Origin of the sequence: Collimonas sp. OK412, from assembly GCF_900112135.1 — a bacterium.
GTDB classification, from domain to species: Bacteria; Pseudomonadota; Gammaproteobacteria; order Burkholderiales; family Burkholderiaceae_D; genus Collimonas; species Collimonas rhizosphaerae.
In genome coordinates, this window is the sequence record NZ_FOLC01000005.1 from 170,683 (window position 1) to 225,043 (window position 54,361).

61 protein-coding genes (2 of these 61 running past the window's edge) are annotated in these 54,361 nt (G+C 61.5%); 38 read left to right on the forward strand and 23 right to left on the reverse strand.

Annotated features, from left to right (window positions below; all coding sequences use genetic code 11):
• The 3 genes from BM062_RS07720 to BM062_RS07730 all read right to left on the reverse strand — a co-directional run.
• Window positions 1–284 carry the 5' portion of a P-II family nitrogen regulator gene (locus BM062_RS07720; RefSeq protein WP_014008135.1) on the reverse strand. Its footprint begins 55 nt before the window's first position, so the window shows 284 of its 339 coding nt (coding positions 1–284); the start codon lies at window positions 282–284; its stop codon lies off the left edge, out of view.
• A 120-nt stretch (window positions 285–404) separates the two neighbouring features.
• Window positions 405–1,178, reverse strand: coding sequence for a TorF family putative porin (locus BM062_RS07725; protein ID WP_092395483.1), 774 nt, complete (start codon window positions 1,176–1,178; stop codon window positions 405–407).
• A 284-nt stretch (window positions 1,179–1,462) separates the two neighbouring features.
• Window positions 1,463–2,923 carry a MocR-like pyridoxine biosynthesis transcription factor PdxR gene (locus tag BM062_RS07730; protein WP_092395685.1) on the reverse strand — a complete coding sequence of 487 codons (1,461 nt, stop codon included), beginning with the start codon at window positions 2,921–2,923 and terminating at the stop codon, window positions 1,463–1,465.
• Between the two features lie 147 nt (window positions 2,924–3,070).
• Between BM062_RS07730 and BM062_RS07735 the strand changes: the two genes are divergently transcribed.
• The 3 genes from BM062_RS07735 to BM062_RS07745 all read left to right on the forward strand — a co-directional run bounded on the left by BM062_RS07735 (window position 3,071) and on the right by BM062_RS07745 (window position 5,411).
• Window positions 3,071–3,532: a GNAT family N-acetyltransferase gene (locus BM062_RS07735; protein WP_092395485.1), complete on the forward strand. Its 462-nt coding sequence runs from the start codon at window positions 3,071–3,073 to the stop codon at window positions 3,530–3,532.
• 111 nt (window positions 3,533–3,643) lie between these two features.
• Complete coding sequence (locus BM062_RS07740) at window positions 3,644–3,886, forward strand: accessory factor UbiK family protein (RefSeq protein WP_061542544.1); 243 nt, start codon at window positions 3,644–3,646, stop codon at window positions 3,884–3,886.
• 10 nt (window positions 3,887–3,896) lie between these two features.
• Window positions 3,897–5,411, forward strand: a complete 1,515-nt coding sequence (locus BM062_RS07745) for a YifB family Mg chelatase-like AAA ATPase (protein WP_092395487.1) — start codon at window positions 3,897–3,899, stop codon at window positions 5,409–5,411.
• A gap of 3 nt (window positions 5,412–5,414) precedes the next feature.
• Here the strand turns inward: BM062_RS07745 and BM062_RS07750 are convergent, their stop codons facing one another.
• On the reverse strand, window positions 5,415–6,020 hold the full coding sequence (locus tag BM062_RS07750; RefSeq protein WP_254784989.1) for a TetR/AcrR family transcriptional regulator: 606 nt from the start codon (window positions 6,018–6,020) through the stop codon (window positions 5,415–5,417).
• A 327-nt stretch (window positions 6,021–6,347) separates the two neighbouring features.
• Here BM062_RS07750 and BM062_RS07755 point away from each other — a divergent pair, with 327 nt between their 5' ends.
• The 4 genes from BM062_RS07755 to BM062_RS07770 all read left to right on the forward strand — a co-directional run bounded on the left by BM062_RS07755 (window position 6,348) and on the right by BM062_RS07770 (window position 8,507).
• Window positions 6,348–6,560, forward strand: coding sequence for a DUF3460 family protein (locus BM062_RS07755; RefSeq protein ID WP_092395489.1), 213 nt, complete (start codon window positions 6,348–6,350; stop codon window positions 6,558–6,560).
• 157 nt (window positions 6,561–6,717) lie between these two features.
• Window positions 6,718–7,140, forward strand: a complete 423-nt coding sequence (locus tag BM062_RS07760; protein WP_092395491.1) for a peptidase associated/transthyretin-like domain-containing protein — start codon at window positions 6,718–6,720, stop codon at window positions 7,138–7,140.
• A gap of 302 nt (window positions 7,141–7,442) precedes the next feature.
• Window positions 7,443–7,700 carry a BTH_I0359 family protein gene (locus BM062_RS07765; protein WP_014008142.1) on the forward strand — a complete coding sequence of 86 codons (258 nt, stop codon included), beginning with the start codon at window positions 7,443–7,445 and terminating at the stop codon, window positions 7,698–7,700.
• A 126-nt stretch (window positions 7,701–7,826) separates the two neighbouring features.
• Window positions 7,827–8,507 (forward strand): tRNA (guanine(46)-N(7))-methyltransferase TrmB, encoded by a 681-nt coding sequence (locus tag BM062_RS07770; RefSeq protein WP_092395493.1) that lies wholly within the window; start codon window positions 7,827–7,829, stop codon window positions 8,505–8,507.
• Between the two features lie 41 nt (window positions 8,508–8,548).
• Here the strand turns inward: BM062_RS07770 and BM062_RS07775 are convergent, their stop codons facing one another.
• Window positions 8,549–10,450, reverse strand: a complete 1,902-nt coding sequence (locus BM062_RS07775; RefSeq protein WP_092395495.1) for a potassium transporter Kup — start codon at window positions 10,448–10,450, stop codon at window positions 8,549–8,551.
• 250 nt (window positions 10,451–10,700) lie between these two features.
• On the reverse strand, window positions 10,701–11,606 hold the full coding sequence (gene rsmI / locus BM062_RS07780; RefSeq protein WP_092395497.1) for a 16S rRNA (cytidine(1402)-2'-O)-methyltransferase: 906 nt from the start codon (window positions 11,604–11,606) through the stop codon (window positions 10,701–10,703).
• A gap of 12 nt (window positions 11,607–11,618) precedes the next feature.
• Between rsmI and BM062_RS07785 the strand changes: the two genes are divergently transcribed.
• The 7 genes from BM062_RS07785 to BM062_RS07815 all read left to right on the forward strand — a co-directional run bounded on the left by BM062_RS07785 (window position 11,619) and on the right by BM062_RS07815 (window position 17,866).
• Window positions 11,619–12,770, forward strand: coding sequence for a penicillin-binding protein activator (locus tag BM062_RS07785; RefSeq protein WP_092395499.1), 1,152 nt, complete (start codon window positions 11,619–11,621; stop codon window positions 12,768–12,770).
• Between the two features lie 16 nt (window positions 12,771–12,786).
• Entirely contained in the window at window positions 12,787–13,155 is a 369-nt protein-coding gene (locus tag BM062_RS07790) for a YraN family protein (RefSeq protein WP_092395689.1), read from the forward strand.
• Between the two features lie 136 nt (window positions 13,156–13,291).
• Window positions 13,292–13,888 carry a phosphoheptose isomerase gene (locus BM062_RS07795; RefSeq protein ID WP_092395501.1) on the forward strand — a complete coding sequence of 199 codons (597 nt, stop codon included), beginning with the start codon at window positions 13,292–13,294 and terminating at the stop codon, window positions 13,886–13,888.
• Complete coding sequence (locus tag BM062_RS07800; protein ID WP_092395503.1) at window positions 13,881–14,546, forward strand: BON domain-containing protein; 666 nt, start codon at window positions 13,881–13,883, stop codon at window positions 14,544–14,546. The genes BM062_RS07795 and BM062_RS07800 overlap by 8 nt, the downstream gene beginning before the upstream one ends.
• Before the next feature lie 107 nt (window positions 14,547–14,653).
• Window positions 14,654–15,244, forward strand: coding sequence for a LemA family protein (locus tag BM062_RS07805; RefSeq protein ID WP_092395691.1), 591 nt, complete (start codon window positions 14,654–14,656; stop codon window positions 15,242–15,244).
• Window positions 15,245–15,277: 33 nt separating this feature from the next.
• The gene (locus BM062_RS07810) at window positions 15,278–17,251 is read left to right on the forward strand and encodes a M48 family metallopeptidase (RefSeq protein WP_092395505.1); all 1,974 of its coding nucleotides are present in this window, start codon (window positions 15,278–15,280) and stop codon (window positions 17,249–17,251) included.
• A gap of 84 nt (window positions 17,252–17,335) precedes the next feature.
• A complete protein-coding gene (locus BM062_RS07815) occupies window positions 17,336–17,866 on the forward strand; it encodes a TlpA disulfide reductase family protein (protein ID WP_092395507.1) in 531 nt (176 codons plus the stop codon).
• Between the two features lie 49 nt (window positions 17,867–17,915).
• On the opposite strand, the gene BM062_RS07820 is transcribed toward BM062_RS07815, so the two are convergent.
• Window positions 17,916–18,428: a winged helix DNA-binding protein gene (locus tag BM062_RS07820; RefSeq protein WP_092395509.1), complete on the reverse strand. Its 513-nt coding sequence runs from the start codon at window positions 18,426–18,428 to the stop codon at window positions 17,916–17,918.
• A 343-nt stretch (window positions 18,429–18,771) separates the two neighbouring features.
• Between BM062_RS07820 and pxpB the strand changes: the two genes are divergently transcribed.
• The 8 genes from pxpB to BM062_RS07860 all read left to right on the forward strand — a co-directional run bounded on the left by pxpB (window position 18,772) and on the right by BM062_RS07860 (window position 25,200).
• Complete coding sequence (gene pxpB / locus BM062_RS07825; RefSeq protein WP_092395511.1) at window positions 18,772–19,425, forward strand: 5-oxoprolinase subunit PxpB; 654 nt, start codon at window positions 18,772–18,774, stop codon at window positions 19,423–19,425.
• Window positions 19,422–20,399 (forward strand): 5-oxoprolinase subunit C family protein, encoded by a 978-nt coding sequence (locus BM062_RS07830; protein WP_092395513.1) that lies wholly within the window; start codon window positions 19,422–19,424, stop codon window positions 20,397–20,399. Before pxpB ends, BM062_RS07830 begins: the two co-directional genes overlap by 4 nt.
• A gap of 9 nt (window positions 20,400–20,408) precedes the next feature.
• Window positions 20,409–21,206, forward strand: a complete 798-nt coding sequence (gene pxpA / locus BM062_RS07835) for a 5-oxoprolinase subunit PxpA (RefSeq protein WP_092395515.1) — start codon at window positions 20,409–20,411, stop codon at window positions 21,204–21,206.
• 91 nt (window positions 21,207–21,297) lie between these two features.
• On the forward strand, window positions 21,298–22,017 hold the full coding sequence (locus tag BM062_RS07840; RefSeq protein WP_092395517.1) for a DUF969 domain-containing protein: 720 nt from the start codon (window positions 21,298–21,300) through the stop codon (window positions 22,015–22,017).
• Window positions 22,014–23,000 (forward strand): DUF979 domain-containing protein, encoded by a 987-nt coding sequence (locus tag BM062_RS07845; protein WP_092395519.1) that lies wholly within the window; start codon window positions 22,014–22,016, stop codon window positions 22,998–23,000. Before BM062_RS07840 ends, BM062_RS07845 begins: the two co-directional genes overlap by 4 nt.
• A 9-nt stretch (window positions 23,001–23,009) precedes the next feature.
• Complete coding sequence (locus BM062_RS07850) at window positions 23,010–24,020, forward strand: DUF2891 domain-containing protein (RefSeq protein WP_092395521.1); 1,011 nt, start codon at window positions 23,010–23,012, stop codon at window positions 24,018–24,020.
• A gap of 13 nt (window positions 24,021–24,033) precedes the next feature.
• Window positions 24,034–24,687 (forward strand): pyroglutamyl-peptidase I, encoded by a 654-nt coding sequence (gene pcp, locus BM062_RS07855; protein ID WP_092395523.1) that lies wholly within the window; start codon window positions 24,034–24,036, stop codon window positions 24,685–24,687.
• 96 nt (window positions 24,688–24,783) lie between these two features.
• On the forward strand, window positions 24,784–25,200 hold the full coding sequence (locus BM062_RS07860; protein ID WP_092395525.1) for a F0F1 ATP synthase subunit epsilon: 417 nt from the start codon (window positions 24,784–24,786) through the stop codon (window positions 25,198–25,200).
• Window positions 25,201–25,267: 67 nt separating this feature from the next.
• Here the strand turns inward: BM062_RS07860 and BM062_RS07865 are convergent, their stop codons facing one another.
• Entirely contained in the window at window positions 25,268–25,879 is a 612-nt protein-coding gene (locus BM062_RS07865) for an SH3 domain-containing protein (protein ID WP_092395527.1), read from the reverse strand.
• 80 nt (window positions 25,880–25,959) lie between these two features.
• A complete protein-coding gene (locus BM062_RS07870; RefSeq protein WP_092395529.1) occupies window positions 25,960–26,856 on the reverse strand; it encodes a LysR family transcriptional regulator in 897 nt (298 codons plus the stop codon).
• Between the two features lie 100 nt (window positions 26,857–26,956).
• On the opposite strand from BM062_RS07870, the gene BM062_RS07875 reads away from it, so the two are divergent.
• A complete protein-coding gene (locus BM062_RS07875) occupies window positions 26,957–27,955 on the forward strand; it encodes an aldo/keto reductase (RefSeq protein WP_092395531.1) in 999 nt (332 codons plus the stop codon).
• 34 nt (window positions 27,956–27,989) lie between these two features.
• Here BM062_RS07875 and lipA read toward each other — a convergent pair whose 3' ends face one another.
• The 4 genes from lipA to BM062_RS07895 all read right to left on the reverse strand — a co-directional run bounded on the left by lipA (window position 27,990) and on the right by BM062_RS07895 (window position 30,741).
• A complete protein-coding gene (gene lipA / locus BM062_RS07880; RefSeq protein WP_092395533.1) occupies window positions 27,990–29,000 on the reverse strand; it encodes a lipoyl synthase in 1,011 nt (336 codons plus the stop codon).
• Between the two features lie 38 nt (window positions 29,001–29,038).
• A complete protein-coding gene (gene lipB / locus BM062_RS07885) occupies window positions 29,039–29,713 on the reverse strand; it encodes a lipoyl(octanoyl) transferase LipB (RefSeq protein WP_092395535.1) in 675 nt (224 codons plus the stop codon).
• A 76-nt stretch (window positions 29,714–29,789) separates the two neighbouring features.
• Entirely contained in the window at window positions 29,790–30,428 is a 639-nt protein-coding gene (locus BM062_RS07890) for a glutathione S-transferase family protein (RefSeq protein WP_254784991.1), read from the reverse strand.
• Window positions 30,429–30,432: 4 nt separating this feature from the next.
• A complete protein-coding gene (locus BM062_RS07895; RefSeq protein WP_175500924.1) occupies window positions 30,433–30,741 on the reverse strand; it encodes a DUF2917 domain-containing protein in 309 nt (102 codons plus the stop codon).
• A 159-nt stretch (window positions 30,742–30,900) separates the two neighbouring features.
• On the opposite strand from BM062_RS07895, the gene gcvA reads away from it, so the two are divergent.
• Window positions 30,901–31,827 carry a transcriptional regulator GcvA gene (gene gcvA / locus BM062_RS07900; RefSeq protein WP_092395539.1) on the forward strand — a complete coding sequence of 309 codons (927 nt, stop codon included), beginning with the start codon at window positions 30,901–30,903 and terminating at the stop codon, window positions 31,825–31,827.
• A 12-nt stretch (window positions 31,828–31,839) separates the two neighbouring features.
• Here the strand turns inward: gcvA and BM062_RS07905 are convergent, their stop codons facing one another.
• Both BM062_RS07905 and BM062_RS07910 read right to left on the reverse strand, forming a co-directional pair.
• A complete protein-coding gene (locus BM062_RS07905; protein WP_092395541.1) occupies window positions 31,840–32,127 on the reverse strand; it encodes a DUF493 family protein in 288 nt (95 codons plus the stop codon).
• A gap of 159 nt (window positions 32,128–32,286) precedes the next feature.
• Window positions 32,287–33,138 (reverse strand): D-amino acid aminotransferase, encoded by an 852-nt coding sequence (locus BM062_RS07910; protein WP_092395543.1) that lies wholly within the window; start codon window positions 33,136–33,138, stop codon window positions 32,287–32,289.
• Between the two features lie 202 nt (window positions 33,139–33,340).
• On the opposite strand from BM062_RS07910, the gene BM062_RS07915 reads away from it, so the two are divergent.
• Window positions 33,341–33,925 (forward strand): DNA-3-methyladenine glycosylase I, encoded by a 585-nt coding sequence (locus BM062_RS07915; RefSeq protein ID WP_092395545.1) that lies wholly within the window; start codon window positions 33,341–33,343, stop codon window positions 33,923–33,925.
• Window positions 33,926–33,976: 51 nt separating this feature from the next.
• Here the strand turns inward: BM062_RS07915 and BM062_RS07920 are convergent, their stop codons facing one another.
• The gene (locus BM062_RS07920) at window positions 33,977–34,324 is read right to left on the reverse strand and encodes a low molecular weight protein tyrosine phosphatase family protein (RefSeq protein WP_092395547.1); all 348 of its coding nucleotides are present in this window, start codon (window positions 34,322–34,324) and stop codon (window positions 33,977–33,979) included.
• Between the two features lie 99 nt (window positions 34,325–34,423).
• Here BM062_RS07920 and BM062_RS07925 point away from each other — a divergent pair, with 99 nt between their 5' ends.
• Window positions 34,424–35,140, forward strand: coding sequence for a pseudouridine synthase (locus tag BM062_RS07925; protein ID WP_092395695.1), 717 nt, complete (start codon window positions 34,424–34,426; stop codon window positions 35,138–35,140).
• Window positions 35,141–35,199: 59 nt separating this feature from the next.
• Here BM062_RS07925 and argB read toward each other — a convergent pair whose 3' ends face one another.
• The gene (gene argB / locus BM062_RS07930) at window positions 35,200–36,102 is read right to left on the reverse strand and encodes an acetylglutamate kinase (protein ID WP_014008176.1); all 903 of its coding nucleotides are present in this window, start codon (window positions 36,100–36,102) and stop codon (window positions 35,200–35,202) included.
• Between the two features lie 551 nt (window positions 36,103–36,653).
• Between argB and BM062_RS07935 the strand changes: the two genes are divergently transcribed.
• Window positions 36,654–36,860: a cysteine-rich CWC family protein gene (locus BM062_RS07935; RefSeq protein WP_092395549.1), complete on the forward strand. Its 207-nt coding sequence runs from the start codon at window positions 36,654–36,656 to the stop codon at window positions 36,858–36,860.
• Between the two features lie 3 nt (window positions 36,861–36,863).
• Here BM062_RS07935 and BM062_RS07940 read toward each other — a convergent pair whose 3' ends face one another.
• Genes BM062_RS07940 through BM062_RS07950 form a run of 3 tightly spaced genes read right to left on the reverse strand, consistent with a single transcriptional unit; the run spans window position 36,864 to window position 39,173 of the window.
• On the reverse strand, window positions 36,864–37,556 hold the full coding sequence (locus tag BM062_RS07940; RefSeq protein ID WP_092395551.1) for an SPOR domain-containing protein: 693 nt from the start codon (window positions 37,554–37,556) through the stop codon (window positions 36,864–36,866).
• 3 nt (window positions 37,557–37,559) lie between these two features.
• A complete protein-coding gene (locus BM062_RS07945; RefSeq protein WP_092395553.1) occupies window positions 37,560–38,327 on the reverse strand; it encodes a type III pantothenate kinase in 768 nt (255 codons plus the stop codon).
• Window positions 38,328–38,330: 3 nt separating this feature from the next.
• Window positions 38,331–39,173 carry a biotin--[acetyl-CoA-carboxylase] ligase gene (locus tag BM062_RS07950; RefSeq protein ID WP_092395697.1) on the reverse strand — a complete coding sequence of 281 codons (843 nt, stop codon included), beginning with the start codon at window positions 39,171–39,173 and terminating at the stop codon, window positions 38,331–38,333.
• Window positions 39,174–39,380: 207 nt separating this feature from the next.
• On the opposite strand from BM062_RS07950, the gene BM062_RS07955 reads away from it, so the two are divergent.
• From BM062_RS07955 to BM062_RS08005, 11 genes are all read left to right on the forward strand, one after another.
• Window positions 39,381–40,505 (forward strand): MlaE family ABC transporter permease, encoded by a 1,125-nt coding sequence (locus BM062_RS07955; RefSeq protein ID WP_092395555.1) that lies wholly within the window; start codon window positions 39,381–39,383, stop codon window positions 40,503–40,505.
• On the forward strand, window positions 40,505–41,275 hold the full coding sequence (locus tag BM062_RS07960; protein ID WP_092395557.1) for an ABC transporter ATP-binding protein: 771 nt from the start codon (window positions 40,505–40,507) through the stop codon (window positions 41,273–41,275). Before BM062_RS07955 ends, BM062_RS07960 begins: the two co-directional genes overlap by 1 nt.
• 27 nt (window positions 41,276–41,302) lie before the next feature.
• Window positions 41,303–42,250 carry an MlaD family protein gene (locus tag BM062_RS07965; protein ID WP_092395559.1) on the forward strand — a complete coding sequence of 316 codons (948 nt, stop codon included), beginning with the start codon at window positions 41,303–41,305 and terminating at the stop codon, window positions 42,248–42,250.
• A gap of 51 nt (window positions 42,251–42,301) precedes the next feature.
• On the forward strand, window positions 42,302–42,904 hold the full coding sequence (locus tag BM062_RS07970; RefSeq protein ID WP_092395561.1) for an ABC-type transport auxiliary lipoprotein family protein: 603 nt from the start codon (window positions 42,302–42,304) through the stop codon (window positions 42,902–42,904).
• Window positions 42,904–44,073: a VanZ family protein gene (locus BM062_RS07975; protein WP_092395563.1), complete on the forward strand. Its 1,170-nt coding sequence runs from the start codon at window positions 42,904–42,906 to the stop codon at window positions 44,071–44,073. Before BM062_RS07970 ends, BM062_RS07975 begins: the two co-directional genes overlap by 1 nt.
• Before the next feature lie 62 nt (window positions 44,074–44,135).
• A complete protein-coding gene (locus tag BM062_RS07980) occupies window positions 44,136–44,456 on the forward strand; it encodes a (2Fe-2S) ferredoxin domain-containing protein (RefSeq protein ID WP_041742684.1) in 321 nt (106 codons plus the stop codon).
• 42 nt (window positions 44,457–44,498) lie between these two features.
• Window positions 44,499–45,134 (forward strand): alpha/beta hydrolase, encoded by a 636-nt coding sequence (locus BM062_RS07985; RefSeq protein WP_092395565.1) that lies wholly within the window; start codon window positions 44,499–44,501, stop codon window positions 45,132–45,134.
• 223 nt (window positions 45,135–45,357) lie between these two features.
• Window positions 45,358–46,503 carry a D-alanyl-D-alanine carboxypeptidase family protein gene (locus BM062_RS07990; RefSeq protein WP_092395567.1) on the forward strand — a complete coding sequence of 382 codons (1,146 nt, stop codon included), beginning with the start codon at window positions 45,358–45,360 and terminating at the stop codon, window positions 46,501–46,503.
• Window positions 46,504–47,084: 581 nt separating this feature from the next.
• Complete coding sequence (locus tag BM062_RS07995; protein WP_175500925.1) at window positions 47,085–48,014, forward strand: hypothetical protein; 930 nt, start codon at window positions 47,085–47,087, stop codon at window positions 48,012–48,014.
• Between the two features lie 93 nt (window positions 48,015–48,107).
• Window positions 48,108–48,635: a nuclear transport factor 2 family protein gene (locus BM062_RS08000; RefSeq protein ID WP_175500926.1), complete on the forward strand. Its 528-nt coding sequence runs from the start codon at window positions 48,108–48,110 to the stop codon at window positions 48,633–48,635.
• A 37-nt stretch (window positions 48,636–48,672) separates the two neighbouring features.
• Window positions 48,673–49,392, forward strand: a complete 720-nt coding sequence (locus tag BM062_RS08005) for a DsbC family protein (protein WP_092395573.1) — start codon at window positions 48,673–48,675, stop codon at window positions 49,390–49,392.
• A gap of 39 nt (window positions 49,393–49,431) precedes the next feature.
• On the opposite strand, the gene BM062_RS08010 is transcribed toward BM062_RS08005, so the two are convergent.
• The 3 genes from BM062_RS08010 to BM062_RS08020 all read right to left on the reverse strand — a co-directional run.
• On the reverse strand, window positions 49,432–50,472 hold the full coding sequence (locus BM062_RS08010; protein ID WP_254784992.1) for a 5'-methylthioadenosine/S-adenosylhomocysteine nucleosidase: 1,041 nt from the start codon (window positions 50,470–50,472) through the stop codon (window positions 49,432–49,434).
• Window positions 50,473–50,508: 36 nt separating this feature from the next.
• Entirely contained in the window at window positions 50,509–51,057 is a 549-nt protein-coding gene (locus BM062_RS08015) for a CcdC protein domain-containing protein (protein WP_092395577.1), read from the reverse strand.
• A gap of 69 nt (window positions 51,058–51,126) precedes the next feature.
• A protein-coding gene (locus BM062_RS08020; protein ID WP_092395579.1) for an ATP-binding protein crosses the window boundary here: on the reverse strand, window positions 51,127–54,361 show its 3' portion. Its footprint extends 386 nt past the window's final position; only the last 3,235 of its 3,621 coding nucleotides appear in the window; its start codon lies beyond the right edge, outside the window; the stop codon is at window positions 51,127–51,129.

The window sequence follows — 54,361 nt, forward strand, 5'->3', positions numbered from 1 at the left end:
TCAAATACAAAAATCTTGCCGTCGCCGATCTTGCCGGTGCGCGCCGCGTTTTCAATCGCTTCTACCGCCTGTTCCAGGATGCTGTCGTCCACCGCTGCTTCGATTTTCGTCTTCGGCAAGAAGTCGACCACGTATTCGGCGCCGCGGTACAGCTCAGTATGCCCTTTCTGGCGGCCGAAACCCTTGACCTCGGTCACGGTAATGCCTTGCACGCCAATCGCCGAAAGCGCTTCGCGCACCTCGTCGAGCTTAAATGGTTTGATGATTGCTGTAATCAGTTTCATGTCGGCCTCGTTGTTTTATCGAATTTAGGAATTCAGCTCACTCAGGTTTTGCGTAATCCAGCTTTGCTTTAAGCTCATGTCCTGGTCAGTTGGGGACAGAGTAATTCTGTCCCCAATGCGTCAGAAGGTCTTCGCTACCGAAAACACTACCCCGTTGCGGCCCAGGTTCTTGCCGCTCGGGCTGACGTACGCGCCATCCTTGGCGTCGGTGCCGACATAGGCAAGTCCCAGCGTCACGCCGGCCAGCTGGTCAAAGGTCTTGGTGGCGCCGATTTTCCAGTCGGTGTAGCTGCCGAAGCTGAAATGCTCCACGGTCTGGTGGCCGAGGTGCAGCCCCAGCGTGACGCCCGCGCCGACATCGAAATTGGCGCCGGCATCGTAATAAGCGCTGTTCTTGCTGTCGACCGTGCCGAACAGGTTGGTCAGCGCATGCGAGTACTTGAAATAAGCCGGGCCGTAGCCGATCTGGCCATACAGCTCGAAAGTGTTGGCGTTGCGGCCGATCTGGCTGTAGTTGTTGGTCGGGTAGTAGTAGTACAGGCCGCCGACGTCATAGGTGAAGCCGCCAGGCAGTTCGCCGCGCTTGCCGCCGTAGATGTCCCATTCAACCGGGCCCTTGCCGCCGGTGCCGGTATGGGCGCTGTCGACCGCATCCTTGATCCACTTGATATTCGACAGCCAGGTGCCCGCATACAGGCCGGTAGGGTTGTTGGTGTAGTCCGCGCCGCCCTGTATCGCCGGGTCAAAACGCGTTTGCGAAATGCCGCGGAAGCGGTAGTCGTTGACCGCGCCAATGTTGTAACTGATCTCGTTATCCGGCTTGGCGTCTTCGGCGTGAGCGAGACCTGCGGAGAAACTTGCTGCTATTGCTGCGGCTAAAATCAGCTTTTTCATGGATGTCCCTGTTGGTATGTTGAATGAAAAACCGCTAAATCAGTACTCCTCGGACTTTCCATAGCAGAACCCATGCCAACTGCGCCGATCTCTCCTTTTCCATGACTGCAGCCCCTTGTGGGGCGTTTTACTCACTGCTTTTACTGATTGTTAACTGCGGGATGTTCTTGCACAAAAAAATCGGCAAGGAAATGCACCACAATAATGCACGCATTTAATTGAGCATTATTTTGGTGCAAAAACATGAGGGAGAGACTACATGACGTCCTGTAGTCGGCTACAAATCAAGTCCAGGCTTGCTGCAGGGATAACAGTGCGCGCCCGATGGCCACTTCGTCGACACCGGCAAAACCCAGCGCCAGGCCGGCTCGATGCTGCGGATTGACTGCTTGCCCAGGCAGGCAGAACCGGCTCATGGGATTGAGCTCAACGCCGGCGGCGATGGCCTTGGCCACCAGGTCAGCCTCCTGTCCGGCGCTCGCCAATGGCAGGCTCAGGTGCAAACCGGCGGCGACCTTGGGCAAAGGCAGCTGCTGTCCGAACAATGGCGCCCAGCCTTCCAGCAAGGCGTCACGGCGCGCGCGGCTGGCGCGCCGCATGCGCCGGATGTGGCGTTGGAAATGACCGGCCGCGATGAATTCGGCCATCACCGCCTGGTCCGCGGCCGGCGGATGGCGGTCGCCCATGGCGTGCAGCGCGGTCAGCGCCGGCACCAGCTTGGGCGGCAGCACCAGGTAGCCCAGCCGCAAACCGGGAAAGGCGATTTTTGAAAAGGTGCCGACATACAGCACGCGCCCGCTGCGATCGAGCGCCGCCAGCGGCGCCAATGGCGTGCCGTCGTAACGATATTCGCCGTCGTAATCGTCTTCGACGACCCAGGTGTTGTGGCGCTCGGCCCAGGCTAGCAGTTCGAGCCGGCGCGCCAGCGACAGCGTGACCCCGAGCGGATACTGGTGCGACGGCGTCACATACGCCATCCGGCAATCAGCGTGCTGCGCAAGTTGCGACGTGTCCATCCCATCCTGGTCCAGGGCAATCCCCACCAGCTGCGCGCCAACCACCGCCAGCGCTGCAGCTGCAGCCGGATAACAAGGATTTTCGATAGCGACCTTGTCGCCGGCATCGAGCAGCAATTGCGCGCACAGGGCAATCCCGTGCTGCGCTCCGGCCGTGATGACGATTTGCGACGGTTCGCAAGCCAGCCCGCGCGCCTGCCGCAGGTAGGCCGCAATCAGTTCGCGCAGCCGCAGGTTGCCGGCGGCGTCGCCGTAACCCATTTCCGCCAGCGGCGCACGACGCCAGAACTGGCTTTGCAGACGGCCCCAGATCTGGTTCGGAAACAAGTCATAGGCGGGAATCCCGAGCCGGAACGCGCGCGCCGGCCCGGCCGACATGCGGCGCCGTGTCTCATATCCGCTCAAGCGCCCCTGCATGGCCGATTGCCGCATGGCGGGCGCTGCCGCGGCCTGCGCATCCGGCTCGGCAACAACTGCCGCCGCCAGGCCATCGGCATAGGTGCCGTCGCCCACCCTGCTGCTGATGTAACCCTCGGCGTACAGCTGCTCGTACGCCCGCACCACGGTATTGCGCGACACCTGCAAAGCCAGCGCCAGGTTGCGCGAAGTGGGCAGCTTGATGCGGTAAGTGCCGGGCGTGGCCAGGATCCGTTGGCGCAGCGCCAGGTAGAGCTGCTTGGCCAGGCCGTTGCCGCCGTCCAGCGTAATGCCGGCTGGATCGAGGTTCATCAACAGGAGCGGAGGCGCAATCTTCACATTGGACCTATAAATATAATCAATCTTGGATCTTTGATGATACCAACTTGCGGCGCTACGATAAACGCTGTTGTGCACCCGCAGGCATTTATCGTCATCGTATTTCCACAGGAGGTTATCTTGGCATCCGCACCACGTTCATCGATTCAGATCAAGGCGCTCAGCGAGCAGGATTTCGCCATCTGGCAGCCGCAATGGCAGGGCTACCAGGATTTTTATGAAGTCGATATTCCGCAAGCCACGCGCCTGGTCACCTGGCAGCGCCTGCTGGATCCGAAGGAACCGGCGTTCGGCGCGCTGGCGATGGCAGGCGGCGAGGCGGTCGGCCTGGTCCACTGGATTTTCCATCGTTCCTGCTGGACAGTGGAAGATTCCTGCTACCTGCAAGATTTGTACGTCTCGCCGCAACAGCGCGGCGCCGGCGTCGGCCGCCGGCTGATCGAGCATGTCTATGCGCAGGCCAAGGCGGCCGGCAGCACCCGCGTGCATTGGCTGACGCACGAAACCAACAGCACCGCGATGCAGCTGTACGACCGCATCGCGCAACGTTCCGGTTTCGTGCAATACCGCAAGCAGCTCTAGCGGCGGAAGGATGGGTGGTTATGGCTTAAACTGCCCCGCCGGACCAGAATTCCGATGTCGGGTTTGCCTGTATCGGTTATCATTTTTCTTATTTACCTTGAAGGGCCGATCATGAACAAACCCAACTTTTTTGACGACATCCAGGCCAAGATCAACCAGGCCATCGAAAACTCTCCCGCCAAGGATATCGAGAAAAACGTCAAGGCCATGCTGGGCCAGGGATTCTCCAAGCTGGACCTGGTCACGCGTGAAGAATTCGACGTGCAGGCCCAGGTGCTGGCAAGCACCCGCGCCAAGCTCGAAGCGCTTGAGGCTCGCGTGACCGAGCTTGAAGCGCAATTGAAACGCCCTTGATGCCGAGCCAGTGACGCTGGCGGTACTGAGAAGCCGGGCGCTGGCAGGCATGCAGGCGCCCGCGGTCACGGTCGAAGTCCACCTGGCCAACGGCCTGCCATCTTTTACCATCGTCGGCCTGCCCGAAACCGAGGTCAAGGAATCCAAAGACCGGGTCCGCGCAGCGCTGCAAAATGCGCGTTTCGAATTTCCCTCGCGCCGCATCACGGTCAACCTGGCGCCAGCCGATCTGCCGAAAGAATCGGGCCGTTTCGATTTGCCGATTGCGCTCGGCATCCTGGCGGCTTCGGGACAAATGCCGTCCGACCAGCTCGATCAATATGAATTTGCCGGGGAACTGTCGCTGTCTGGCGAATTGAGGCCGATACGCGGCGCGCTGGCGATGACTTTCGCCATGACCGCGGACAGCGGCGAACGCCGTGCTTTCATCCTGCCGCGCGGCAATGCCGATGAGGCGGCGCTGGTTGGCGATGCTTGCATTTTCCCGGCTGACAGTTTGTTGCAGGTATGCGCTCACTTTTCCTCTCTGCAACAGGAAACAAAACTGTCGCGCCACACAGCGGAGCCGCAACGGCGGCTGCCTCCCTACCTCGATTTCAGCGACGTCAAAGGACAGGCGCAGGCCAAACGCGCGCTGGAAGTGGCGGCGGCCGGCAACCATAGCGTGCTGCTGGTTGGCCCTCCGGGCACCGGAAAATCCATGCTGGCGGCGCGTTTTCCGGGAATCCTGCCGCCTATGAGCGATCGTGAAGCGCTGGAATCGGCCGCAGTGCAGTCGCTCACCAGCGGTTTTTCCGGCGCGCGCTGGAAGGTGCGGCCATACAGGGCGCCGCACCACACTGCGTCCGGCGTGGCGCTGGTGGGCGGCGGCAGCCCGCCGCGTCCGGGTGAAATTTCCCTGGCGCATCGCGGCGTCTTGTTCCTCGACGAACTGCCCGAGTTCGACAGGCGTGTGCTGGAAGTATTGCGCGAGCCGCTCGAATCCGGCCACATCACGATTTCGCGGGCCGCGCGCCAGGCCGATTTTCCCGCGCAGTTCCAGCTGCTGGCGGCGATGAATCCCTGTCCTTGCGGCTACCTCGGCCATGCGGCCAAGCCATGCCGCTGCACGCCCGATAATATCCTGCGTTACCAAAACAGGATTTCGGGGCCGCTGCTGGATCGCATCGACATGCAGATCCAGGTGGCGGCCGTGCCCCACGATCAGCTGCTCAAACAAGCCGATGGCGAATCTTCCACCGCGATCGCGGCCCGGGTGGCGCAGGTGCATGGGTTGCAGATGGTCCGCCAGGGCAAGCAAAACAATGGCTTGTCGGCCAATGAAATCGACCGCTTCTGCAAACCCGACAAGGCCGGTGAAAAACTGCTGAGCGGCGCGATGGCGCACCTGCACTGGTCGGCGCGTGCTTACCATCGGGTATTGAAAGTGGCGCGCACCATCGCCGACCTGGCCGCGGCCGATATCATCGGCGCAGCCCATGTGGCGGAGGCGATCCAGTACCGGCGCGCGCTGCAGGATAAATGAATCTTATGCCCGCTCAAAAAGACGCGGCGCTGCGTTCTTCGCCTGGTTCAGCAGCAGTTCCGCCGCCTGCCAGGCTCGCTCCGCGGCCGACGGATCGTTGAACGCACGAGCGTCAATCGTGGCGCCATCGAGCAGCATCACAAACACGCCGGCCAGCTGTTTTGCGGCCTTGTCTGGCACTATCTCCAATAATAATTCTTCAAACCACCCGAACAATTTCACCCTGTAACCGATTGCCACTTCCGACACGCCAGGATAGGCAGTGCCAAATTCGGCAAGCGCCCTCTCGAATAAGCATCCTGCGAATTCAGGACTGCGAAACCAGGCTCCGTACCAGTCAAAAATGGCTTTGATGCGGGCGCCGGCATCTTCCATCGGCGCCAGCTGCCGAGCGATGCTGTCGACGATGAAAGTGAAGCGCTGCCCCAGGACCTCCCCGATCAGGTCGTTTTTTCCTGCGAAATGACGATACATGGTCATTCTCGCCACGTTTGATTCGTCAATGATCCGATCCACGCCGACAGGATGGAAACCATGCGCGGAAAACAGCTCAGTCGCCTTATCCACTATTTGCTGGCGCTTGCCAGCCCCTCTTGTAATGTTGCCCACTAACTATCTCCAATGGAAATACCACAACGTCTCCACACGCCATCAATCATCTGAATAACATTTTGACAACCGACGTTTTCTGACGATAACGGGTGCAGCCTATCATTGGGCAGCTCTAGCAACGTTCAAGATTGCCAGATGGATATGACGAAATACTGCTACATGCACGTAGAACGGACTATATCTTTTAGTTTTCATTTGAAATATTTCTATACTTCCAGGCAATTTCCCACGGTGTTGCAAGCTGCATGCTTGCGCCATTAAATACAGGAGCAGGAAACTCGAGACGCGGCTGGAAGTCCAAAAATCATCAGGACTGGAGGCCATATGTTTAGCAAACCGAAAACCTACAAGGCCGGACATGATGGTTACGTTTCGGAAATCACGCTGTTCCTGGACAAGTTTCTGGAAGAGCACCCTGAAGTGATTGATGAGCAAAGCCGGGGCTGGCACATATTCTGGGATCGCGACGTCGACCTGGACGAACAGAAAAGGGCCGGCAAGGACAGCGTGCCGACCAAATCTTATTACTACAGCTGAATGCGCAGATAGCAATCCGGTTTAAGCTGATTTTAATTTGCGGCCGCTAAGATGGTTTCCGTAGGCGCGCCAGATCCATCTCTTCACCGTCGCGCCGACTTCTTTTCCTCATTCCGCCATCGCCCGTGCCGGGAGATGCATTTTTGGAGGAAGCATCATGAACAAGCGCTCTCTTTTTGCCGTATCAGTATTGCTGGCGGCCAATCTGGCCTTTGCGGCCGATGCCGTGCCGGGCCGGCTGCAACCGGTCACCAGCGGCGCCGTCACTTACTTGTCCGGCGGTATCGGACAAGACGAATCGACCGCCATACAACAAATGGCCAAAAATTATTCGCTGGAGCTCGAGTTTGTCATCAACGCCTCGCCCCGCGCCGAATTTACTTCTGACGTGCAGGTGAAGATCAGCGACGCCAGCCACAACGCAGTCCTGGATACCGTATCAAAAGGGCCTTTCCTGCTGGCGCAGCTGCCGGCAGGCCGTTACCGCCTTGAAGCAACCAAGGACGGCAAGAGCAAGGCTCAGGATGTGACAATCAAACAGGGATCGCATCAACACATCATGTTCGAATGGACCGAGTAGCGGATCTGCAACATCGCCGGCAAGGCCCGGCAACGGCAATTCAGGACTGCGGTGCAATGGGATCTGGCGATTTTGGATGGCTGTTAAGAAAAATGCATAGCCTTGATCAACATTTAGTTCGTGACAAACAGGAGTGCTGGCGTAGTATATAAATGAAATGAATGCTTAAGTTCTTCACCAGATAAATATGTCTCATCAGAAACATGTCTCTCGGAAAAGGAGTTAACAATAATATTTTCATTGGCTGGCTTGAAAACTGCTTACTCGATCATTACCTTCTGTCTTAACTACCGGGAGCGCATATGAACCTGATTTATAACAGTGACCAATACAGCGTCGTCGAATTTGGTGCCGATGAACAACGCGAAGCCTTGCGCTTCGGCGGCTATGAAATCGTCGATAAATCATTCAAGCGTGAGATTTTCATTGCTGGTGCCTTGGCCGAGTTTTTCCGTAAAGGAGTCGAAGATCTGATCGCGACCGAGCCAAGCATCGAAGATATCGATGCCTTTTTAGGCAATTATGACTCGATGATGAGTCAGCCCGTAACCTTGCAGTAATTTCTTTTCCGATCCACTTCGTTTCAGTCAACCTGCGGTTGCCGGCGCCGCCGGCTTCATCGGGAAGACTGGGGCGGCCTCGCCGTCTCCGCGGTTTCATCGCAGTCCGCTTCCTTTCGTCCCTTCATGTACGCCAATTCCAGTCCGATCCACAGTGCCCAGAGCGGCGTCCATGACCAGCTTGCGGCCACCGTCGCCAAACACGCGGCGCATGTTTTTCAAAAACCGGTCAGCATCTACAACCAGCGCGCTTTCGATGAGAGCATGGCGGCCTGGCGCGCTGCCGGCAGCTTGCCGCTGATCCTCGATGCGGGTTGCGGCGTCGGCCTGTCAACCATGCACCTGGCGGCGCAATATCCCGATCATTTCGTGATCGGCGTCGACCAGTCGGCGGACCGGGTCGGCCGCAATACCCTGTGGCAGGGAACGGCGCCGCTGCCCGGCAATTTCATGCGGATTCGTGCCGACCTGGTGGATTACTGGCGCCTGCTGTTGGCCGCTCGCGTTTTCCCGGCGCGGCATTATTTGCTGTACCCGAATCCATGGCCGAAGATTGGCCAGCTAAGCCGCCGCTGGCACGGCCATCCGGTATTTCCTGATATCGTCGCGCTCGGCGGCATCCTGGAATGCCGCAGCAACTGGCAGATTTATGTGGAGGAATGCGCCAGCGCCCTGAGCCAGCTCAGCGGCAAGGAAGTTGGCTGCGAAGCATATCTGCCGCAACAGCCGATCACTCCGTTCGAGAGCAAATACCTGGCGTCCGGCCATCGTTTGTGGCGTTGCCAGGTTAACCTCGGCAAGCATTGAATCCCGCCGGCCGGAGCGGCTAGCGGGGGTACTCCGGCAGCTCAGATTTCGACTTTGGTGCCCAGTTCAACTACCCGGTTTACCGGGATATGGAAAAAGTCAGACGGCTTGGCGGCGTTCTGGTACATCCAGGCGAACAGTTTCTCGCGCCACAGCTGCATGCCAGGAATCTTGCTCGGGATCACGGTGTCGCGCGCCAGGAAGAACGACGTGTCCATGACATCGAACTCCAGGCCGAACTGGCTGCTGGCCAGGGCCATCACGGTGTGGACATCAGGCGCTTCCTTGAAACCGAAAGCGGTGCGCAGGATGTACACATCGTTGCCCAGCTCCTTCAAGGTAAGGCGCTTGTCGTCTTCGACGAAAGGCACGTCCCAGATACTGATCTTCAGGAAAAACACGCGCTTGTGCAAGATGCGGTTGTGCTTCAGGTTGTGCAGCAGCGCCACCGGAACCGTGGCCACATTGCCGGTCATGAATACCGCCGTGCCTTCCACCCGGTGCGGCGGATGGGCCAGCAAGCCTTCGACGAAAGGTTCCAGCGGAATGCCTTCGTCCTTGGTGCGCTCGCGCAGCAGCATGCGGCCGGAGTACCAGGTCATCAGCAGGAAGAAGGCAAAACCGCCCAGCAGCAGAGGGAACCAGCCACCGTCGACGATCTTCAGCAGGTTGGCCGCAAAGAAAGCGAAATCGACGATGAAGAAGGCGCTGATGACCAGCGCCACCAGGAACGGGTTCCACTTCCAGACCGTGCGCATGACGACTGCCGCCAGCACCGTGGTGATCAGCATGGTAGTGGTCACCGCAACGCCGTAAGCGGCGGCCAGGTTGTCGGATTTCTTGAACGCCAGCACCACCGCCACCACCAGTATCAGCAGCATCCAGTTGATCACCGGCACATAGATCTGGCCGCGTTCGTCTTCGGAAGTGTGCAGGATGCGCATGCGCGGCACGAAGCCCAGCAAGATGGCCTGGCTGGTGAGCGAGAACGCGCCGGAAATCACGGCTTGCGATGCAATCACGGTGGCAGCCGTGGCCAGGATCACCATCGGCAGCAGCAAGGCGTCAGGCACCATCAGGTAAAACGGATTCTGGATCGCGCTCGGATTGGTCAACAGGTTTGCGCCCTGGCCAAAATAATTCAGCATCAGGCAAGGCATCACGGTAAACAGCCAGGCAAAGCGGATCGGCCGGATGCCGAAGTGTCCCATGTCGGCGTACAGGGCTTCGGCGCCGGTCAGCACCAGCACCACCGAACCCAGCACGATGAAGGCTTGCAGCGCATGCTGCTGCATGAAGGCAAAAGCATAATAAGGATTGATCGCGGCCAGGATTTCAGGCGCCTTGATGACGTTGTAGACGCCCAGCAGGCCGAGCGACAGGAACCAGACGAACATCACCGGCCCGAACAGTTTGCCGACCACCGTGGTGCCGTGTTTCTGGATCAGGAACAACGCGATCAGGATCACCAGCGACAGCGGCACCACATAGCGGCTTAGCCCCGGCGTGGCGATTTCCAGCCCTTCCACCGCCGACAGCACCGAGATGGCAGGCGTGATCACGACGTCGCCGTAAAACATGCAGGCCCCGAACACACCCAGCATCATCAGCAGCTTGGCGCGGCCGGAACCGTTTTTTGCGGTGCGCAGCGACAGCGCCATCAACGCCAGCACCCCGCCTTCGCCGTTATTGTCGGCGCGCATCACGAACAAGACATATTTCAGCGAAACCACGATCGTGATGGCCCAGAACAGCATCGAGATAATCCCCAGCACTCCGGCCGGCGTGAACGGGATGCCATGTTCCGTGCTGAAGCACTCTTTCAGCGCATACAGCGGACTGGTGCCGATATCGCCAAACACGATGCCCAAAGCAGCCAGCGTAATGATGTGGAAACGGGATGACTTGAATCCGGCGCTATTGCTGTTTTGCGTATTGCTCATGTTCTCTCTCTTATTGGTAAGGGCAAGTCTGGCTATGGCCCGCTTACTTCAATTTGATATTTGCTTGAAACTTTTTGCGGCATTGCACAAGGAGGCGGATTTTACTCTCGAACCCGGGACCGGCACTAATTTGGAATGCTGCCGCCGTTGCTAAAATACATCCCCGCGCCCATCAATTTGTGCATATTTATGGTCAAGTTTAGCGAATCAGAGCGGTATTTATTGATAACAAAAGGCTATCATATTTGTGTTAACCGGCATTTTTCAACGCCAGCGCCCGCTCATACAGGGCGTTTTTCTTTTGCCCGGTAATTTGCGCCGCCAAGGCGGAAGCTTGCTTGATCGACAATTCCGCCAGCAGGATCTGCAAAACCCGCTCGCCTTCCGCACTATCGTCGAGCACGGCCGGCGCCGCTTCGACCAGCAGCACGAATTCGCCCTTCTGCCGGTTGCCGTCGGCCGCCAGCCAGGCCGGTGCGTCACCCAGGGGGCAGCGGTGCACGCTCTCGAACAGCTTGGTCAACTCGCGCGCCAGCACGATTTGACGATCCGGGCCGAAAGCCTGCAGCAAGGCATCGATGGTTTCCAGGATCCGGTGCGGCGCCTCGTACAGCACCAGGGTCGCAGCCGCGCCGGTCAGGCCGGCCAGCACGATTTCGCGCTGCCGGGCCTTGCTCGGCAGGAATCCGACGAACTGGAACTGGTCGTTGACCAGGCCGCTGACCGACAGCGCGGTGACCGCCGCCGACGGCCCCGGCAGCGGCAAGGCGCGCAAACCGGCGCGCAGCACGGCGTCGACGATGCGCGCGCCAGGATCGGAGACTGCCGGCGTGCCGGCGTCCGACACCAGCGCGATGCGCTCGCCGGCCTGCAGCCGGGCCACGATTTTTTCCGCAACTTCCCGTTCGTTATGTTCGTGCGCCGCCAGCAAGGTCTTGGATAAACCGTAGCGGCCCAGCAAATGGGCGGTATTGCGCGTGTCCTCGCATGCCACCGCGTCGACCATGGACAATACGTGCAAGGCGCGCAGGCTGATATCGCAGACATTTCCGATCGGTGTGGCCAGCACATATAATGTCGACGCGGGATACGCTTGCTGCGCCACCTCATCCAAAATTGCTGGGTTGATGAGGTTGCTGGCAGATTGATGAGTCATGGGGAGTAATGAATGTTATATAAATGGGCCAGGCTGGCTTTGGCGATGTGTATCCTGTTCAACGGATTGTGCCCGCCTGCGCTGGCAAACACAACCACCGCGGGCGCCGCTGACCCCGATGGCGGCGCCGACACCATTCCGCTGGCCAGCATCGCCTTGCTGCTGCCCCTGCGCTCAGGTCCTCTGGGCGCGGCGGCCGACGCCGTGCGCGGCGGCTTCCTGAACGCCTATGAACGCGACAAGAATGGCCTGGCCGTGACCGTGATCGAAGCGGCCGACACGCCTGGCGACATGCTGGCGGCCTACCTGACCGCCAGCAAGAAATACGATATCGTGGTCGGCCCCTTGTCGCGCACCGGCCTCACCGCCATCATCCAGAACGGCAAGATAGAAAAACCGACCATCGCCCTGACCCAGCCGGATTTTTCCGGCGGCAAGGAAATCGCCCTGCCGGCGCAGCTGCTGCCGGTCGGCTTGTCGATCGAAGCTGAAGCGCGGCAGGTGGCGAGCTGGGTCGGCGCCGACTATGCGCCCGGCACGGTGTTCGTGCTGAGCACCAGCACCACCTGGCAAAAACGCGTCGCCAATGCCTTCATACAGCAGATCCAGGGCAGCGGACTGCATGCCGACCTGATGACCTTGAACCTTGAAGACGGCACGTTCAACGCCGGCGCGCTGGCGCAGCTGCAGCAACGGATCGAAAGCGAAAAACCGCGCCTGCTGTTCGCCGCCCTCAACGCCGACCAGGCCCGGCAGATTCGCAGCGCAGTCGGCCAGGAAACGCCGATCTTCGGCATTTCCCAGCTCAATCCGCTGACCCTCAACGACAACAATCCAGAACACCAGATCCCTGAACTGAACGGCGTACGGCTGCTCGACATTCCCTGGCAAGTGGAAGCCGACCATCCTGCCGTGATGGTGTATCCGCACCAGCCGGTGGCCGCCGACCAGCGCCGCAATGCCGACCTGGAACGGCTATATGCATTGGGCATCGACGCCTTCCGCATCGCGCATGAAATCGCCGCGCGCAATACGGTATTCCAGATCGACGGCGTGACCGGCCAGCTGAACATCAGCTTCGGCGTCGGCATGCCCAGTTTTGAGCGCATAGAACCGGCCGCGGCCTATCAGAACGGCGTCGTCACGCCGCTGGGTGCGCCCTGATCCGGCCCCGCGCCTGATGAAACCGTTGAAAGCGCCGACGCCGCGCCAGGCCAGCGGCCGGATGGCGGAAGACCGCGCGCTGGCCTACCTGCAGCAACGCGGATTAAAACTGGTCGAAAGGAATTTTCGCTGCAAGGGCGGTGAAATCGACCTGGTCCTGGCCGAGCCGGTTTCCGGCCTGCTGGTTTTTGTCGAAGTCAGGCAGCGCAACAGCCGGCGCTACGGCGGCGCCGCAGCCAGCGTCACGCGCAGCAAACAAGCCAAGCTGATCATCGCCGCCGAAGTGTTCCTGCAGCGCTACGCCCAGCCGCCGGCCTGCCGCTTCGATGTGGTCGCCATCGACGATGACGTGATCGAATGGATCAGGCAGGCGTTCGAAACATGATTAAGCTGCCGGCTTGACCGCTATAATCAGGCCACGATAACCATGGCAAGCATATCAGGCAGGAAACTAAGCAGAAAACCGTCCTGCCGGCGACGCGGACCACAAACCCCAGCATTCCACACAGAATACCGACATCATGATAAATCAACGCATCCTGGCGCACTTCAACGAAAGCGCCGAACTGAAAACCCGTGCAGCGGAAGTCCTGGCGGGCCCGATTGCCAGCGCGGTTGAACTTATGTTCTCTGCGCTGTCCAATGGCAACAAGATTCTTGCCTGCGGCAACGGCGGCTCTGCTGCCGACTGCCAGCATTTTGCGGCGGAACTGGTGGGACGCTTTGAACGGGAGCGGCTGCCGTTGCCGGCGCTGGCGCTGACTACCGATACTTCGATCATCACGGCGGTCGGCAACGATTACAGCTATAACGAAATCTTTTCCAAGCAGGTGCAAGCGTTTGGACAAGCCGGCGACGTACTGTTGGCGTTCTCGACATCGGGCAATTCCGCCAACGTGCTGGCTGCCATCGATGTCGCGCTGGAACGCGACATGCGCGTCGTCGCCATGACCGGCAAAGGCGGCGGCGCCATCGGCAAGAAACTGACTGAAGCAGATGTCCACATCTGTGTGCCGCACGACCGCACCGCGCGCATCCAGGAAGTCCATCTGTTAACGATTCACTGCTTATGCGACGGCATCGATGTCGCTTTATTTGGAGGAGATGCGAATGATTGATCGGCAAAACCCGGGTTGGAGCAACTGGCAGCGTCCGTTGGCTGCCGTAGCATTGTGCGGCACAGTGGTGATGGCTTTGCAAGGTTGCGTGGCGCTGGCGCTGGGCGGCGCTGTCGCCGGCGGCTTCGCCGCGACGGATCGCCGCACCCTGGGCGCGCAGACCGAAGACAAGGCCATCATGGTCAAGGCTGAAACGCGGATTCCCGGCGTGGTCGGCCAGGACGGCCACGTCAACGCCACCAGCTACAACCGCAAGGTGCTGCTGACCGGCGAAGTGCGCGACGATGCCGCCAAGGCAGCGGCTGAGCGCGAGGCCCAAGCCATCGAAAACGTGCATGCGGTAGCCAATGAACTGGCGATCGGCGCACCGTCGACTTTCTCCGCGCGCTCCAACGATACCTTCATCACCAGCAAGGTGATCGCCTCCCTGGTCGACGCCAAGGATGTATTCGGCAACTCGATCAAGGTGGTGACCGAACGCGGCAATGTCTACCTGATGGGCCGTGTCACTGAACGCGAAGGCAAGCGTGCAGCCGAAATCGCCGCCGGCGTCAGCGGCGTGCAAAAAGTGGTCAAGGTGTTTGATTACATCACCGAGGACGAATTGACGCAGATGTCGTCGGCGCCAAGGGAAAGCAGCAAGGAAAACGCCAAGTAATCGGCCTGCCTTTAGGGGCTGGATGGAATCCGGCTTGCTTTTCCGCTTCTTGTCATATAACGTTGCCGCTGGACAAATTGTCCGGCGGCTTTTTTTTGGGGAAAACCATGATCGGCTTCATCATTTTTCTGGCAATCGTGCTCGCCATCGTGTTTTGGGCGGTCGGTATCTACAACCGCCTGGTGAGCTTCCGCAACCGGTTCAAGAACTCGTTCGCCCAGATCGACGTGCAGCTCAAGCGCCGTTACGACCTGATCCCCAACCTGGTGGAAACCGCCAAGGGCTACATGAAGCATGAACGCGAGACGCTGGAAGCGGTGATCGCGGCGCGCAACCAGGCCGTCAGCGCCAATGCCAAGGTCGGCGGCAACGCCACCGACGCGGCCGCGGTACAACAGATGGCGGCCAGCGAAGGCGCGCTCAGCGCCAGCCTGGGCAAGCTGTTTGCGTTGTCGGAAGCCTATCCGGACCTGAAAGCCAACCAGAACATGATGCAGCTGACGGAAGAGCTGACCGGCACTGAAAACAAGATCGGCTTTTCGCGCCAGGCATATAACGATAGCGTGATGGAATACAACACCGCGATCGAACAATTCCCCGGCTCGATCTTCGCCAACATGTTTGCTTTCAAGCCGGCCGAATTGCTGCAGGCAACCGAAGCGCCTGAAGAACGCAAGGCGGTCAAGGTGACGTTCTAAGCCCGGCACGCAAGCGTAGCTGAAGCAGCGCGCATGACTTTCTTCGAACAGCAGCACCAGGCGCGCCAGGAAACCAGGAAACTGGTGTTCCTGTTCGTGCTGGCGGTGATCGCCATCGTGCTGACGGTCAACCTTGCCATGGCGCTGTTATGGACGTTCAAGTTCGGTAGCCACCATGAGGTGCTGCGCCAATATCCGAAGGGCTTCTTCGAAGTCAATACCCTGGTCACGCTGCTGCTGATCGGCGGCGGCACCCTGATCCAGACCTTCAACCTGCGCGATGGCGGCGACGCCGTGGCGCAAATGGCCGGCGGCCGCATCGTCTCGCCCGCCAGCGGCGACCTGCAGGAACGGCGGCTGTTGAACGTGGTGGAAGAAATGGCGCTGGCGTCCGGCATTGCCTGCCCCAAGGTCTATCTGCTGGAGCGGGAAGATGCCATCAACGCCTTCGCCGCCGGCTACAACCAGAACGAGGCGGTAGTCGCGGTCACGCGCGGCACCTTGAACCGGCTCACGCGCGATGAACTGCAAGGTGTGGTCGGCCACGAGTTCAGCCATATCCTGAACGGCGACATGCGCATGAACATCCACCTGATCGGCGTCTTGTTCGGCATCCAGATGATCGCCGGCTTCGGCCAGCAGCTGATGAACTTCGGCCGCTTCTCCGGCAGCCGCAGCGACGACAAGGGCCCGCCGTGGCAGCTGGTGCTGTTCCTGGCCGGGCTGGCGTTGTTCCTGGTCGGCTATATCGGCATCTTCTTTGGCCGCCTGATCAAATCCGCGGTGTCGCGCCAGCGCGAATTCCTGGCCGACGCCAGCGCCGTCCAGTTCACCCGCAATCCTGAGGGCATAGGCGGCGCCTTGCGCAAGATCGGCGGTCTCACCGACGGCAAGAGAATCGGCTCTCAGATCGATCATCCGAATGCCGAGCAGCTGTCGCACATGTTCCTTGGCAGCGCCCGCCCCAACCTGCTGGACGGCTGGTTCGCCACCCATCCGCCGCTGGCGGAGCGCTTGAAGCGCATCTACGGCCGCAGCATGTCGCCGCTGGAAGCGCCGGAACTGGCGGTGCCGTATGCCGCCAGCGAAGAACGCCTGCCTGACCTGCCGTTTGCCGCTGCTGCTGCCGGCCTGGTGGGCGCAGCGGCGGTACCGGCAGCCGCGCCGGCGGCCGGCGGATTGCCGACGCCGTCGCTCGAATTCGGCAACAGCAGCGGCAAAGCCGCGCTGTCATCCCAGCTCAACGGCGCGGTGCGCGATCCTTTCTCGGCGCGCGCGGTGGTCTATGCCCTGCTGCTGGGTGAAGGCGCAGAGCGCGCAACGCAGCTCGCGCTGCTCAAGCAGGAGGCGCCGCAGCAGGCAGCGCTGACTACTTTCCTGGAGGAATCGATTGCGCAGCTGCCGCTCAGCGCCAGGCTGCCCTTGGTTGACCTGGCGATGCCTGCATTGCGTCAGCTGGCGCAAGCCGAGCGCGACAAGATGCTGGCGCTGGTGGACCAGCTGATCGCCGCCGACAGCCGCATCACGTTGGCTGAGTTCGTGCTGCAAACCATCCTGGCGCGCCGCCTGGCGCTGCGCTCCGGGCGCCTGGTGCCGGTCAGGTTCAATCGCCTGTCCGAACTGAGCGGCGACATCGCCGTGCTGCTGTCGCTGGTAGCGCATGTGGCAGTGCCGGCCGACCATGCCGATGCTGTCGGCGCGCGGCTGGCGGCGTTCCTGCGCGGTGCCCGGCTGTGCCCTGAACTCAATCTCGCCGCCCAGCACTATTGCGACGGCGCCAGCCTCGGCTTCCCGCAGGTAAGGCTGGCGCTGGACCATGCCAACCAGCTGGCGCCGCTGGCCAAGCCGCAGCTGGTCAAAGCCCTGCTGGCCGTAGCTGACGATGGCGCCCCGCTGCAGATCGCCAGCGCCGACATCCTGCGTGCAATCTGCGCCGGCATCGAAGCGCCGATTCCGCCCGCGGTGGCTGCCACTTATCACGCCTACCCGTGGCAATTCGACAACTGACCGTTAATTTCGGGGCTTTCGGCAGAGCCGCTCCCAGATAGTTATAATGGGTCTTTCCGGGTTTCGCCCGTACTGGATTCTGTCATGCAAGCTCAAGTTGAAAACACCGCCGGCAAACGGCTCTGGATCAAGGTTGCAGGCGCCGCCGCGGTGGTAGCGCTGGCGCTGGCCGGCTACCTGTCGATGGCCAACACCCATGCGGCGCCCGATGTCACGTTCACCAATATCAAGGGCGAACAGGTATCGCTGAAGAGCTTGCGCGGCAAAGTGGTGATGGTGAATTTCTGGGCCACCAGCTGCACCACCTGTGTCGCCGAAATGCCGCAAATGGTGCAGACCTACAATATGTACAAGGACAAGGGCCTCGACTATGTGGCCGTGGCGATGAGCTACGATCCGCCCAACTACGTCATGAATTTCGTGCAAACCCGCAGCCTGCCGTTCCAGGTCGCCCTGGATACGCAAAGCAAGCTGGCCGATTCCTTCGGCGACGTCAAGCTGACGCCGACCACTTTCGTCATCGACAAGCAAGGTAACATCATCAAGCGCTACGTGGGCGCGCCCAAGTTTGAAGAGTTGCATGCCTTGCTCGACAAGGCACTCGCGGCAGCATAAAAAAAAGGCGCTTCAAGCGCCTTTTTTCATATCCGCCTTTTTGCCAGGCTTATCTCGACGTCGCCGCGCGCGAAGCCGTGTCATACAGGCCCGAGGCGGTGCGCAGCAACTTGGCGGCGTCGCCCAGCGCCTGGTTCGACAAACCGGTATCCGACAGCACGGTGACCAGGCACTCCTCGCGCATTTCACGGTATTTGAGGCACAGCGCGTAACCGCTTGCCGTGGCGGAAAAATACGCTTCCTTGCCGACTTTCCCGCTTTCTATGTAACCGGCCTTCACCAGTTTCTTCAGCGCGTAGCTGGCGATATGCGTGTCCTCGATATTCAGCACAAAGCAGATGTCGGCCAGGCTCTTTTTGCGTTCGCGATGGCAAACGTGGTGCAACAGGGAGACTTCGACCGGCGTCATGTCCTTGACGCCGGCCGCCGACATGCAGCGCGCCATCCAGCGATTGAATGCATTGCCGGCAATAATCAACGCATATTCCAGTTCCGACAGCTCGACGCTGCTTTCCGACGCCAGGTGGGCGGAAGACAGGATTTTAGGTGCGGCGACGTTCATACATTTCTCACAAAACGACAAGAAAAACCAATCATACAACTAGTTGCACCAAAAACCAGAGTGAATTCAAACCGACATTCCAGCAACATTACACGCTATTTACATACAAATTATTGACATTTTATTTTTGATGAAGGATATTGCCCTTTGCTTAAACTCTGACTTACAAAGAGTAAGCTTGTTGGGGGTAGACTGATTCGGCAGGCTGCGACGGCTGCGAACTTGTCCCGCCATTTTTCTTTGCAATTAAACGTGTTGTCCCAGCAATCGGGGAACAGAGCCTTGCGACAGCCAGGCCCGGATCCGCGATTGCCGACTATTCTGCCGAAGGAAACCAGCCGCAATGACCCAAGCCGTCATACAAGCTCTTGGCGAAAGCGCCCTGATATTGCATACAGGAGCCAGCGCCACCCTGGATTGCCAGCAGCGCTTGTGGGCCATCGCAGCCAAGGCAGCGCATTGGCCGCACGTGCGCGATGTGGTGCCGGGCATGAATAACCTGACAGTGCTGTTCGACCCGCTGGCGGCCGACGCCGGGCAACTGGCGGACAAGCTGCAGAACGCATGGGACGCCGCTTCCATCAGCCAGAAAGCCGGACGGAAGATCGAAATCCCGGTTACCTACGGCGGCGCCTGCGGCCCCGACCTGGAAGAAGTCGCGCGCCACACCGGCCTGTCGCCGGCAGAAATCGTCAAGCGCCATACGGCGGCTGAATACATCGTCTATTTCATCGGCTTCCAGCCCGGCTTCCCTTACCTGGGCGGCCTCGACCCCCAGCTGGCCACACCGCGCCGCAGCGAGCCTCGGCTAGTGGTGCCGGCGGGGTCGGTCGGCATCGGCGGCAGCCAGACCGGGATCTATCCGGCAGCCTCGCCCGGCGGCTGGCAACTGATCGGCCACAGCGCGCTGCGCCTGTTCGATCCCGCCGCCAATCCCCCTACCTTGCTGCAACCGGGCGACCGCGTGCGCTTTGTCGCTAGCGAGGTGATCGCATGATCAAGATCATTCGCGCCGGCCGCATCAACTCGGTTCAGGACATGGGCCGCAGCGGGTTCCGCCATCTCGGCGTCTGCCAGTCGGGGGCGCTGGACCGCACCGCGCTGGCCATCGCCAACCTGCTGGTCGGCAATCCGCACGGCGCCGCCGCCATCGAATTCACGCTTGGCCCCTGCGAGCTGGCGTTCACGGCCGATTGCCGCATCGCCTTGGGCGGCGCGGATTTCGCGGCGACGCTGGACGACAAGCCGCTGCCGTCATGGTGGAGCGTGCATGCGCGCGCCGGCCAAACCCTGAAGCTGAACGCAGCGCGGCACGGCATGCGCGCCTACCTGGCAGTCTCCGGCGGCATCGACTCCGCCATCCAGCTGGGCTCGCGCGCCACCGACCTGCAAGCCGGTTTCGGCGGCCATGGCGGCTGTGCGCTGGCCGAAGGCGACAGCCTGCCAACCGGCGCGCCGGACAACCCCGGAGCAGCGCTGCATACCGCGCCGTCTTTCGGCGTCCGCCCGCCCTCCTGGTACGAAGCCGACGATACAGAAACGCTGGCGATCCGCGTGATCCCCGGCCCCGAATATGAGTTATTCACGCAAGCCGCGCAAAAGACTTTCTGGAACAGCGACTGGACCCTGACGCCGCAAAGCAACCGCATGGGCTTCCGCCTGAGCGGCCCGGAACTGAAGATCAAGAAAGGCAGCGACCTGCTGTCCCACGGCGTGCTGCCGGGCGTGATCCAGGTACCGCCCGCCGGCCAGCCCATCGTGCTGATGGCGGATGCGCAGACCACCGGCGGTTATCCGAAAATCGGCGTGGTGATCAGCGCTGACCTGGCCAGGCTGGCCCAGCTGCGCTTTAACCGCACCATACAGTTTGTCGAATGCGACGCCGCCCAGGCGCGCGAAGAATTACGCCAGGACGCCTTGTATCTGCAGCAGATCGAAGCCGCGATGCACTGGCTGCGTCCGGCCAGATAGGAGCAGACGATGCCCAAGAAAAAATCACAGCAGGTAGACCTCAACGCCGACCTCGGCGAACAAAGCGACGGCAGCGATGAAGCGCTGCTGGCGCTGGTCAGTTCGGCCAATATCGCTTGCGGCTGGCATGCCGGCAGCGCCCTGATGATGCAGCAATGCGTGGCCTGGGCGGTGGCGCAAGGCGTCGCCATCGGCGCCCATCCCAGCTTTCCCGACCGCGACAATTTCGGCCGCACCGAAATGCAGCTGCCGGCCAATGAAATCTATAGCGGCGTGCAGTACCAGATCGGTGCGCTGGCGGCGATCGCCGGCGCGCACGGCGTCCAGCTGACGCACGTCAAGCCGCACGGCGCGCTGTACAACATGGCGGCGCGCGACGCCAAACTGGCGGACACCATCGCCGCCGCCATCCGCGACGTCGATCCGGGCCTGGCCCTGTTCGGCCTGGCCGGCAGCGAACTGGTCGCCGCCGCCCGCCGCGCCGGCCTGCACGCCGTGGAAGAAGTGTTTGCCGACCGCGGCTACATGGCGGACGGCAGCCTGGTCAAGCGCGGCACGCCCGGCGCCCTGATCGAAGACGAGGAACAGGCACTGGCACAAACCATGCATATGATCCGCGAAGGCAAGGTCCATGCGATCGACGGCAGCTGGGCGCCGGTCAAGGCCGACACGGTATGCCTGCACGGCGACGGTGCACACGCGCTGGCCTTTGCGCACCGCATCCATGACGAGCTGACACGGCAAGGCATTGCCATCCGCGCGCCGCGGACGGTAGCTGCCGACACCCTGTTTCCGCTGCTGGGTTAAGAAACAGCAACACCAGGCAATACCAGGCAACACCAGAAAATCAACAGAATCGACGGCGCAGCAACGACCGTCTCAACATGAGGAGATAGCAATGACCGTAACAGAATTGTTGCCGCTGATCGGCATACCGATCGTAGTAGCCGGCTTCGCCTTCAAATTCAACCCCTTGCTGGTGGTGACCGTGGCGGGCCTGGCGACCGGCTTGTCGGTCGGCATGGATCTCGGCACATTGCTGGAAACCTTCGGCGAAAAATTCGTCAACAGCCGTTCGCTGGCGACCTTCCTGCTGATCCTGCCGGTCATCGGCCTGCTTGAAAGCTATGGCTTGAAAGAGCGGGCGCAGGACTGGATCGCCAGCCTGGCCAACGCTACCTCGGCACGCATCCTGATGCTGTATTTCGTATTGCGCCAGTTCCTCGGCGCGCTCGGCCTCACCTACATCGGCGGCCAGGCGCAAACCGTACGGCCTTTGCTGGCGCCAATGGTGGAAGGCGCCGCAGTGGCCAAATACGGCGAACTGCCGGTCCCGATCCGCGACAAGATCCGCGCCCATGCTGCCGCCTGCGACAACATTGCCGTGTTCTTCGGCGAAGACATTTTCATCGCCTTCGGCGCGGTGCTGCTGATGGATGCCTTCCTCAAGGAAAACGGCATCACCAATATCGAACCGCTGCATCTCGGCTTGTGGGCCATCCCGACCGCCATCGCCGCGCTGATCATCCACATGACGCGCCTGACCCGGCTCGACGCCAGCATCCGGCGCGACGTCGAAGCCTGGCAAAAATCCACGGGCCAGGAGGTGGCAGCATGAAGACCCTTCTCACCATCAACGAGATTTATTACCTGGTCGGCATCATCGTCATGCTGCTGGTCGGCATGACATTGCGCGACAAAGGCAATCCGAAACGCCTGACCACGGCCTTGTTCTGGTTCCTGTTCGGCGCGGTGTTCCTGTTTGGCGACATGCTGGTGGCCGGACTCGGCAAGCCGCTGGCCTACCGCGTCATCGGCAGCGTGGTGGTGGTGATTTCCCTGATCGCCGGTTGCGGCCTGCTGTCGGCCGGCTCTTACAAGCAACGCAGCGCTGAAGAACGCCAGGCATCGGCCAACCGTTTCGGCAACTGGATCTTCCTGCCGGCGCTGCTGATCCCGCTGATCACCGTCCTGTGCACCGTGCTGCTGAAGAATGTCTCGGTCGGCGGCGTCTACCTGCTCGACCAGAAACAGTTGACGCTGGCGGCGCTATGCGTAGCCAGCGTCTGCGCCATCCTGGCCGGCTGGAAACTGACTGGCGGTACGCCGCTGCAGGCCGTGCGCGAATCGCGCCGGCTGGTCGACGCCATCGGCTGGGCCGCGATCCTGCCGCAGATGCTGGCCATGCTGGGCGGGGTGTTCGTCGCCGCCCAGACCGGCAAATCGGTGCAGGAAGTAGTCACCCTGTTCGTCAATCCCGACAACCGTTTCATGCTGGTCGTGATTTACTGCGTCGGCATGGCCTTGTTCACCATGATCATGGGCAACGCCTTTGCGGCCTTCCCGGTGATGACCGCCGGCATCGCGCTGCCGTTCCTGATCACAGGCCAGCACGCCGATCCGGCGCCGCTGGTCACCATCGGCATGCTGGCAGGTTATTGCGGTACGCTGATGACACCGATGGCCGCCAACTACAACATCGTGCCGGCGGCGCTGCTGGAGCTGACCGACAAATACAAGGTGATCAAGATACAGATTCCTACGGCGCTGACACTGCTGGCCGCCAACGTACTGTTGATGTACTTCATCGCGTTCCGCTAAGGAGATACCATGCACCTGACCCTTGACCAGGTTTCCGCCTTCGCGCGCTTGCCCTTGCGTTCGCTGCGCCACGAGTACCCTAACCACATCATGCATGTCTTGAACGGCCCGCAGGATGCGTTGTCGCCGCGCGTCCTGCACCCGGTGTTCTACGGCTGCTACGACTGGCACTCGGCGGTGCACGGCTACTGGCTGCTGGCGCGCTGCGCCCGGCTGTATCCGGCGCTGCCGCAGCAGGATGAAATCGCTGCGCTGTTCGACGACCACTTCAGCGCCGCCAACATGCAGCAGGAACTGGCGTATTTCCAGGCGCCGGGACGGGTCTCCTTCGAACGTCCCTACGGCTGGGCCTGGATCATGGCGCTGGCGCAGGAACTGGAAACCTGGCAGCACCCCAAGGCCAAGGCCTGGCTGGCGGCGATGGAACCGCTGACGGCCGAAATACGCAGCCGCGTGTTCAGCTATTTTTCCAAGCTCGGTTATGCGATCCGGGTCGGCACCCACTACAACAGCGCGTTTGCCTTGAAGCTGATACTCGATTTCGCGCGCCACCGCAACGATACGGAACTGGAAAACGCGATCGTCAATGCCGCCTGCCGTTACTTCATGGGCGACAGCAATTACCCGGCGCACTACGAACCCGGCGGCGACGAATTCCTGTCGGCGGCGCTGACTGAAGCCTTGCTGATGGCGGACGTGCTCGAGGCCGATGTGTTCGTCGACTGGTTCGCCCAGTACCTGCCGGCGCTGGCCGATATCGACCGCCTGATGAATCCGGCCGACGTCAGCGACCATAGCGATCCCAAGATCGCCCATCTGAACGGCTTGAACCTGAGCCGCGCCTGGTGCATGAAGCGGATTGCCCGGCGCCTGCCGGAAAACGATCCGGCTGCCGCCACGCTGGCCGCGGCGGCGCGGCGCCATATAGAAGCCGGCCTGCCGCATGTCGTCAGCGGCGAATACGCCGGCGAGCACTGGCTGGCGACATTTGCCATGCTGGCCATGGAAACAGTCAGCTAAGGCGGAGCAGCACATGACCCGGCACACAATTTTGCTCACCGGTTTCGAGCCGTTCGAACAGGAACCGCTTAATCCGTCGTGGGAAGCGGTACGCGCGCTGGACGGCTGGCCATGCGCCGGCGCCCAGGTTGCGGCGCGCCAGCTGCCCTGCGTGTTCGGCCAGGCACTGCAAGTGCTGGGGCAGCTGATGGAAGAACTCAAGCCGGCCCTGGTGATCTGCGTCGGCCAGGCCGGCGGCCGCAGCCAGATGTCGCTGGAACGGGTGGCGATCAATGTCGACGATGCGCGGATCGCCGACAATGCCGGCCGCCAGCCCATCGACCAGCCGATCCGCAGCGGCGGCCCGGCGGCGTATTTTTCGACGCTGCCGATCAAGGGCATGGCCAAGGCGATGCGCGCTGCCGGCATCCCGGCGGAAGTGTCGCAAACCGCCGGCACTTTCGTTTGCAACCATGTGTTCTACGGCCTGATGGACCAGCTGGCGGCGCATGCACCCGCGGTGCGCGGCGGCTTCATCCATATCCCTTACATTCCGTCGCAGGCGGCGCGTCATCCCGGCCAGCCCAGCCTGGCGCTGGAAACGCTGGTCGAAGGTTTGCGCATCGCACTGCAGAGCGCCATGACCTTGCAACAGGATGTGGAAGAAGGCGGCGGCCAGCTGCACTGATTGCAGCAGGTGCGGATTGCGTTAATTTCCTGATGCCGTGCAGGCGATCTTGTATCATTGGCTTAATGGGGACAGGCCCTAGCTACAGGAAACCGTATGTCGGAAACTCAAGTCGTGGTCGTTAGTCCCGAAGGCGAGTTATACGCCGGGAGCGCCGGGTTGGTCACTCTGCCAGGCATCGCCGGCTCGCTCGGCATCTTGCCCGGCCACACGCCGCTGCTGACCCGCCTGAGGCCGGGTGCGGTCCATATCAAGCGGGTAAGCGGCGAAGACGATTACATTTATGTCGCCGGCGGCTACGCCGAAATCCAGCCGCACTCCGTCACCATCCTGGCCGACACCGCGATCCGCGGCAAAGACCTCGACGAAGCCAAAGCCACCGCGGCCAGGCAGCAGGCCGAGGAACGTTTGCAAAACCAGGCATCGAATATCGACTACGCCATCGCGCAAGCCGAACTGGCGGAAGCCACGGCGCAACTGGCGACGCTGGCGCAAATGCGGCGCGGTAAATAAGCTGGTTTAGGCGCCGGGCGCCTTGTCGCAGATCACCGTGATCGCGGCCTAGGCGCCCAGGCCAGGCCTATCGCGGCTGTGGCCTGTCTTGGCCCGGTCGGCCTGGCCTGTTGCCGCCATGCGACGGCCGGCCGCCTGGCGGCTTCGTTCCTTGCGGCGGACGGTGCCCACCGCCGAATCCGGGCGGCCGCGGCCGGCCCGGCGCCACTACCGGCGGTTTCGGGAACGGCCTCGGCGGCGGCCGCACCACTACCGGCGGACGCGGCCGATGGTGCGGACGATGCGCCCAATGCGACTGCTGCCCGTACCACGGACGTCCGCGATAATTCTGCCCCCAGTAGGCGCCGATGCTGAAAGCGATGATCGGCAATCCGATAGCGCTGCCGTAAGTGATCAGCGGCACCTGGCTGCCCTGGTAGGGATAGTTCAGGTTCTGCGCAAACACCCAGCCGCGGTTGCCGTCAGGGAGCGACACATCGCACCAGCTATAGCCGTTGATACAGCCAGCCACCGTTACCGGCGTGCCGGGCCGCAACTGGGCCACCAGCGGATAATCGCGCGCCGGACCGGCGCGCAGGTTGACGTTCTTGCTGGTGAATGCCTGCTGCTGGGCAATTGCCGCAACAGGCAGGCCGAGGCAGGCAACTGCAATCAGCGGTAACAGACGGATGCGAAACATGACCACCTCCAATGGATTGACAATCGATGCCGGGGCGCAGCCAAGAATACCGCGAAAATTACCTCATGGAAATATGCGATTCACTGATACCCGCTATCGCGCAGCATGGCAATGAATAGCCGCAAGGTGGCCGGCATCTGGCGCCGGCTCGGGTAATAAAGGAAGAATCCCGACATCGGCGGGCACCACGCATCCAGCACGCGCAGCAGGCGGCCTTGCTCTATCGATTCCTGCGCCTGCGCTTCATAGACATACGCCAGGCCGATGCCGTCGAGCGCGGCGCGCAGTATCAGTTCATCGTCGTCCAGCAGCAAAGGGCCGTCGACCGCAATCGCCAGCGGCTCGCCGTCTTTGCTGAACTCCCAGGCATACACCGCGCCGCTGGGGAAGCGGCGGCCGACGCAAGCATGCTGTTTCAGTTCCTGCGGCTGCCGCGGCAAACCCCGGCGCGCCGCATACATGGGCGAAGCCACCACGATCAGGCGCACCGGCGGCCCCAACGGCAAGGCGACCATGTCCTGCGCCAGGCTCTCGCCGAAACGGATGCCGGCATCGAAGCCGCCGGCGACGATATCGACCAGGCCGTCATCGGTCACCACTTCCAGCCGAATCTGCGGATAAGCCGCCAGGAAACGCGCAAACAACGGCGCCAGCAGCAGCCGCGCCGCTGGCCGCGGCACGTTCAGGCGCAAAGTGCCGCGCGGCGTATCGCGGAAATCGTTGAGCCGCTCCAGCGCTTCGCCGATCTCGCGCAACGCCGGCTCCAGGCGCTGCAGCAGCTGCAGCCCGGCTTCGGTCGGCGTCACGCTGCGCGTGGTGCGGTTGAGCAGGCGCACCGCCAGCCGCGTTTCCAGCGTCCGTATGGCATGGCTCAGGGCCGACGCGGAAACACCGCACTCGAGGGCCGCCTTGCTGAAACTGCGATGGCGGGCGACGCAGGCAAATGCATCCAGTTCGCTGAGGTCGGGTTTATTCATTCATGAATTACTTTCAGTATTTCATTGAATATAACATGGCTTATCACTGGCAATGATGGAGAGGATACTGGCTTCAATCCCACTACGAAAGGAATTTCCCATGAAAACCCGCACATTAGGACGCAACGGCCTGCAAGTCTCCGCACTCGGCCTCGGCTGCATGGGCATGAGCTTCGGCTACGGCGGCGCCGATGACGCGCAGTCTGTCCGCACCCTGCAGCATGCCGTCGAACTGGGCGTAACCCATTTCGATACCGCCGAAGTCTACGGCCCTTATGCCAATGAAGAACTGGTCGGGCGCGCGCTCAAGGCAGTCCGCGGACAGGTCACCATCGCCACCAAGTTCGGCTTCAGGATTTCGCCGCACGGCGAAGGCGTGGCGCGCATGGCCGGTGTCGACAGCCGGCCGGAACATGTGCGGACCGCCGTCGAAGGTTCGCTCAAGCGCCTGGGTGTGGAGACCATCGACCTGCTGTACCAGCACCGGGTCGATCCGCAAGTCGCCATCGAGGATACGGTGGGCGCGATGGCCGAGCTGGTGCGTGCCGGCAAAGTACGCCACCTGGGCCTGTCGGAAGTCTCCGCCGCCACCCTGCGGCGCGCCCACGCGGTGCATCCGATTGCCGCAGTGCAGTCCGAATATTCCTTATGGAGCCGCGACCAGGAAAATGAAGTGCTGCCGGCTTGCGCCGAACTGGGCGTGGGTTTTGTGCCCTACAGTCCGCTCGGCCGCGGTTTCCTGACCGGCAAGCTGAACACCACGCAAGGACTGGCTGCCGACGACTACCGCCGCACGCTGCCGCGTTTCCAGGATCAGGCGATGCAAAGCAACCGCGTCCTGCTTGAAGCGCTGGTGACGCTGGCCGACCGGCGCGGCTGCACGCCGGCGCAGCTGGCGCTGGCCTGGCTGCTGGCGCAAGGCGAACAGATCATGCCTATCCCCGGGGTCAGGCAAATCAAGCATCTGGAAGAGAATGTAGCAGCGGCTGATATCGTGCTGCGGACCGACGAACTGGCTGCCATCCGCGCCGCGCTGCCGGACGAAAAAATCGTCGGCCAGCGCTACGGCGCAAAGGAGCTGGAGATGATCAATCTTTGATCAGGCAGGCTTGCCCATCCGGGCAAGCCGTTTTTTACTGCTGGCCGTTCACAGCCATGCCAGCATCATGTGCCTGCTGGTCTGCATGGTAGGAACTGCGCACCATGGCGCCCACCGCGGCGTGCGCGAAACCCATCTTGTAAGCTTCCTCTTCATACATCTTGAACACGTCAGGATGCACATAGCGCCGCACCGGCAGGTGGTTCCCGCTCGGCATCAGGTACTGGCCGATGGTCAGCATGTCGACATCGTGGGCGCGCATGTCGCGCATGACTTGCAAGACTTCTTCATCGGTTTCGCCAAGGCCGACCATGATGCCGGATTTGGTCGGCGTGTTCGGATGCAGGGCCTTGAAGCGTTTCAGCAAATTCAACGAATATGCGTAGTCCGAACCTGGCCGCGCTTCCTTGTACAGGCGCGGTGCGGTTTCCAGGTTGTGGTTCATGACGTCGGGCGGCGCCAGGTTGAGGATTTCCAGCGCGCGGTCCATGCGGCCGCGGAAGTCCGGCACCAGGATTTCGATGCGGGTGTTCGGCGACAGCGCACGCACATGGCGGATGCACTCGGCAAAGTGGCCGGCGCCGCCGTCGCGCAGGTCGTCGCGGTCGACGCTGGTGATCACGACGTAATTCAGTTTCAGCGCAGCGATGGTCTTGGCCAGGTTTTCCGGCTCGTTGACGTCAAGCGGATCGGGACGGCCGTGGCCGACGTCGCAGAACGGGCAGCGGCGGGTGCACTTGTCGCCCATGATCATGAAAGTGGCGGTGCCCTTGCCGAAACATTCGCCGATGTTCGGGCAGCTGGCTTCTTCGCATACCGTGACCAGGCTGTTGGCGCGCAGGATGTCCTTGATTTCGTAGAAACGCGACGATGGCGAGGCCGCCTTGACGCGGATCCAGTCCGGCTTTTGCAAACGCTCGATCGGGATGATCTTGATCGGGATGCGCGCAGTCTTGCTGGCGCCCTTTTGCTTTTCGGACGGATTGTAGCTGGCGGCGGCAACGCTGGTTTCGGCAGGCAGCGACGGCGTGGTTTCTGTGGTCATGGTCTAGGCGTTTCCTTGCGGGAGTCCCGGGAAGGGACTCAGTTAAAACGGTCAATCAGTTTGTGAGCAAGCGCTAACTGCATCTCAGAGAGAGCTGTATCAACGCCCAGTGTTTTCATATCGACGGTGGCGAGGCCTTCGTAGCCGCACGGGTTGATCCAGGAAAAAGGCTCCAGGTCCATGCTGACATTGAGCGACACACCGTGGTAAGTGCAGCCGCTGCCCCTTACTTTCAAGCCAAGGGCGGCGATCTTCGCACCTTGCCAGGCGCCGTCGGCAATATAAATCCCCGGCGCGCCGGCCTTGCGTTCACCGGCCAGATTATACGCTGCCAGCGTGTCGATCACCGCCTGCTCGATGCCCTGCACGAATTCCCGCACGAACAGGCGGGCGGCGGGACGCCGGCGGCGCAAGTCCAGCAGCAGGTAAATCACTACCTGGCCCGGTCCGTGGTAGGTCACTTCGCCGCCGCGGTCGGTCTGTATCACCGGGATGTCATGGGGCGCCAGCACGTGGCTCGGATCGGCGCCCAAACCCAGCGTAAACACCGGCGGGTGCTCGACGATCCAGAGCTGGTCCGGAGTATCTGCGGAACGGGAATCGGTGAACGCGCGCATCGCGTCAAAACTGACGGAGTACGGCTCGACGCCGCGCTGGATGATCTGGGGGCTGGGCGGATGATCGGGGGAACGGAGCTGCTGCACGCTGGACATAAGCGCAAGTGTAACGAAAAAAAGCGGCCGGCGTGCAGAAACGGCGATACGCCGCGGCTGGCACGCCGGCGCGCGGTCAGGTCCTCAGGGGGCCAAGTAAACTCTCGGGAGATTGCCAGTTCGGCAATGCGCGGATGCGTTGCAGCCAGGCGACCACATGCGGCGGCAGCGCGACTTTGGCGGCGTCGGCCCAGAACAGGTAGCCGCACAGGGAAAAATCGGCGGCGGTCGGCAGTTCATCGACGATGAACGCGCGGCCATCGGCCAGTTCCGCTTCCAGCCTGGCGATATCCACGTCAAACCGCCCCTGCAACCAGTCGACGGCGCCGGCAGGGTATTCCTGCGGCGCAAAGCTGCGCGCCCAGCGCAGCTGCGGCAAACACATGCCGAGCCGGTTGGCTTCCCAGAACAGCCATTCGTGCACGCGCGCCATGCGGCTCGCCGATTCGGCGCCGAAACCGCCCGTGTGCTGCGCCAGGTGGCAAAGGATGGCGTCGGATTGCGCATACGGCTCGCCGTTGTGCACCAGCAACGGCACCTGGCCGAACCTGGCCAGGCTGCGAAACGGCTCCGGCCGCTGGCCGTGCAGCTGGTCGATATCGATTGCCTGGTAATCGTGGACCACGCCGCTGACCGCCAGCATCAAGGCGACCTTATAGGCGTGTCCCGAATTTGCGTTGCCGTAAAGCGTGATCTCGTCTTGCATGCCGGACATCAGGTCAGCAGGCTACAGGACGGGCGCCCAACGGCTTGCCGAGGCCGGCGCGTGCGCTGGCAGCCGGCAGGCGAGTCGATTGCCGCTGGATCTGCACCACGCTGTTGCCCTTGACGGCTTCGATGACGATATGGCTGTCGGCGGCAACGTTGAGGAACTGCCCGGCATGCAGCCAGTAGTCGTCGCCTTGTCCCGCCACCGTCACCCATACGCGGCCTTGCATGATCTGCAGGGTCTGGGCCACCGGGGCAGTGACCGACATGGCTTGGCCGGCGCCTATGGACAACGATTCGTTAGCTAATAATTTTCTCATGATGTCACTCCTTGAAACTGCTGGTATATTGGATGCCACATCAGCCGCTGAACCGCTTGATATAGACATTCCTTGTTTCTACAGAGCCATTCTAGTCGCGCGGCAGGCGGTTGCAAAACGAGTAATTTTCCTCCCCCTTGCTAATTTTATTCATATAACATGGCTGATCTCAGAAAACTGCCGAATCTCTCCGCCCTGCGCGCCTTCGAAGCGGCCGCCCGCAACGACAGCTTTTCGCGTGCGGCCGAAGAAATCTATGTGACGCCAGGTGCGATCAGCCATCAGATCCGGGCCCTGGAACAAGAACTGGGCATCATGTTGTTCAGCCGCCACGGTAAACGGATCACGATCACCGAGCAGGGGCAGCGTTTTGCCGCAGTCATCCGCAAATCCCTGAATGAAATCGCGTTTGCCGCCGAAGCGCTGAAGATGGACGCCAAGCAAAAGCGATTGACGATTTCCGCCCTGCCCTCGTTTGCCGCGCGCTGGCTGGCGCCGCGGCTGTGGAAATTCATCGACCTGCATCCCGATACCGAGGTGGTGCTGCAGTCGAGCAATCATCTCAACGACCTCGAACGCGAACCGATCGACGTCGGCCTGCGCTACGGCCTGGGGCATTACCCGGGGCTGGTGGTGGAAAAACTGATGGATGATTTTTACTATCCGGTGGCCAGCCCGAACTACCGCGGCGGCAAGTTGCCGAAAACGCCGCAGGAACTGGAACAGTGCAGCCTGTTGCGGATGGATACGGAATCGTCCTGGCTGCCGTGGTTCGAGACGGCCGGCGTCGACCTGGTGGAGCCGACCGGCGGCTTGCTGATCGAGGATGCCTCGATGCTGCTGCGCTCGGCTTCGGACGGCCTGGGGATTGCATTGACGCGGCACGCGATTGCGCTGCAGGAGATTGCTTCGGGAGAGCTGGTGCGCTTGTTCGACGTCGTCGCGCGCTGCCCGCTATCCTATTATTTCGCCTGCACCAAGGAAGCGATGAGCAAACCGCAGGTGCAGGCTTTCCATCGCTGGCTGCTGGACGAGGTGAGGGCTTTCAAGGCGCAAAGCGAATGGCCCGGGGCGCCCGAGCCATGATTCGCCTTGGATTTACAGGACCATCTTCACCATCGGATGCGATGACAGCGCCCGGTACAGGTTATCCAGCTGCTCGCGGTTGACGGCATACACATTGGCCGTCAGGCCGGTGTAATTGCCCTTGGACGACGGCCGCACTTCCAGCTTGTCGATATGAAAAGTAGGATCGTGCTGCACCACCACGCCGATGATGGTCTCTGCGAAAGCATCGTGCGTCGGCCCCATGATCTTGATGGGGAACACGCTTGGATATTCGATCAGGCTGTCGGCTGGATCGATTGGCTTGGTCAGGTCGGTCATGGTCTTTACTCTTTAGTGATGTTGCAGACGGGTAGTTTACTCTCCTGGCTTATCAGCGGGGCGCCATTCTGCAAGAACGGCTTGTGTGAATGAAAACAGGGCGGAAAATTTTCCACCCTGCAACCATCCGTCCAGCTATCCAAAAGAAACCAGTCTCTTTCAGGCAGCAGCCTTGGCTTGCTGATAAGCCTCGTATAACTGCTTGTATATGGGGCCGGGGGCGCCGTTTCCAATAGCCTTGCCGTCAATCGACACCACCGGCAGCACTTCCTTGGTGGCCGACGACAGCAGCACTTCATCGGCAGCGAACACCTCTTCGCGCGCAATCCGGCGCGCTTCGAACGGAATGCCGCCGGCGGCGCACAACTCCTCGATCAGGCGGTAGCGGATGCCTTCCAGGATCAGGTTGTCCTTGGGCGGCGCCAACAGCTTGCCGTGCTTGACGATCCAGACATTCGACGACGACGCTTCGGTCAGCCAGCCGTCGCGAAACTGGATCGCTTCCACCACGCCGTGCTCGGCGGCATTTTGCGCCGCCAGCACATTGCCCAGCAGGGAGATCGACTTGATTTCGCAATGCAGCCAGCGCTGGTCTTCCATCGAAACGCAAGGCACGCCGCTGGCGCGCAGCGCGTCGCTCGGCAATACCAGCGGATTGGTCATGATGAACACGGTCGGCGCCAGCGCTTCTTTCGGGAACGCGTGGCCGCGCTTGGCGACGCCGCGCGTGACGTGGATGTAGACCATCTGGTCATGCGCCGGATGGGCGTCGATCACGCCCTGGATCAGCGCCAGCCACTGCTCCCTGTCATGCGGATTTGTAATACTGATTTTCGCCAGGCTGCGGAACAGGCGCGCCAGGTGGTGCTCGGAACGGAACAGCCTGCGGCCGTAGATAGGAATCACCTCATACACGCCATCGCCAAAAATGAAGCCGCGGTCGAGTACCGGGATGCGCGCTTCGGACAGCGGCGTCATGCTGCCGTTAAGATAAACCAGCGGGTCTTGCATGATCGGATTCCTGAAAAAGTAGAGGATTCAATTCTGGCACAGCGCCGGCGTGCAGGGTATGCAAAAAAAGTATGCGGAAGACAGGCGGATGCGCCGCCTCCCCTTTTCCGCCACGGCAGGATGATTCCGGTGCGATGCGGTAGCATGTGCATACTTCAACTTCGAGGAAGCGCCCCTCTCGCCTTCTTCTCTTATCCCGACCATGACCACCACCCCCGTCCTCACCCGCTGCGCCTGGGCCAATCCCGCCAATCCGCGCTACCTGGCCTACCACGACGAAGAATGGGGCAAGCCCTGCCACGATGAGGTGCGGCTGTTCGAAATGCTGAACCTGGAAGGCGCGCAAGCTGGCCTCAGCTGGGAAACCATCCTCAACAAGCGCGACAACTACCGGCGCGCGTTCGACAACTGGGACGCCAAAAAAATCGCCCGCTACGACCAGGACAAGGTCGCCGCCCTGCTGGCCGACGCCGGCATCGTCCGCAACCGCCTGAAGATTGCCGCCGCCATCAGCAACGCCCAGGCTTATCTCAAGCTGCGCACCGAAGCCGGCGGCCTGGCGCCTTTCCTGTGGGCCTATGTGGACGGCAAGCCGATCCAGAACGAATGGACGCTGCTGGGCGGCAATCCAGCCACGACGCCCTTGTCCGACCGCATTTCCAAGGACCTGGCCAAGCGCGGCTTCAAATTCGTCGGCTCCACCATCATCTACGCCTACATGCAGGCGATCGGCATGGTCAACGACCATTGCGTCGAATGCTTCCGGCACCAGGCGGTAGTAGAGTAACGCCAAGAGTCATTGAACGCCGCGAAACCGGCTCAACCGGCTTAAAGCGGCTCAGTCCGCCTGCCGGCCGCCCGCAGCCGCCAGCAGGTGGGCGACAACCTCGGTCAGCTGCTCGACCAGTTCCGGATCCATGTACTGGTATTCGTCCGGAATATCCAGCACGTGGATGGTCTTGTGCTCCAGCAGGCGCCCGAACTCGGCGACGATGCGGTTCTTGTGCTTTTTCTCCATCACAAAAATCACATCGGCCCAGCTGATATCGCCGGCGCTGATTTTCCTGCGCGCATTCGGGCTGGTTCCGGCCGAGCGCGCCTGTATCCCGGGCTGGCGCCGCCATACCTGTTCGCCTGTGGGGCTGCGCCATTGGTTGCGGCTGCAGACAAAGAGTAATTTGGTCATTTACCGGTTTGCCGGTGACGGCGATTTATTTATTCTGGCAACATGGTACATCGCGCGCCGCCCCTTTCCGTCTTTACAGCGTTCTGCTACATTGCCGCCATGCCTAAACTGACCTTAGACCGGATCCTGCAATCGCAGGGTTTCGGCAGCCGAAAATATTGCCGCGAGCTGATTGAAGACGGCGAAGTCGTCATCAACGGCGCCGCCGTCACCGACTACAAGTCCACGCCCGACACCGACGGCCTGGTGTTCACCCTGTTCGAGGAAGAATGGACTTACCGCGAACACGTCTATATCGTGCTCAACAAGCCGGCCGATATCGAATGCTCGCGCAAACCCAGCCACCATCCCGGGGTGCTGAGCATCCTGCCGGAACAATTCAGCTGGCGCGATGTGCAGCCGGTCGGACGGCTCGACCACGACACCACCGGCCTGCTGCTGATGTCGGACGACGGCAGCTTCATCCATGCCCAGTCGTCGCCCAAGCGGCATGTGCCGAAGCTGTACGTCGCCACCACCCATGATCCTGTCACCGAAGAACTGGTGCAGAGCCTGCTGGCCGGCGTCAAGCTGCATGACGAGCCGCAAACGCTGGCGGCCGTCAGCTGCCGTGTGCTGGGCACGCATGAAATCGAAATCGTGCTGGAACAGGGCAAATACCATCAGGTCAAGCGCATGCTGGTCGCCGCCGGCAACCATTGCTCAGCCTTGCGCCGCACCGCCATCGGCGGCCTGACGCTGGAAGCGCTGGAACTGGAATTGGGAGAATGGTGCTACCTGGAACCGGAGCACCTGGCCTTGCTGGTGCCTGCGTAGCGCAAAAAAAAAGCGCAGGACCTGAGTCTTGCGCTTTTGCTTCCGGGGGCTCCTGGCAGTCAGTGCGAGCGGATCATGGTGCCGAACGCCTGTTCGGTCAGCACTTCCAGCAACAGCGAATGCTCGATCCGGCCATCGATGATGTGCACCGTATTGACGCCCGACTTGGCCGCATCCAGCGCCGATGAAATCTTCGGCAGCATGCCGCCGGAGATGGTGCCGTCCTTGAACATTTCGTCGATTTCACGGGCTGACAGGTCCGTCACCAGGTTGCCTTGCTTGTCTTGCACGCCAGCAATATTGGTCATCATGATCAGCTTTTCCGCATGCAGGATCTCGGCGATCTTGCCGGCCACGACGTCGGCGTTGATGTTGTATGCCTGGCCGTCGGCGCCAAAGCCGATCGGCGAAATGATCGGAATGAAGGCGTCGTCCTGCAAGGCTTTGACCACGGCCGGATTGATGGCTTCGATTTCACCAACAAACCCGATGTCGAGGAATTCGCCCGGTTTTTCCCGGTCCGGCATGCGATATTTGCGGGCGCGGATCAGGCCGCCGTCCTTGCCGGTCAGGCCAACCGCCTGGCCGCCGTAGTGGTTGATCAGCATCACGATATCCTGCTGCACTTCGCCGCCCAGCACCCACTCCACCACTTCCATGGTTTCTTCGTCGGTGATGCGCATGCCTTGCACGAAAGTGCCCTGCTTGCCGATTTTCTTCAGCGCATTGTCGATCTGCGGGCCGCCGCCATGCACCACCACCGGGTTCATGCCGACCAGCTTGAGCAGGATCACGTCGCGCGCGAAGCCGTGCTTCAGGCGTTCTTCGGTCATGGCGTTGCCGCCGTATTTGACGACAATGGTTTTACCGTGGAATTGACGGATGTAAGGTAACGCCTCGGCCAGAATTTCCGCTTTGATTCCTGGTGCAACGTTGGCAAGATCGTTGGTCAAATCGGCCATGAACAGTCCTACGAGAGAGTTCCGAAAAGCTGGGGGTGCTGCGTGGTCGCGGCGCGGTTCAATACCGGTGGCTAACGACCCGTCGACCTGAAACAGTTTGTCAGAAGAAAGTAAAAGGGTGCAAAGACTGCAACTCTGGGGGAGTTAAAAATCGCTGCGCGATGGATCAGCGCGATTTTACATGGAAATGCGCTTGCTTAGGTACGGCTGACACGCCAATAATCATGCGATGTTGCGTAGAACTCATTTCATCAATATCCGTGAGTGCGAACGCGGCTATTTGGGATGTAGTGCAAGGCGCGTCGCGCAGCCAAGGGTGGTTCCCTTGGCAAGCGGCGCAACGCAGCAATACGCCCAAATAGCCCGTTCCCGAAGGGTTCTTGCCAGAAGAGGCGCTGGCCGCGTTGTGCTCCTTGCCAGCGCCTCTTCTGGCAAGAACGCATCTCACGGATATTGATGAAATGAGTTCTAGATATATCAATGCCGGGAAGATGGTTATCCTGACAGCGGTTTCCCTCACTACGCCCACAAGCCTTCAAAGGATAAACGGAATGGCGCAATGTCCCGCCTGCCGGCAACAGTTCTCCTGCGGCGCCAGCCAGCATGCGAGCCAGCCCTGCTGGTGCAGCCGCGTGCCGTCGCTGGCCGGGGCCAGCCTCACGGCGGCAGGATGTTATTGCCCGGATTGCCTGCAGCGCCTGCTGCGGCACGAACAAAAACAGAAACAGGAACCGGCCGCAGGAAAAACCTCCCCCTAAGGACTAAGGGCAGCTGCGCACTTCCTGGGCAGGAAAATCCAGCTTGATCTTGTCGAAGGCAAGCTTGGCGTCGCCGCCCAGGTCGCGCAGCTGGAACGCCACCTTGCTGGAACTGACGCTGCGCGTGCCGACCTTGGCGCCGCTCAAGCCGCGCTTGGCCAGGCTGGCGACCTGCTTTTGCGCCGCTTCGTCGGTCTTGAAAATGCCCAGTGAAATGCCATAGCGCAGCGGACTCGAATCCTGGATCACGAAAAAGTCGCTGATCCCCAGCCGGCGCACCTCGTCGGCCTTGGCGTCGGCCGCTTCCTTGCTGCCCAGCGACGGCAGGTAGACCATGTGGCTAGCCACTTCCTGGGTTTCACGGCGGACAAATTTGACGGCCGGCACGCGTTCCGCCAGCTGGCTCGAAAAACGCCGCGCTTCGGCCGCGGTGAAATTGCCGACTTCGGTGCAGGCCACCGGCGCCAGTTCAGCGGCCGTGGGCGCCGGCGCCAGCGCGGCGCTGGCGAGCGAGGCAACCGCTGCCGGAGCCGTAACATTCTCGGCCGCGGTCATGCGGATCTTGTCCGGCTGCAGCTGCCTGCCGATGCGCGCCGGCTCCCTGCCGTCGCTGTAGAGCGCGCCGAGATAGCCTTTTTGCATGGCAAACAAGGCGGCATTCGCCAATAACAACAGCCAGAAAATTATTTTCAACATAGCTTAAAGAGTTGCCGCGGCAGTTTGTAAACCGATCAATACCAGATTATCAACTGTTTCGTGGGCGATGGACAGGTAGGGCGCCACCAGCGCCGCCGAACCGCCGGCCACGACACAAAGTATATGCGCGCCAGATTGCCGGCCGAGCAACGCAAAGGCCCGTTCGATGGCGCCGACCTGGGCGTTGATGCAGCCGCTGATGATGGCGTCGTCGGTGTTGTCGGCAAACAGCGTGTTGACTTGCACATGGTCCGTCACATGCGGCAATCGCGCGGTGCTGCGCGCCAGCGAGGTCGCCATCAAGCCCAGCCCCGGCAGTATCATGCCGCCGCTGAACACGCCGTCGGCGCTGACCGCATCGATGGTGGTCGCCGTGCCGCAGGTGGCGACCAGCAGGGTCTGCTGCGGAAACAGGCGTTGCGCGCCGAGCGCTGCGGCAAAGCGGTCGCATCCGAGCTGCGCCGGGTCGCGGTAAGCGTTGCGCAGGCCGGCCAGCTGCGGCAGCGAAACAAACCAGTGGGGCCGCACGGCGGCGCCGAAAACCGTCTCCAGCAGCGTCTGCAGGCGCTCTTGCACATGTTCGCCAGCAACGTTCGAAACCAGTATGCGCGTCACCGCCAGCTTGCGCCAGCGTTCGCTCAGCGCCGCAAGTTCGCCCAGCGCCGCCGAACCGCTGTCGAGCCACGCGCCCGCCAGGTCGCCTGGCTGCGGCATGGCCGTAAGCACCCATTTGATGCGGGTATTGCCGACATCGATCAACAGCATGCCCATGGTTCAGTCTTCCTTCGGCCGCAATGAAATGTCGCCGGCCATGATCGCAATCGGGCTGCTGCCGCCATCGGTTTGCAGCAGCAGGCGTCCGATCTGGTCGATGCCCAGCGCGCGGCCTTCATGCAGCGTCTTGCCCTGGTCCAGGATCAGCACCTGCTGGCCGGCAAACGCATGCAGCCGGTTCCAGCGCTCGACGAAAGCCGCCAGGCCGGCGTTTTCGAATTGCCGCATGGTCTGCGCCAGCGCGCTGAGCAGCGATCCAAGCAGCAGGTCGCGGTCCTGCGCCGCCGCCGCCGGCAGGCTGGCGGTGCGGCGCCCGATCTGTTCCTGCAGCTGTTCCGGCATGGCGAGATTGATGCCGATGCCGACCACCGCCCATAGCTGCTGGTCCGGCGCGGTCGCGGTTTCGATCAGGATGCCGGCCAGCTTGCGGCCGCCTTGCAAGACATCGTTCGGCCATTTCAGCTGGACCTCGACGCCGAAATCGGCCAGGGTCTCGGCAATCGCCACGCCCACCGCCAGCGGCAGGCCGACCAGCGTTTGCAACGGCGCGGCAAACGGCCAGGCCAGCGAAAACGTCAGCGCCGCCGACGGCGCCGTCAGCCACGCGCGGCCGGCGCGGCCGCGGCCGGCAGTCTGCGTCTGCGCCGCCAGCAAGGTCGGCGCGCCGAGCGCCCTGGAGCGGTCACCGCTGGCGACGCGCGCCAGCAGGTCAGCATTGGTGGAGCCGGTCTCGGCCACTACCTCGACCTGGCACTGTTCAGCGTGGTAGCCGGCAAATGCGGTGATGCGGGCGGCCGACAAATGGCTCGCGGGCGAAATTGGTGCAATAAATTGGACAGTCATGCCGCGCATTGTAGCGGGAGTTATGCCGGAATGCGGCTCGCCATGCGCGGGATTCCCCATGAAAACACAATAAAAAACAACGGCGCCGCTAATCCGTATGGCATATTTCTCTGGAAACCGTTAAATCGCTTATCCGAGCGGCGTTTCCGGCCGGGTTTTATCACTGCCGTAATAGTCTGGAAAGCAATTCTCCCTTAAACTGACACGATGCCGAACCCAGATTCCACTACTCCTGTTCTCGATCTTAAAGATGGCAGCCTGGTAGCCGCCCGCGGCAACTGGCAGGTGCATGCCTTGACGCAGCCGGGGGTGATCTGGGAATTGCAGGCCAAGCTGAGAAAACTGGGCGGGAAAAACGACGCATTGCGCTGGGATTTGTCGGGGATCGGCACGCTGGACCATATCGGCGCGCAATTCCTGTGGAACGCATGGGGCAAAACCCGGCCCAGGCAACTGACCTTGGCGCCGCAGCACCGCGATTTTTTCCAGCGCCTGGCCAGCGCCGGCACCCTGGCATTACCGCCCAAGCCGCCGCGCCGCCGCCTGTTCAACGTGATCTACGACATCGGCGCCGAGATGCTGGAGCATGTGTCCGGCTTTATCACCCTGCTGGGACAACTGGTGCTGGATTTCCTGCGCATGGTGCGCGCGCCGCAGCGGGCGCCGTGGAAAGAGATTTCCGCCAACGTCTACCACGTCGGCTACCAGGCGCTGGGAATTACGGCGCTGGTCGGCTTCCTGATCGGCGTGGTGCTGTCGTTCCTGTCGGCACAGCAATTGCATACCTTTGGCGGCGATATCTACCTGGTGAACATCCTCGGCATGAGCATTATCCGCGAACTGGGGCCGTTGCTGGCGGCGATCCTGGTGGCCGGCCGCTCCGGCTCGGCGATCACCGCACAGCTGGGCGTGATGCGCGTGACCGAAGAACTCGACGCGATGCTGGTGATGGGCTTGCCGCACGGCTTCCGGCTGATCTTGCCGCGCGTGCTGGCGTTGCTGGTGGCGATGCCCTTGCTGGTCATCTGGACCGACGCCATCGCGCTGTTGGGCGGGATGGTCGCCGCGCAGTTGCAGCTGGGTTTGTCGCCGACTTATTTCCTGCAGCAGTTGCCGAACGCAGTGCCGCTGCCCAATTACCTGATCGGCCTCGGCAAAGGCGCGGTGTTCGGCGGCCTGATTGCGATGGTGGCCTGTTATTTCGGCCTGCGCATCGAACCGAATACGGAAAGCCTGGGGCACGGCACCACCACCTCGGTGGTGACCGCCATCACCATCGTGATCGTGGCCGATGCGGTGTTTGCGATCATTTTCAGCGGCGTGGGATTCTGATGGCCGAGCACGTACCCATCATCGAGGTCGACAAGCTCTGGACCCAGTTCGGCCAGGCGGTGATCCACCAGGACCTGGACCTGCGCATAGAAGCCGGCGAGATCGTCGGCCTGGTGGGCGGTTCCGGTTCCGGCAAGACCACGCTGGTGCGCCAGATACTCGGGCTGAACCGGCCGACCAAGGGCAAGGTGACGGTGTTCGGCACCGATATCAGCCAGGCCGATGTCGACCAGATGTACGCGCTGCAAAACCGCTGGGGCATGCTGTTCCAGCAGGGCGCTCTGTTTTCGGCGCTGACCGTGCTCGACAACGTGGCGCTGCCGATGCGCGAGTTGCGCGCCTTGCCGGACCGGCTGATCCGGGACGCCGCCCTGCTCAAGCTGCAGATGGCCGGCATCGGCCCTGAACATGCGCTGAAAATGCCGTCCGACCTGTCCGGCGGCATGATCAAGCGGGTGGCCCTGGCGCGTGCGCTGGCGCTGGAACCGGAACTGCTGTTTCTCGACGAACCGACGGCCGGGCTCGATCCGGCATCGTCGGCCGCTTTTATCGAGCTGATCCGTTCGCTGCACAAGGACATGCGCCTGACGGTAGTGATGATCACCCACGACCTGGAGCCGCTGCTGGCATTGTCGACCAAGATCGCGGTGCTGGCGGACAAGCATGTGATCGCCTACGACACGCCGGAGCGCGTGATGAAAGTGCGGCATCCGTTCATCGAAACATTTTTTCTTACTGCTAACCGTTTTGAGCATGAAACTTGCGGATAAATGCAGAAAGCGTAAATAGGAAGTCTTATGGAAAATAAAGCGCATGCCCTGATCGCCGGACTGTTCACGGTGGCCTTGCTGATCGCGGCGCTGTTCGGCGTCATGTGGTTCAACAGCGACCGGGTGGAACGGATTCCTTACCAAATCGCCACCAAGCTGTCGGTGCCGGGCCTCAATCCGCAAGCCGACGTGCGTTACCGCGGCCTGGATGCCGGCAAGGTCGACACCATCACCTTCGATCCGAAATCGCCGGGGCAGATCCTGATCAAGATCAAGGTCAATCCGGATACGCCGATGACGCAGTCCACCTTCGCCACCCTGGGCTACCAGGGCGTGACCGGGATCGCCTATATCCAGCTCGACGACGACGGCAGCAAGCCGCTCAAGCTCGACAGCAGCAAGCAGCACCTGGCGCGCATAGAACTGCGGCCGAGCCTGTTCGACAACCTGCAGAGCAAGGGCGCGGTGATTCTGTCGCGCGCCAACGATACGGTGGAAAGACTGAACAGCCTGCTCGATCCCGAGAACCAGAAAACCATGGTGAAAGCGTTCAGCGACGTCAGCAAGACCGTCAACGAATACCAGGGCATCCCGCAGCAGCTGCAGCCGACCCTGAACCAGCTGCCGGCCCTGACCAGCCAGCTAAACCAGGCGCTGGCCTCGGTCACGGCGCTGTCCAACAACATGATGGTGCTCAGCAAGAACCTCAACACCTTGACCGCCAGCCTGCAAGGACCGGACGGCGCTGTCGCCAACCTGGCCGGGGCGGTGCAGAATATCGGCTCGGTCGCCAATGGCGTCGAATACGATACGCTGCCGCGTTTCAATGTGCTGACCACGGAAGCGCGCTCGTCGATGCGCAGCCTGAACCAGACCCTGGACCATCTCAACCAGCAGCCGCAAAGCATCCTGTTCGGCAGCAAGCCGCTGCCTCCCGGACCCGGCGAAGCGGGTTTTGTCGCCCCAGGAAAATAAACATTCGCGCGGCAAAGATCGCACTCTGCCGCCAACCGATTAAGGCATGCCATGACCGCTATCTTGAAAACCCTGTCGTCGTTCCTTGCGCTTGCCCTGGTCGCGGGCTGCGCCAGCAAGGTCGACGCGCCGACCCAATACGACCTCGGCCTGCTGCCTCCCGCAGCCGCGACCGCCGCCCCAGCCTTGCCCGCTGTCAGCGTGGCCGATGTCAATGCGCCGGCCTGGCTGGACAACAACATGATGTATTTCCGCCTGGCCTACGCCAACCAGCTGCAGCCCCGGCCATACGCCGCCAGCCGCTGGACCATGCCACCGGCGCAGCTGTTCCAGCAGCGCCTGAAATCGCGCCTGGCCCAGGCTGGCGGCACGGTGCTGGCGATGTCGGACGCCGCGCTGAATATTCCTTTGCTGCGCATCGACATGGATGATTTCACGCAAACCTTCGATACTCCCTCGCACAGCCTGGCGACGCTGCAGGTACGGGCTTCGCTGTTCAACGGCCGCACGCTGCTGGCGCAAAAGAGCTTCAGCCGCCAGGCCGCGACTCCCAGCGCCGACGCCGCCGGCGCCGCCAGCGCTTTCGTGGCGGCCAATGACGGCGTGATCGATGAGCTGATGAGCTGGCTGGCGACAGTGGCACCGAAAAAATAATGACGCAACAAGCAACCGTTTCAAATTCTTCAGCCGCGTCGTCGTTTGCCCGCGTCAGCCTGCTGATCTACCTGCTGCTGATCATCTACGCCAGCTGGTATCCGTTTGCCGGCTGGCGCGACCTCGGCCTGACCGCCTTCGCCTACCTGGGCGCGCCGCTGCCGCATTACTGGACCGTGTTCGATGTCTGGACCAATATCGCCGGCTACCTGCCGCTAGGCATGCTGATGGTGCTGTCGTTGCCGCGCTCGCGCCGCTGGTCGCCGTACTGGTCGGTATTGCTGGCGACCCTGGCCGGCATCCTGGTCTCGGGCGCCATGGAGGCGGTGCAGACCTTCCTGCCGACCCGCGTCGCCTCCAACCTGGACCTGATGACCAACAGCGCCGGCGCCTTTCTCGGCGCGGTGCTGGGCGTCATCCTGCGACCGCGCTTCGGCCCCGACAGCCGCTTGCTGCAACTGCGCGAGCACTGGTTCAACCGTGAAGCCAGCCAGGGCATGGTGGTGGTCGCGCTGTGGCCGCTGGCGCAGATTTATCCGCTCAGCCACCTGTTCGGCTTCGGCCAGTTCACCTCCATGCTGTCGACCTGGCTATCCGACTTGCTGGAACAGCCGATCGACCTGCAAGCCTGGCTGACCAACGATATCCAGTTCAGCGCCGACCAGTACTGGCTGACCGAGACCATCATCACCGCCTGCGGCCTGACCGGGGCCGCCCTGACCTTCCTGATCCTGCTGCGCCAGCAGGCGCCGAAATTGCCGCTGACCTTGCTGCTGGTGTTTCTCACGCTGATGACCAAGATCCTGGCGACGGCGCTGCTGTTCGCGCCCGACAACGCCTTCGTCTGGCTGACCCCCGGCTCATTCGGCGGCCTGCTGATCGGCGGCCTCATGCTGAGCGGCCTGGCCTATGCGCCGCAGCTGGCGCAACGGCGCCTGGCCGGGCTGACCCTGGCCATATCGCTGTTGCTGGTCAATGTCATGCCGGACAATCCGTATTACACCGAAACCGTGCAAACCTGGTCGCAGGGGAAATTCCTGAACTTCAACGGCGTCGCCCAGTTCCTGGCCCTGCTGTGGCCGTTCTGCACGCTGTGGTTCCTGTTCCATCCGATGCACAAGCGGCGCCGCGAGCTGGCGCAGCGCGACTCGCGGCAGCCCCGCTCCTGAAATCAAAATGGCGGCGGTGTATGATTCCCGTCTGTATTGGTCAACTATTCCAGAATCCTGCCATGAGCGATAAGCCGTTTTACGAACACCACGTATTTTTTTGCCTGAACCAGCGCGAACCGGGCGAACGCGTCTGCTGCGCCAACGCCGGGGCCCAGGCCGCGCAGGAGCATGCCAAGCGCCGCGTCAAGCAGCTCGGCCTGGCCGGCGAAGGCAAGGTGCGGATCAACAAGGCCGGCTGCCTCGAACGCTGCGAAGAGGGGCCGGCGCTGGTGATTTATCCTGAAGGCGTCTGGTACACCTACGTCGACAATGAAGACATCGACGAAATCATCGATGTCCATATCGTCGGCGGCAAGATTGTCGAACGCCTCAAAATCTAAGCAACACGCATTCCGTCGCCATCACTCAGAACCATCAATGCAATGAACGCCCAAACGCTTCCCTTTTTCATCGCCGGCGCTGTCGGCCAGCTCGAATGCGCGCTAGACCTGCCCGATCCTTCAACCTTCGCCGCGCCGCGCGGCCTGGCGCTGGTGGCGCATCCCCATCCGCTGTTCGGCGGCACCATGGACAACAAGGTAGTGCATACGCTGGCGCGCGGTTTCCTGGCGCTGGGTTATGCCACGGTGCGCATGAATTTCCGCGGCGTCGGCAAATCCGAAGGCGTGCATGACGAAGGGCGCGGCGAAACCGACGATATGGCGCTGCTGCTGGCCCACATGCGCCAGCAGTATCCCGGCCTGCCGCTGGTGCTCGGCGGATTCTCGTTCGGCACTTTCGTCCAGGCGCAATTGCAGCAGCGCCTGAGCCAGGCCGGCACGCCGGCCGACCGGCTGGTGCTGGTCGGCACCGCCGCCGGCAAATGGCCGATGCCGACCGTGCCGGCCGACACCATCCTGATCCACGGCGAGCTGGACGATACGATTCCGCTCGCTGCCGTATTCGAATGGGCGCGTCCGCAAGACATCCCGGTAATCGTGATTCCCGGCGCCGATCATTTTTTTCATCGCCGGCTGCAACATATCAAGAATCTCATGGTCGAAATGTGGCGTCGCTAAAAGACGCGGTTTAAAGACGATGCAAGCATGCTGGCATAGTGTTTAAGCCGTCCGGGGAGGCAGTGGGGCTATAATTCTGTCGGCATGGTTGTATGCGGTTGTTTGCTTGCCGCCTCCGCTTACGCATTTTTCAACCCCTTAAGCAGATAAAGTTGCTCATCGTCTACACCAGTTGTTCACATGATGCAGCTCTATCGCTACTGATTTCATTACTCGATACTCCATGAAAAAAATACTCGCGGCGCTTGCTGCCACTGTCCTTTCCATATCCGTTGCCTTTGCGCAGACATTGCCGCCGCCGACAGTAGCCGCCAAATCGTGGTTGCTGCTCGATACCACCAGCAACCAGGTAGTGGCGTCGCAAGATCCTGACATGCGCATCGAACCGGCCTCGCTGGCCAAGATCATGACCGCCTATGTGGTTTTCGATGCGCTCAAGGCCAAGAAAATCAGCCTCGACCAGATGGTCAATGTTTCGGTGCGCGCCTGGAAGGTCGATCCAAGCAGCTCGAAAATGTTCATCGATCCAGCGACGCCGGTGTCGATCAACGACCTGCTGTACGGCTTGATGGTGGTGTCGGGCAACGACGCCGCAGTGGCATTGGCGGAAGCGGTCGCGGGCACCGAAGATTCCTTCGTCGCGCTGATGAACCACGAAGCCGAGCGCATGGGCATGAAGAGCACGCATTTCGGCAATCCGCACGGCTTGCCGAGCGCCGATACCTACTCCACCGCGCGCGACCTGGCGACTTTGGCGGCCCACGTGATCGTCGATTTCCCCGAGTTCTACAAGATCGATTCGACCAAGAAATACACCTACAACAAGATCACCCAGCCTAACCGCAACCGCCTGCTGTGGCTGGATCCGACCGTCGACGGCATGAAGACCGGCCACACCAGCAGCGCCGGCTATTCCATCATCGCCAGCGCCAAGCGCCCGAACGCAGGCGGCGACCGCCGCCTGCTGGCAGTCGTGATCGGCACCAATTCCGACGGTACCCGTACCCAGGAAGCGCAAAAAATGCTGAACTGGGGTTTCCAGAACTTCGATGCCGTCAAGCTGTACGCCAAGGGCCAGGCGATCGATACGCCGCAAGTCTGGAAAGGCGCCAAGAACCAGATCAAGATCGGCTTCACGCATGACGTCTACGTCACCGTGCCGAAGGGCGTCGCCGAGAAGATCAAGCCAGTGCTGGAACGCACCGATCCGCTGATCGCGCCGATCCAGCAAAACGCCAAGGTCGGCACGGTCAAGATAAACGCCGACGGCAAGACCATTGCCGAGTTTCCGGTGGTGGCGCTGGAAGACGTGGCCCAGGCCACCATCTTCGGCCGCGCCTGGGATTCGATCCGTCTGCTGTTCAAATAAATGCAGTGAACCCGGGGCTTTCCGCCCCGCTGGTACCATCAAAAAAATGACAGCCGCGGCTGTCATTTTTTTACCAATAATCATTCGCATGCAATGGCTGGACAACTGTATCACTCTGTATCATCTGGTTACAATTTTGTTTCCACGTAACAATTAAATAGATTGTCCGAGAGCAAAATGTGGGGATACACTGCAGTCCCGTGACCAACCCTGGCCACGACAAAATGATGCGGCGCCCACCACAATGCGGCGCCAGCACATGGCTGTACAACAGGAGGAATGACATGATGCTCAGCTTCATCGGTTTCCAGCCGTACGCCTATCACGCCACGTCATGGCCCCTCGCCCCGCCTCTTCGCTTCTAGCTTCTAGCTTCTAAATTTTTCGCTATATCGAATTTCAATCCTGGCGCTCTGCACGCCCGGGTTGTCTTAGACGCAGCCGTCGTTCCGCCATGGCAGGTGGCGGCACGCCTGCGCGTCGACCTGCAGCGGGACGCAATCTCGCTGCAGATGCGGTATCCGGACGCTCCCGATCGGACGTCCGGCTATGTCAATTCACATCAACTATGGAGAGATGCAATGAAATTGAATCGCAAATTAGTCGTGCTGGCTTTGTCTTGTGCTTACGCCAGCGTTGCGCTTGCAGGCGCTGTCAAGGGATCCGACGACTCAGTCTACAAGCCAACCGGCAAGGGCTGGGGCGAGCTGGACCTGGACGCGCAGACCCATGCGCAAAAGGCGGCAACCCTGAGAGCCCAGCGCACCGCCAACCTGACCAACCAGGGCGGTCCGGTGATGACCGCGCCAAAGAACGTCTATTACATCTGGTACGGCACCTGGGATACCGCCTCGCAGAATGTATTGACCAATCTCGGCAACCACATCGGCGGTTCTCCATACTTCAACATCAACACCACGTACACCAATAAGGCCGGCACGCATGTGCAAAACGTCGTCAACTATGCCGGCACCACTACCGACAGCGGCTCGCTCGGCACCAAGCTGTCCGACGCCAACATCGAAACCATCGTCGCCAACAAGATCAATTCCGGCGCGCTGCCGCTGGATGCGAACGGCGTCTACTTCGTGCTGACCGACAAGAACACCACCGCCACCTCGGGCTTCTGCACCCAGTATTGCGGCTGGCACACCAACGCCACGATCAACGGCCAGGATATCAAGTACGCCTTCATCGGCAATCCTGAAACCCAGTGCGCAAGCTCGTGCGGCGCCAATACGCCAAGCCCGAACAACACCCCCGGCGCCGATGCGATGGCCAGCATCATTTCGCATGAGCTTGAAGAAACAACCACCGATCCGGACGGCAACGCCTGGTATGCGCTGTCCAACGGCATGGAAAACGGCGACAAATGCGCATGGAATTTCGGCGCCACGTCGACCGCCGCCAACGGTTCTGCCTACAACCAGACCTTCGGCACCATGAAGTACCTGATCCAGCAGAACTGGACACTGCTGCCAAGCCAGGCTTGCGCCCAGCACTATCCGTGATGGCCGTGATGTAACATGGAATTCCGCCGCGGAGCGCTCTGCGGCGGAGCTTCAGCTGATGCTCTTTCCGATTCAATCGCCCGAGTCCATGCCATGAAAAAATTTCCTCTCCTGCTGGCGCTGCTGCTGGCAAACCCGCTATCCGGCTTCGCACAGCAAGCCGCCGCTCCGCTCCAGAGAACCATACCGACCGTCACCCGCACGGTGCAGATTTTCAGCACGTTGGAAAACGAATTGAATGACGCTGTCCAGCAGCGCAACAGCGGCGTTATCGATAAACGCCTTGCCGACGATTATGAACTGCGCACCGCTGCCGCTCCCGCCCGGCCGACGCCGCGCGCGGAATGGATCGCCAGCGCCCTGAAGCAGGCGCCGTTTGCGTCGCAGGTGCAACAGATGGCAGTGCATGAATACGGCAATCTGATGATCGTCAGCTTCCTGTGGTCGCTGGATGTTCCCGCCGCCAGCCCGCTGGCAAAGAACATATTTGTCGTCGATACCTGGAAACAGGTCGACGGCGACTGGAAACTGGCGGCCCGCTACGCGGCGCCGGCCGACGCGCAGCACAAGAAAGTGCCGGGGGCAGACCTGTCCGGCATCGACGCCAAGAAAAAAATCTGACACTGAACCCTGTCTCTTTCTTAGCAATGGAAACGCCATGATCCGCTTCAAGAATACCTTGCCCTTGCTGCTCGCCCTGGCGGCCGCCGGCGCCGCCGCCGAAACCGCGCAGGAAGCCCGCATCAAGCAACTGATCGAGCCGCGCATGGGCGTCGGCATCAAGGTCGATTCGATCACCAAGACGCCTTATGCCGGCCTGTATGAAGTGCGCACCAACGGCGATATCTTCTACACTGATGAAAACGCCGACTACATCGTGGTCGGCAAAGTCATCGATACCCGCACCTACAAGGACCTGACCAAAGAAAGGGTGGACCAGCTCGCAGCGATCAATTTCGCCGACCTGCCGCTCGACGCCGCGGTCAAGACTGTCAAAGGCAACGGCAAACGGGTGCTGGCGATATTCGAGGATCCGAACTGCCCTTACTGCAAGAACCTGCACAAGACCTTGCAGGGAATCGACAATGTGACGATCTATACTTTCCTGCTCAATATCCTGTCCGACGATTCGGTGGTGAAGTCGCACGATATCTGGTGCTCGGCAGACCGCAGCAAGGCGTGGAACGACTGGATGGCAAACGGCAAAGCCGCAGCAGCGGCCGCGGCCGCCTGCCCGACGCCAAACGACAAAGTGCTGGCGCTGGGCAAGAAGCTGCGTATCGTCGGCACGCCCACGGTGTATTTTTCGGATGGCAGCCGCACCGGCAGCGCGCTTGACGCCAAGGCCCTGGAACAGAAACTGGCTTCCATGAAGTAGCCTGGGCAGCCTGCCGCAAACGCCGCAGGCTGGCGCCGGTCAGCGCCGGCGGCGGCTCCAGGCTTCCAGGAAGGCCAGCGTGACATTTGCCTCGTTGGTCTCCGCCAGGCCGCTGCCGAAGAAGGCGCCGACATCCTTGAAATCATTGCCGCCCGCCAGGTCCGACAAGCTGCGGAACGCAATGAAAGGCACACGGTTGGCATACGCCACCTGGGCAAAAGCACCGGTTTCCATATCCACCACCTGCGCCTGCAGGTTATCGAACAGATAGGCCCGGTAGCCGGGATTGGCCAGGAAAGCGCTGCCGGAAACACCACGCCCGCCAACTCGCAACTCCGGCTGGACGCTGACGCACAGGGATGGATTCTTCGGTCCGCATTTCGCCAGCCCTGGCTTCAAGGTACGGGCCAGCGCCAGCATCTCGGGATCGGCCTGGAACTCGAAACGGAATTCTCCTTGCGGCGCATTGCTTGCATTCATGACGAAATTGTCGCGCATGAACAGGCCGCTGCTGACCGGGCCATTGGGCGTATCGAACTTGAAATCCGGGCGCGGCTTGCCGTTGTCGGCCGCCAGCTTGACACCCAGGCAGCTGACATCGCCCGCCGCGCCGCAAGGCGAAGGCAAGCTGCCGTCGCCGTTCCAGTAGACTTCCATCGGCATCGCCCAGCTCTCCGGCACGGTAACGTCGCCGACATGGCTGGCCGGATTGACGCCGCCGGCGATGCCGCTCATCAGCAAGCGCTCGATATGGAAATGATCCATCATCAGCTGCGTCACCATGGTGGCGTTCACCACGCTGACGCCGCTCAGCACGATCACCACCTGGTTGCCGCGCAGTTCGCCGGTGGTGAAGCGATTGCCGTTGATCTTCCAGTCACGCTTCTTCTGCGTCTGTTCCAGCAGGATATCGGCTTCGGCGCCGAACGCCGAAACGATGCCGATGCGCGGCTTGCATTCGCTCAGGCAATGGCTCTTTGCCGGCGGCGCCGCGCCGGCGGTGGCCATCAAGGCAGCGCCGGCCAGCAAGGCGCAAGCTGCCTGGCGCAGCATTTTCAATACAGGGGCATGGGCGGGCAAGGGCTTTCCTTTCATTGGGTAAAAAGGGTTGGTGGTTCAGGTATTTTCCGGTCCCGAAAGCGGCACGCCAGCGCCCGGCTTGAGGCCATGGCGCCAGAGCAGCAGGCCGATCGCGTAGGTGACATAGTAAGCCGCCAGGATGCCGAAGATCAGCAAGGTCAGCGGACTGCCGGAAAACTGGCCCGGGGTCCAGACCTGCGGTCCCGGCGCCAGGTAGAACTGGGCCAGGCGATAGACGATGCGGCCGGCGAACAGCAACGACAGCGCAATGCCCAGATGGGCGCTGGGCGTATAGAATAGGCCGGCCGGCGTTTGTTCGAATTGCGTGAGGCGGTGGCCATAAACACCCAGCCCGATGCCCAGGGCAATGCCGCCGGCGACTGCCGCCAGATGGTCCGGATGCGCCAGGGACGCCAGCGACAGCATGCCCATCAGCCAGGTAAACAGGCAAATGGTGATCCACGGCCTCACGGCCGACAGTTTCTGCCTGCCGACCATGCGCCGGATCCGCGAATACAGACGCCAGACCACCAGCGCGGCGATGCCGAGCGACACAAACAAGGAAGGATGAACGGGAATTGCCATGGATTTCTCCCCAATGCGGCTGATCGCGCCAGTCTAACCCAGTTTAATGTCAGGGCAATTACCCTCTGTTCACGCAGCCTGCTCGGCTGCCTCGAAATTGATCTGCGCCTGCTCCCGCACCTGGGCCCGCCGCAGTTCCCACAGTTCGCGCAGCTTGTCCGAGCGCAGTTCGCGTTCGTCCGACTCCGAGACAAACCCGACTTCGCCGTTGCCGTCCGCCACGGTGCGGCTGAAGCTCCATTCGCGCGAGAATTCCGGCTTGATCGCGCCGGCGTGCTTGGTCGGCATGGCGCAGATCAGTTGCATGCCAAGGTTGTCGCGCAAGAATTTCAAGACATCGCGCGCGCGCCCTTCATCCATCTTGGCGAACGATTCGTCGTTGACCAGCAGGTGCAGGCTGGCGCCCTTCTCGAAACGCTTGAGGCGGTTGGTGACGACGGCCGCGTGGATGATGTAAGCCGGCGTTTCCAGCTGGCCGCCGGAACCGGTGCCCCATTCCGACAAACGCACATGCGAACCGGTATCGGATTCCTTGTAGATTTCATAGCGGCGGTAGTTGCGGTAATCGGCAACCCGCTGCAGTTCCTTGACCGCCTTGTCTTCGTCGTCCGACAGCAGCAATTGCACCAGGCGATCGCGCACCTGGCAGTTTTCCGCGCTCAGGACAGGATCGGCAAATAAGTTGCCGGCTTCCTGCGTATCCGACATTTCCGAGGTGGCGCAAAAGAAATCATAGTAAGCCTTGAATTCCGGTATCCATTCCGACCAGTCGATGCGGAATTTATCGGTGCCGAACTTGAGCTTGTCGAGTTCGGTGTTGAGCGTCTTCAAGGTGCGCACGCCGGTATCGACCGCATTGCGGATTTCGTAGCAGAACTGCTTGGTGAATACATCGTTGAACGACGCTTCGGCCGTGCGTAGCTGCTCCAGGTTCTTGATCAGGCCGATATCTTTCTGCCGCGTCAGCTGGGCTCGGGTACGTTCCTGCAAGGTCACCATCAGCGCGTACAGCGGCGTGAAATCGCCATCGCGCAAATCGTCGCCCTGCGCCGTTTCAAACCGTTCGTCAATGCGCGCATGGGCGTGGTATTCGCCCAGGGCGTTGCGGGCGTCGCCGTACAGCTGCCAGCTGAGTGCGGTCTGTTTGGCGACGCCGGCGGCGGCTTGCGATTGCGAATAGCTGCCGTCGTTTACCCACGCCGCCACTTCGTCCGTCAGCGCGGTGAAAGACAGGCTGCCGTTGACGATGCACAGGTCGCGCAGTTTTTCGGTGTCGCCGTCGACCCGCGCCTGCTTGGCCCCGAGGCCGAAATGCAGGCGCGTCAGCGCGGCCTGGTGGCCCTGTATGGCCTTTTCATGGCCGCCGATATTCTTGCTGCAAGCGGTCTTACGCGCTTCCAGGGCGGCGATTTCAATGCCCAGGGCTTCCGCTTCGTCTTCCAGCTTGCTGACCTGGGTCAGGTCAAGCCGGCCCAGGTCCTGGCGTGCAGCGTCGAGCTCGCGCACCAGGTTTTCCAGTTCGTCGATCGCGGCAAACGACGGACACTGGAGTTGCCCCATCAAGGCCAGTGCGCCCTGCAGCTCGCGCAGCTGGGCGCGTATCCGGGTCAGCTCCTGCTCTGCGTGCGCATGCTCTTGTTCGGCGCGCTGCTTGGCGAGGCGCTTGGCTTCCTGGCCGAACACCAGCAGGTCGGTATCGGCGGTGAACATGGTGCGCGAGCCGCTGCCCTTGCCGTCCCTGGTCAGGCCGCGCGAAGTATGGCGCAAGGCTTCGGTGTCGGCTACCTTGACCACCTGGCCGAACTGGTCGTGCAGATAGGCATGGGCAATCGGATGCTCGGTGCTCAGTTCGTGCACGATCGAGTCGCTCGGGGTTCTTTCGATTTTCAGGTTTTTCAGGCAGAAGCTGCCCTGGATCACATTGGCGCGCAGTTTCTTCTGCCGCACGAAATCGATGGCCTTGCCCTCCCACGCCTGGTCCACCACCAGGTTGAAACGGGCGCCGCCGAGATACCCTTCGATCGCTGCTTGCCACTCTGTCGACAGAGGCTCCACCAGGTCGCACAATACCTGCGCCCGCGCCGCGCCCAGCTCGGAGCGGAACTCCTTGAGCGCATGGCGGATATGCTGCGGATAGTCGGCGCCGCCTTCGGCCAGGTTGGCTTTGCGCGAGGCGGCGTCTTTTTCGTGGCGCAAGGCGTCGTGCTCGGCCGTCCGCAGCTGCGCAATCTGCGTGTGCAAGGCTGAAACGAAACTGTGTTCCGTGCCGGCCAGCGCAGCGTGCAGTTTCCCCAAGGCGGCATCGACGCCTTCAAAGCCGCTGACCAGCATCAGCGATTTCAGCACGTCCACTTCGTCCGCCTTGGCCAGCTCGGCGATGCTGCGCAGGTGGGTCGCGAGGTCCAGCGTGCCGGCTGCCGACAACGCCAGCACTACCTGGCGCGCGGCGTTGGCGATTTCCTTCTGTTCCGGCGGAATCTGCATGCCGGCCACGCTGCGCGCCGCGGTTTCCAGCTGCTGGGCGGCCAGCGCGTTGTGCTGCAACGCGCTGAACACGGCCTTGATCTTGCCGTCGTTCTGCTCGATCTGGTTCTGGATCCGGCTCTTCTGTTCGGCCGCCGGGATGCCCATCATCTGCGCATGGATCTGCGTCAGGCTGCGGTTCTTGGCGCCGCGGTCCTGCTCCAGCTTGTCGGCGTTCTCGGTTTCATCGTCGATCAGCGCCTGCAATGCCTCGATGGCCGAGGTAGCGGCTTCCAGCTGGCGCTGGTCTTCGCGCAGGGCCAGCGACGACACCAGCAGCTGCGACTGGCTGGCGGATTGATGCGCGCGCGCCGTGTCGCCGACAGCCTTGCCGAGCAGCTCCAGGCGCTTGACGTTGTCGCTCAGGCGTTCGCCTTCCTTGCGCAGCTCGTTGACCTGGCGCATCAGCTTGCTGATCTGGCCGATGCGCTGCGACAGCTGGCTAGTGTCGAGTTCCAGGATCTGGTGCTTGACCAGGTCGTCGACGCTGCCGATCGGCTTGTGCGCGATCGACTGGCTCCAGGCCCGCGCCGCGCTTTCCGCTTCGGCGAAGGAGACGGTTTTCTGGCCACGGAAGCGGCCGTACAGCTGGCACAGGTACTCGCGCTTGCTGTCGCGGAAATTGGTGATGCCGCGGTATTTCCCGGCCAGGTGATGTTCGATTTTTTCCACCGCCACCACCGCCATGCCGCCGTCGATCTCGGTCGACGTCAGGTCGCCCAGCTGCAGCGCGACGCCGTCGATGATCAGCAGCGCCAGACGTTCCGACACCGCCTGGCGG

What these genes read in the sequence shown, in the direction of transcription:
- BM062_RS07725 (WP_092395483.1), bottom strand. Translation starts at nt 1,178, where the DNA reads ATGAAAAAGCTGATTTTAGCCGCAGCAATAGCAGCAAGTTTCTCCGCA.
- BM062_RS07730 (WP_092395685.1), bottom strand. Translation starts at nt 2,923, where the DNA reads ATGAACCTCGATCCAGCCGGCATTACGCTGGACGGCGGCAACGGCCTG.
- BM062_RS07740 (WP_061542544.1), top strand. Translation starts at nt 3,644, where the DNA reads ATGAACAAACCCAACTTTTTTGACGACATCCAGGCCAAGATCAACCAG.
- BM062_RS07755 (WP_092395489.1), top strand. Translation starts at nt 6,348, where the DNA reads ATGTTTAGCAAACCGAAAACCTACAAGGCCGGACATGATGGTTACGTT.
- BM062_RS07760 (WP_092395491.1), top strand. Translation starts at nt 6,718, where the DNA reads ATGAACAAGCGCTCTCTTTTTGCCGTATCAGTATTGCTGGCGGCCAAT.
- BM062_RS07765 (WP_014008142.1), top strand. Translation starts at nt 7,443, where the DNA reads ATGAACCTGATTTATAACAGTGACCAATACAGCGTCGTCGAATTTGGT.
- BM062_RS07770 (WP_092395493.1), top strand. Translation starts at nt 7,827, where the DNA reads ATGTACGCCAATTCCAGTCCGATCCACAGTGCCCAGAGCGGCGTCCAT.
- BM062_RS07775 (WP_092395495.1), bottom strand. Translation starts at nt 10,450, where the DNA reads ATGAGCAATACGCAAAACAGCAATAGCGCCGGATTCAAGTCATCCCGT.
- rsmI (WP_092395497.1), bottom strand. Translation starts at nt 11,606, where the DNA reads ATGACTCATCAATCTGCCAGCAACCTCATCAACCCAGCAATTTTGGAT.
- BM062_RS07785 (WP_092395499.1), top strand. Translation starts at nt 11,619, where the DNA reads ATGTTATATAAATGGGCCAGGCTGGCTTTGGCGATGTGTATCCTGTTC.
- BM062_RS07790 (WP_092395689.1), top strand. Translation starts at nt 12,787, where the DNA reads ATGAAACCGTTGAAAGCGCCGACGCCGCGCCAGGCCAGCGGCCGGATG.
- BM062_RS07795 (WP_092395501.1), top strand. Translation starts at nt 13,292, where the DNA reads ATGATAAATCAACGCATCCTGGCGCACTTCAACGAAAGCGCCGAACTG.
- BM062_RS07800 (WP_092395503.1), top strand. Translation starts at nt 13,881, where the DNA reads ATGATTGATCGGCAAAACCCGGGTTGGAGCAACTGGCAGCGTCCGTTG.
- BM062_RS07805 (WP_092395691.1), top strand. Translation starts at nt 14,654, where the DNA reads ATGATCGGCTTCATCATTTTTCTGGCAATCGTGCTCGCCATCGTGTTT.
- BM062_RS07810 (WP_092395505.1), top strand. Translation starts at nt 15,278, where the DNA reads ATGACTTTCTTCGAACAGCAGCACCAGGCGCGCCAGGAAACCAGGAAA.
- BM062_RS07815 (WP_092395507.1), top strand. Translation starts at nt 17,336, where the DNA reads ATGCAAGCTCAAGTTGAAAACACCGCCGGCAAACGGCTCTGGATCAAG.
- BM062_RS07820 (WP_092395509.1), bottom strand. Translation starts at nt 18,428, where the DNA reads ATGAACGTCGCCGCACCTAAAATCCTGTCTTCCGCCCACCTGGCGTCG.
- pxpB (WP_092395511.1), top strand. Translation starts at nt 18,772, where the DNA reads ATGACCCAAGCCGTCATACAAGCTCTTGGCGAAAGCGCCCTGATATTG.
- BM062_RS07830 (WP_092395513.1), top strand. Translation starts at nt 19,422, where the DNA reads ATGATCAAGATCATTCGCGCCGGCCGCATCAACTCGGTTCAGGACATG.
- pxpA (WP_092395515.1), top strand. Translation starts at nt 20,409, where the DNA reads ATGCCCAAGAAAAAATCACAGCAGGTAGACCTCAACGCCGACCTCGGC.
- BM062_RS07840 (WP_092395517.1), top strand. Translation starts at nt 21,298, where the DNA reads ATGACCGTAACAGAATTGTTGCCGCTGATCGGCATACCGATCGTAGTA.
- BM062_RS07845 (WP_092395519.1), top strand. Translation starts at nt 22,014, where the DNA reads ATGAAGACCCTTCTCACCATCAACGAGATTTATTACCTGGTCGGCATC.
- BM062_RS07850 (WP_092395521.1), top strand. Translation starts at nt 23,010, where the DNA reads ATGCACCTGACCCTTGACCAGGTTTCCGCCTTCGCGCGCTTGCCCTTG.
- pcp (WP_092395523.1), top strand. Translation starts at nt 24,034, where the DNA reads ATGACCCGGCACACAATTTTGCTCACCGGTTTCGAGCCGTTCGAACAG.
- BM062_RS07860 (WP_092395525.1), top strand. Translation starts at nt 24,784, where the DNA reads ATGTCGGAAACTCAAGTCGTGGTCGTTAGTCCCGAAGGCGAGTTATAC.
- BM062_RS07865 (WP_092395527.1), bottom strand. Translation starts at nt 25,879, where the DNA reads ATGTTTCGCATCCGTCTGTTACCGCTGATTGCAGTTGCCTGCCTCGGC.
- BM062_RS07870 (WP_092395529.1), bottom strand. Translation starts at nt 26,856, where the DNA reads ATGAATAAACCCGACCTCAGCGAACTGGATGCATTTGCCTGCGTCGCC.
- BM062_RS07875 (WP_092395531.1), top strand. Translation starts at nt 26,957, where the DNA reads ATGAAAACCCGCACATTAGGACGCAACGGCCTGCAAGTCTCCGCACTC.
- lipA (WP_092395533.1), bottom strand. Translation starts at nt 29,000, where the DNA reads ATGACCACAGAAACCACGCCGTCGCTGCCTGCCGAAACCAGCGTTGCC.
- lipB (WP_092395535.1), bottom strand. Translation starts at nt 29,713, where the DNA reads ATGTCCAGCGTGCAGCAGCTCCGTTCCCCCGATCATCCGCCCAGCCCC.
- BM062_RS07890 (WP_254784991.1), bottom strand. Translation starts at nt 30,428, where the DNA reads ATGTCCGGCATGCAAGACGAGATCACGCTTTACGGCAACGCAAATTCG.
- BM062_RS07895 (WP_175500924.1), bottom strand. Translation starts at nt 30,741, where the DNA reads ATGAGAAAATTATTAGCTAACGAATCGTTGTCCATAGGCGCCGGCCAA.
- gcvA (WP_092395539.1), top strand. Translation starts at nt 30,901, where the DNA reads ATGGCTGATCTCAGAAAACTGCCGAATCTCTCCGCCCTGCGCGCCTTC.
- BM062_RS07905 (WP_092395541.1), bottom strand. Translation starts at nt 32,127, where the DNA reads ATGACCGACCTGACCAAGCCAATCGATCCAGCCGACAGCCTGATCGAA.
- BM062_RS07910 (WP_092395543.1), bottom strand. Translation starts at nt 33,138, where the DNA reads ATGCAAGACCCGCTGGTTTATCTTAACGGCAGCATGACGCCGCTGTCC.
- BM062_RS07915 (WP_092395545.1), top strand. Translation starts at nt 33,341, where the DNA reads ATGACCACCACCCCCGTCCTCACCCGCTGCGCCTGGGCCAATCCCGCC.
- BM062_RS07920 (WP_092395547.1), bottom strand. Translation starts at nt 34,324, where the DNA reads ATGACCAAATTACTCTTTGTCTGCAGCCGCAACCAATGGCGCAGCCCC.
- BM062_RS07925 (WP_092395695.1), top strand. Translation starts at nt 34,424, where the DNA reads ATGCCTAAACTGACCTTAGACCGGATCCTGCAATCGCAGGGTTTCGGC.
- argB (WP_014008176.1), bottom strand. Translation starts at nt 36,102, where the DNA reads ATGGCCGATTTGACCAACGATCTTGCCAACGTTGCACCAGGAATCAAA.
- BM062_RS07935 (WP_092395549.1), top strand. Translation starts at nt 36,654, where the DNA reads ATGGCGCAATGTCCCGCCTGCCGGCAACAGTTCTCCTGCGGCGCCAGC.
- BM062_RS07940 (WP_092395551.1), bottom strand. Translation starts at nt 37,556, where the DNA reads ATGTTGAAAATAATTTTCTGGCTGTTGTTATTGGCGAATGCCGCCTTG.
- BM062_RS07945 (WP_092395553.1), bottom strand. Translation starts at nt 38,327, where the DNA reads ATGGGCATGCTGTTGATCGATGTCGGCAATACCCGCATCAAATGGGTG.
- BM062_RS07950 (WP_092395697.1), bottom strand. Translation starts at nt 39,173, where the DNA reads ATGACTGTCCAATTTATTGCACCAATTTCGCCCGCGAGCCATTTGTCG.
- BM062_RS07955 (WP_092395555.1), top strand. Translation starts at nt 39,381, where the DNA reads ATGCCGAACCCAGATTCCACTACTCCTGTTCTCGATCTTAAAGATGGC.
- BM062_RS07960 (WP_092395557.1), top strand. Translation starts at nt 40,505, where the DNA reads ATGGCCGAGCACGTACCCATCATCGAGGTCGACAAGCTCTGGACCCAG.
- BM062_RS07965 (WP_092395559.1), top strand. Translation starts at nt 41,303, where the DNA reads ATGGAAAATAAAGCGCATGCCCTGATCGCCGGACTGTTCACGGTGGCC.
- BM062_RS07970 (WP_092395561.1), top strand. Translation starts at nt 42,302, where the DNA reads ATGACCGCTATCTTGAAAACCCTGTCGTCGTTCCTTGCGCTTGCCCTG.
- BM062_RS07975 (WP_092395563.1), top strand. Translation starts at nt 42,904, where the DNA reads ATGACGCAACAAGCAACCGTTTCAAATTCTTCAGCCGCGTCGTCGTTT.
- BM062_RS07980 (WP_041742684.1), top strand. Translation starts at nt 44,136, where the DNA reads ATGAGCGATAAGCCGTTTTACGAACACCACGTATTTTTTTGCCTGAAC.
- BM062_RS07985 (WP_092395565.1), top strand. Translation starts at nt 44,499, where the DNA reads ATGAACGCCCAAACGCTTCCCTTTTTCATCGCCGGCGCTGTCGGCCAG.
- BM062_RS07990 (WP_092395567.1), top strand. Translation starts at nt 45,358, where the DNA reads ATGAAAAAAATACTCGCGGCGCTTGCTGCCACTGTCCTTTCCATATCC.
- BM062_RS07995 (WP_175500925.1), top strand. Translation starts at nt 47,085, where the DNA reads ATGAAATTGAATCGCAAATTAGTCGTGCTGGCTTTGTCTTGTGCTTAC.
- BM062_RS08000 (WP_175500926.1), top strand. Translation starts at nt 48,108, where the DNA reads ATGAAAAAATTTCCTCTCCTGCTGGCGCTGCTGCTGGCAAACCCGCTA.
- BM062_RS08005 (WP_092395573.1), top strand. Translation starts at nt 48,673, where the DNA reads ATGATCCGCTTCAAGAATACCTTGCCCTTGCTGCTCGCCCTGGCGGCC.
- BM062_RS08015 (WP_092395577.1), bottom strand. Translation starts at nt 51,057, where the DNA reads ATGGCAATTCCCGTTCATCCTTCCTTGTTTGTGTCGCTCGGCATCGCC.